Annotated in this window: 50 protein-coding genes (2 of these 50 only partly in view); 19 read left to right on the top strand and 31 right to left on the bottom strand. The window is 56.5% G+C overall.

The genetic code is table 11. From position 1 onward, the window contains the following. The 6 genes in view from hypD to HY751_03380 are tightly spaced (at most 17 nt apart) and all read right to left on the bottom strand, a layout consistent with a single transcriptional unit that may run on beyond the window. Positions 1 to 1,024: the 5' portion of a hydrogenase formation protein HypD gene (gene hypD / locus HY751_03405; protein ID MBI4665442.1), read on the bottom strand. The gene continues 83 nt to the left of window position 1, outside the view; the window shows 1,024 of its 1,107 coding nt (coding positions 1-1,024); its start codon is at positions 1,022 to 1,024; its stop codon lies off the left edge, out of view. After that, complete coding sequence (locus HY751_03400; GenBank protein ID MBI4665441.1) at positions 1,021 to 1,251, bottom strand: HypC/HybG/HupF family hydrogenase formation chaperone; 231 nt, start codon at positions 1,249 to 1,251, stop codon at positions 1,021 to 1,023. Before HY751_03400 ends, hypD begins: the two co-directional genes overlap by 4 nt. Positions 1,252 to 1,268: 17 nt before the next feature. Beyond that, on the bottom strand, positions 1,269 to 3,566 hold the full coding sequence (gene hypF / locus HY751_03395) for a carbamoyltransferase HypF (protein MBI4665440.1): 2,298 nt from the start codon (positions 3,564 to 3,566) through the stop codon (positions 1,269 to 1,271). Beyond that, positions 3,550 to 4,212, bottom strand: a complete 663-nt coding sequence (gene hypB, locus HY751_03390; protein ID MBI4665439.1) for a hydrogenase nickel incorporation protein HypB — start codon at positions 4,210 to 4,212, stop codon at positions 3,550 to 3,552. The genes hypF and hypB overlap by 17 nt, the downstream gene beginning before the upstream one ends. Further along, on the bottom strand, positions 4,212 to 4,544 hold the full coding sequence (gene hypA, locus HY751_03385) for a hydrogenase maturation nickel metallochaperone HypA (GenBank protein ID MBI4665438.1): 333 nt from the start codon (positions 4,542 to 4,544) through the stop codon (positions 4,212 to 4,214). The genes hypB and hypA overlap by 1 nt, the downstream gene beginning before the upstream one ends. 12 nt (positions 4,545 to 4,556) lie before the next feature. After that, on the bottom strand, positions 4,557 to 6,053 hold the full coding sequence (locus tag HY751_03380; GenBank protein MBI4665437.1) for a leucyl aminopeptidase: 1,497 nt from the start codon (positions 6,051 to 6,053) through the stop codon (positions 4,557 to 4,559). Positions 6,054 to 6,180: 127 nt separating this feature from the next. Here HY751_03380 and HY751_03375 point away from each other — a divergent pair, with 127 nt between their 5' ends. From HY751_03375 to HY751_03365, 3 genes are all read left to right on the top strand, one after another. Next, positions 6,181 to 6,987 carry a lipoate--protein ligase family protein gene (locus tag HY751_03375; GenBank protein ID MBI4665436.1) on the top strand — a complete coding sequence of 269 codons (807 nt, stop codon included), beginning with the start codon at positions 6,181 to 6,183 and terminating at the stop codon, positions 6,985 to 6,987. A gap of 54 nt (positions 6,988 to 7,041) precedes the next feature. Further along, positions 7,042 to 10,401 carry an isoleucine--tRNA ligase gene (locus HY751_03370; GenBank protein ID MBI4665435.1) on the top strand — a complete coding sequence of 1,120 codons (3,360 nt, stop codon included), beginning with the start codon at positions 7,042 to 7,044 and terminating at the stop codon, positions 10,399 to 10,401. Positions 10,402 to 10,541: 140 nt separating this feature from the next. After that, the gene (locus HY751_03365; GenBank protein MBI4665434.1) at positions 10,542 to 11,813 is read left to right on the top strand and encodes a sulfite exporter TauE/SafE family protein; all 1,272 of its coding nucleotides are present in this window, start codon (positions 10,542 to 10,544) and stop codon (positions 11,811 to 11,813) included. A gap of 7 nt (positions 11,814 to 11,820) precedes the next feature. Here the strand turns inward: HY751_03365 and ccoS are convergent, their stop codons facing one another. From ccoS to ccoN, 8 genes are all read right to left on the bottom strand, one after another. After that, the gene (gene ccoS, locus HY751_03360; GenBank protein MBI4665433.1) at positions 11,821 to 12,030 is read right to left on the bottom strand and encodes a cbb3-type cytochrome oxidase assembly protein CcoS; all 210 of its coding nucleotides are present in this window, start codon (positions 12,028 to 12,030) and stop codon (positions 11,821 to 11,823) included. Next, positions 12,021 to 14,498: a heavy metal translocating P-type ATPase gene (locus HY751_03355; GenBank protein MBI4665432.1), complete on the bottom strand. Its 2,478-nt coding sequence runs from the start codon at positions 14,496 to 14,498 to the stop codon at positions 12,021 to 12,023. The genes ccoS and HY751_03355 overlap by 10 nt, the downstream gene beginning before the upstream one ends. A 4-nt stretch (positions 14,499 to 14,502) precedes the next feature. Then, positions 14,503 to 15,036: a FixH family protein gene (locus HY751_03350; protein MBI4665431.1), complete on the bottom strand. Its 534-nt coding sequence runs from the start codon at positions 15,034 to 15,036 to the stop codon at positions 14,503 to 14,505. An 8-nt stretch (positions 15,037 to 15,044) separates the two neighbouring features. Further along, the gene (ccoG, locus tag HY751_03345; protein ID MBI4665430.1) at positions 15,045 to 16,370 is read right to left on the bottom strand and encodes a cytochrome c oxidase accessory protein CcoG; all 1,326 of its coding nucleotides are present in this window, start codon (positions 16,368 to 16,370) and stop codon (positions 15,045 to 15,047) included. 472 nt (positions 16,371 to 16,842) lie between these two features. Beyond that, positions 16,843 to 17,709, bottom strand: a complete 867-nt coding sequence (gene ccoP / locus HY751_03340; protein ID MBI4665429.1) for a cytochrome-c oxidase, cbb3-type subunit III — start codon at positions 17,707 to 17,709, stop codon at positions 16,843 to 16,845. A gap of 1 nt (position 17,710) precedes the next feature. After that, positions 17,711 to 17,869: a cbb3-type cytochrome c oxidase subunit 3 gene (locus tag HY751_03335; protein MBI4665428.1), complete on the bottom strand. Its 159-nt coding sequence runs from the start codon at positions 17,867 to 17,869 to the stop codon at positions 17,711 to 17,713. Positions 17,870 to 17,891: 22 nt separating this feature from the next. Next, entirely contained in the window at positions 17,892 to 18,581 is a 690-nt protein-coding gene (gene ccoO / locus HY751_03330; GenBank protein ID MBI4665427.1) for a cytochrome-c oxidase, cbb3-type subunit II, read from the bottom strand. Between the two features lie 24 nt (positions 18,582 to 18,605). Further along, on the bottom strand, positions 18,606 to 20,030 hold the full coding sequence (ccoN, locus tag HY751_03325) for a cytochrome-c oxidase, cbb3-type subunit I (protein ID MBI4665426.1): 1,425 nt from the start codon (positions 20,028 to 20,030) through the stop codon (positions 18,606 to 18,608). A gap of 555 nt (positions 20,031 to 20,585) precedes the next feature. Here ccoN and modA point away from each other — a divergent pair. The 6 genes from modA to HY751_03295 all read left to right on the top strand — a co-directional run bounded on the left by modA (position 20,586) and on the right by HY751_03295 (position 29,359). After that, complete coding sequence (modA, locus tag HY751_03320) at positions 20,586 to 21,350, top strand: molybdate ABC transporter substrate-binding protein (protein MBI4665425.1); 765 nt, start codon at positions 20,586 to 20,588, stop codon at positions 21,348 to 21,350. Positions 21,351 to 21,356: 6 nt separating this feature from the next. Continuing rightward, positions 21,357 to 22,034 carry a molybdate ABC transporter permease subunit gene (modB, locus tag HY751_03315; GenBank protein MBI4665424.1) on the top strand — a complete coding sequence of 226 codons (678 nt, stop codon included), beginning with the start codon at positions 21,357 to 21,359 and terminating at the stop codon, positions 22,032 to 22,034. 11 nt (positions 22,035 to 22,045) lie between these two features. After that, complete coding sequence (modC, locus tag HY751_03310) at positions 22,046 to 23,119, top strand: molybdenum ABC transporter ATP-binding protein (GenBank protein ID MBI4665423.1); 1,074 nt, start codon at positions 22,046 to 22,048, stop codon at positions 23,117 to 23,119. A gap of 263 nt (positions 23,120 to 23,382) precedes the next feature. Next, a complete protein-coding gene (gene bcsA, locus HY751_03305; protein MBI4665422.1) occupies positions 23,383 to 25,665 on the top strand; it encodes a UDP-forming cellulose synthase catalytic subunit in 2,283 nt (760 codons plus the stop codon). Positions 25,666 to 25,740: 75 nt separating this feature from the next. Continuing rightward, on the top strand, positions 25,741 to 28,326 hold the full coding sequence (locus HY751_03300; GenBank protein MBI4665421.1) for a cellulose biosynthesis cyclic di-GMP-binding regulatory protein BcsB: 2,586 nt from the start codon (positions 25,741 to 25,743) through the stop codon (positions 28,324 to 28,326). Next, a complete protein-coding gene (locus HY751_03295; protein ID MBI4665420.1) occupies positions 28,310 to 29,359 on the top strand; it encodes a hypothetical protein in 1,050 nt (349 codons plus the stop codon). Before HY751_03300 ends, HY751_03295 begins: the two co-directional genes overlap by 17 nt. Before the next feature lie 160 nt (positions 29,360 to 29,519). Here HY751_03295 and HY751_03290 read toward each other — a convergent pair. Then, positions 29,520 to 30,625, bottom strand: a protein-coding gene (locus HY751_03290; protein MBI4665419.1) for an IS3 family transposase whose coding sequence is annotated in 2 segments (ribosomal slippage) — positions 29,520 to 30,373 and positions 30,373 to 30,625 — 1,107 coding nt in all. Because the reading frame shifts where the segments join, the coding sequence is not laid out codon by codon here. A gap of 254 nt (positions 30,626 to 30,879) precedes the next feature. Here HY751_03290 and moaA point away from each other — a divergent pair. From moaA to HY751_03275, 3 genes are read left to right on the top strand one after another with little or no spacing between them, the layout of a single operon-like run. Continuing rightward, a complete protein-coding gene (moaA, locus tag HY751_03285; protein MBI4665418.1) occupies positions 30,880 to 31,869 on the top strand; it encodes a GTP 3',8-cyclase MoaA in 990 nt (329 codons plus the stop codon). 21 nt (positions 31,870 to 31,890) lie between these two features. Then, entirely contained in the window at positions 31,891 to 32,061 is a 171-nt protein-coding gene (locus HY751_03280) for a PCP reductase family protein (GenBank protein ID MBI4665417.1), read from the top strand. Between the two features lies 1 nt (position 32,062). After that, positions 32,063 to 32,542: a hypothetical protein gene (locus HY751_03275; protein MBI4665416.1), complete on the top strand. Its 480-nt coding sequence runs from the start codon at positions 32,063 to 32,065 to the stop codon at positions 32,540 to 32,542. 33 nt (positions 32,543 to 32,575) lie between these two features. Here the strand turns inward: HY751_03275 and HY751_03270 are convergent, their stop codons facing one another. From HY751_03270 to HY751_03255, 4 genes are all read right to left on the bottom strand, one after another. Then, positions 32,576 to 32,848 (bottom strand): type II toxin-antitoxin system RelE/ParE family toxin, encoded by a 273-nt coding sequence (locus HY751_03270; GenBank protein ID MBI4665415.1) that lies wholly within the window; start codon positions 32,846 to 32,848, stop codon positions 32,576 to 32,578. 5 nt (positions 32,849 to 32,853) lie between these two features. Next, positions 32,854 to 33,078: an antitoxin, RHH family protein gene (locus HY751_03265; protein ID MBI4665414.1), complete on the bottom strand. Its 225-nt coding sequence runs from the start codon at positions 33,076 to 33,078 to the stop codon at positions 32,854 to 32,856. A gap of 64 nt (positions 33,079 to 33,142) precedes the next feature. Continuing rightward, the gene (locus HY751_03260; GenBank protein ID MBI4665413.1) at positions 33,143 to 34,555 is read right to left on the bottom strand and encodes an MBL fold metallo-hydrolase; all 1,413 of its coding nucleotides are present in this window, start codon (positions 34,553 to 34,555) and stop codon (positions 33,143 to 33,145) included. Then, positions 34,552 to 35,739, bottom strand: coding sequence for a class I SAM-dependent rRNA methyltransferase (locus tag HY751_03255; GenBank protein MBI4665412.1), 1,188 nt, complete (start codon positions 35,737 to 35,739; stop codon positions 34,552 to 34,554). Before HY751_03255 ends, HY751_03260 begins: the two co-directional genes overlap by 4 nt. A 233-nt stretch (positions 35,740 to 35,972) precedes the next feature. Between HY751_03255 and HY751_03250 the strand changes: the two genes are divergently transcribed. After that, entirely contained in the window at positions 35,973 to 37,586 is a 1,614-nt protein-coding gene (locus HY751_03250; protein MBI4665411.1) for a PAS domain S-box protein, read from the top strand. On the opposite strand, the gene mtgA is transcribed toward HY751_03250, so the two are convergent. Then, entirely contained in the window at positions 37,583 to 38,296 is a 714-nt protein-coding gene (gene mtgA / locus HY751_03245) for a monofunctional biosynthetic peptidoglycan transglycosylase (protein MBI4665410.1), read from the bottom strand. The genes HY751_03250 and mtgA overlap by 4 nt on opposite strands. Positions 38,297 to 38,447: 151 nt before the next feature. Here mtgA and HY751_03240 point away from each other — a divergent pair, with 151 nt between their 5' ends. From HY751_03240 to HY751_03230, 3 genes are read left to right on the top strand one after another with little or no spacing between them, the layout of a single operon-like run. Then, positions 38,448 to 39,989 (top strand): trypsin-like peptidase domain-containing protein, encoded by a 1,542-nt coding sequence (locus HY751_03240; GenBank protein ID MBI4665409.1) that lies wholly within the window; start codon positions 38,448 to 38,450, stop codon positions 39,987 to 39,989. Positions 39,990 to 40,011: 22 nt separating this feature from the next. Continuing rightward, positions 40,012 to 40,623, top strand: coding sequence for a bifunctional nicotinamidase/pyrazinamidase (gene pncA, locus HY751_03235; protein MBI4665408.1), 612 nt, complete (start codon positions 40,012 to 40,014; stop codon positions 40,621 to 40,623). 4 nt (positions 40,624 to 40,627) lie between these two features. Beyond that, positions 40,628 to 42,067 (top strand): nicotinate phosphoribosyltransferase, encoded by a 1,440-nt coding sequence (locus HY751_03230; protein MBI4665407.1) that lies wholly within the window; start codon positions 40,628 to 40,630, stop codon positions 42,065 to 42,067. Positions 42,068 to 42,126: 59 nt separating this feature from the next. Here the strand turns inward: HY751_03230 and HY751_03225 are convergent, their stop codons facing one another. Further along, a complete protein-coding gene (locus HY751_03225) occupies positions 42,127 to 42,630 on the bottom strand; it encodes a methylated-DNA--[protein]-cysteine S-methyltransferase (GenBank protein ID MBI4665406.1) in 504 nt (167 codons plus the stop codon). 221 nt (positions 42,631 to 42,851) lie between these two features. Beyond that, on the bottom strand, positions 42,852 to 44,420 hold the full coding sequence (locus HY751_03220; GenBank protein ID MBI4665405.1) for a hypothetical protein: 1,569 nt from the start codon (positions 44,418 to 44,420) through the stop codon (positions 42,852 to 42,854). A 250-nt stretch (positions 44,421 to 44,670) separates the two neighbouring features. Between HY751_03220 and HY751_03215 the strand changes: the two genes are divergently transcribed. Further along, positions 44,671 to 45,813, top strand: a complete 1,143-nt coding sequence (locus HY751_03215; protein MBI4665404.1) for a helix-turn-helix transcriptional regulator — start codon at positions 44,671 to 44,673, stop codon at positions 45,811 to 45,813. Between the two features lie 104 nt (positions 45,814 to 45,917). Continuing rightward, on the top strand, positions 45,918 to 47,159 hold the full coding sequence (locus HY751_03210; GenBank protein ID MBI4665403.1) for a Glu/Leu/Phe/Val dehydrogenase: 1,242 nt from the start codon (positions 45,918 to 45,920) through the stop codon (positions 47,157 to 47,159). A 335-nt stretch (positions 47,160 to 47,494) separates the two neighbouring features. On the opposite strand, the gene HY751_03205 is transcribed toward HY751_03210, so the two are convergent. After that, positions 47,495 to 49,213, bottom strand: coding sequence for a thioredoxin family protein (locus HY751_03205; protein ID MBI4665402.1), 1,719 nt, complete (start codon positions 49,211 to 49,213; stop codon positions 47,495 to 47,497). A 183-nt stretch (positions 49,214 to 49,396) separates the two neighbouring features. On the opposite strand from HY751_03205, the gene HY751_03200 reads away from it, so the two are divergent. After that, positions 49,397 to 49,921: an adenine phosphoribosyltransferase gene (locus HY751_03200; protein MBI4665401.1), complete on the top strand. Its 525-nt coding sequence runs from the start codon at positions 49,397 to 49,399 to the stop codon at positions 49,919 to 49,921. A 58-nt stretch (positions 49,922 to 49,979) separates the two neighbouring features. Here HY751_03200 and HY751_03195 read toward each other — a convergent pair whose 3' ends face one another. The 8 genes from HY751_03195 to HY751_03160 all read right to left on the bottom strand — a co-directional run. Further along, positions 49,980 to 50,285, bottom strand: coding sequence for a HigA family addiction module antidote protein (locus tag HY751_03195; protein MBI4665400.1), 306 nt, complete (start codon positions 50,283 to 50,285; stop codon positions 49,980 to 49,982). Positions 50,286 to 50,300: 15 nt separating this feature from the next. Then, complete coding sequence (locus tag HY751_03190; GenBank protein ID MBI4665399.1) at positions 50,301 to 50,582, bottom strand: type II toxin-antitoxin system RelE/ParE family toxin; 282 nt, start codon at positions 50,580 to 50,582, stop codon at positions 50,301 to 50,303. A 64-nt stretch (positions 50,583 to 50,646) separates the two neighbouring features. Continuing rightward, positions 50,647 to 52,017, bottom strand: a complete 1,371-nt coding sequence (locus tag HY751_03185) for a YchF/TatD family DNA exonuclease (GenBank protein ID MBI4665398.1) — start codon at positions 52,015 to 52,017, stop codon at positions 50,647 to 50,649. Positions 52,018 to 52,034: 17 nt separating this feature from the next. Further along, positions 52,035 to 53,309, bottom strand: a complete 1,275-nt coding sequence (locus HY751_03180) for an adenylosuccinate synthase (GenBank protein MBI4665397.1) — start codon at positions 53,307 to 53,309, stop codon at positions 52,035 to 52,037. A gap of 10 nt (positions 53,310 to 53,319) precedes the next feature. Further along, positions 53,320 to 54,606, bottom strand: coding sequence for an ATP phosphoribosyltransferase regulatory subunit (hisZ, locus tag HY751_03175; protein MBI4665396.1), 1,287 nt, complete (start codon positions 54,604 to 54,606; stop codon positions 53,320 to 53,322). Next, entirely contained in the window at positions 54,603 to 56,189 is a 1,587-nt protein-coding gene (locus tag HY751_03170) for a phosphoglycerate dehydrogenase (protein MBI4665395.1), read from the bottom strand. Before HY751_03170 ends, hisZ begins: the two co-directional genes overlap by 4 nt. A gap of 30 nt (positions 56,190 to 56,219) precedes the next feature. Next, complete coding sequence (locus HY751_03165; GenBank protein ID MBI4665394.1) at positions 56,220 to 57,368, bottom strand: alanine--glyoxylate aminotransferase family protein; 1,149 nt, start codon at positions 57,366 to 57,368, stop codon at positions 56,220 to 56,222. A gap of 135 nt (positions 57,369 to 57,503) precedes the next feature. After that, positions 57,504 to 57,671: the 3' portion of an RDD family protein gene (locus tag HY751_03160; protein MBI4665393.1), read on the bottom strand. Its footprint extends 345 nt past the window's final position; 168 of the gene's 513 nt are visible here — the last part of the coding sequence; its start codon lies beyond the right edge, outside the window; it ends in the stop codon at positions 57,504 to 57,506.

Raw genomic sequence — 57,671 nt, 5'->3', positions numbered from 1 at the left:
GGTTTTCCGGGACACACGCTTTTCCGAACAGCGGGCAGTCCTGCGGCCCTTTTAACCCTTTAAGTATCTCTCCACACACGCATGCCGGATTTTCACGGGATGGAGGCTCTACAATCCCGAATTTTTTGGCCGCGTCATAAGCTTCATACTTTGGCGCGATGGCCAGGCCGCTATCGGGTATGGGGCCCAGACCGCGCCACACCGCGCTGGATTTTACGAACACGTCCGCCAATATGGCCTGCGCTTTCCTATTGCCCTCGGGCAGGACAACGCGGTTATATTCGTTTTCAACCTCGGCCCGTCCATCGGCCACCTGCCGGACAAGCATGATTACGCCACGAAGGATGTCCAGCGGCTCAAACCCGGTAATGACGCAGGGGACGCCGTATTTTCCTGCAATGGGCCTATAACCCTCCTCGCCGATAATGGCGGAGACATGTGCGGGGCACATGTAGCCGTCCAGCTTCAACTGGCCGCTGGTTAAAGCCTCCATGGGTTCCGGCATCACCTTGTGCGCGCAAAGAACGGAGAAGTTTGTGATACCCAGCTTTTTGGCCATGATGATTGTGGAGGCTATGGAAGGGGCGGTGGTCTCAAAGCCCACTCCCAGGAACACCACCTCGTTATTTTTATTGTTGGCGGCCACGGTCAGCGCGTCCAAGGCGGTATATACCACCCGCACGTCCTTTCCAGCGCCGCGCTCTTTCTGCAGGGCGGAGGATGTGCCGGGCACGCGCATCATGTCGCCGAAGGTGGTGATTATCACCCCCGGCGTTCGCGCCAGCTCAATGGCCATGTCCACATAACCCACGGGTGTCACGCAAACCGGGCACCCGGGGCCAGATACCATTTTCACGTTTTCCGGGAACATGGAGCGCAAACCGTGACGGTAGATGGACATGGTATGGGTACCGCAAACTTCCATCAGTGTAATGGCCCTGGCAAGCCTTGCGGCTTCCCGGACCAGGTCTTGCTCAAGCTTTGCGGCCAGCTTCCCGTCGCGGAACTCTTCGATGTATCTCATCTATCCCGTTCCTCCGACTCCACGATCTCGCGCATCAGCCGCAATGTTTCGTCGGCGGTGGCAGGGTCCACCTTGGCGATGGCGAAACCGGCGTGCGCCATCACATAATCTCCGGGTTTAACGTCGTCCAGCGTCATGACGCAGATGGTTTTGCGGACGCCGTCTATTTCCGCCACGCAGTTCACGTCATCCACTTCGATAACTTTCATCGGCACGGCAACGCACATGTAGCGATTCTCCCGTATTAATCGTTCACCAGAGTTTTAGCGGCTATTAAAGCCTGCCCAAGCGCAAGGCCCCCATCGTTGCAAGGCGCCCTGCCATGCCGGTACACATCAAAACCGGCCGATTGGAGCAATGCGCCCAGCCTGTCGGACAAAACTGAATTCTGGAAAACACCACCGGATAAAAGAACGCGGTTCAGCCCGCTTTCTTTGCGGATACGGCCTGCCATGGCTAAAGCGGCTTGCGCCACCGTCTCGTGGAACCTGGCCGCCATAATCCCCATTCCACGCCTTGCGATAACGTCCTCAACCAGCGATTTGAAGGTGTCCCTGAAATCCAGCGAGACAGCCTGCCCCCCATCTGCGGCGATAAAAAAAGGATACGCCTCGTAACCGCCGGTTTCAACCTCCATCTCCAGCGCCATGGCGGCTTGCCCCTCGAAAGAAGCGCGGGGGCAAAGCCCGATAAGGGCCGAAACAGTGTCGAACATCCTGCCCATTCCATGCGATAACGGGGTGTTCACGCGGTTCTTTAGCATCGTGCGAAAGATTTGGAGCCTCTGCGGCTCCAGCGAGTTTAACCATTCTACCGGCAACGTTGGAAAGCTGTCGCCATAGAGTTCAAACAACAACGCCAGCGCCAACCGGTATGGCTCTCTTATCGCCGCGTCGCCGCCTAACAGGGGGATGGGATTTATCGCGCCCGCTCGTTTAAACTGCCGTGCGGATCCGGTCAAGAACTCGCCACCCCAGATCGAGCCATCAAGACCATATCCCGTGCCATCGAAGATAATGCCGATAACCTCCCCGTCCAATCCACGCTCCGCCATGAGCGACGCCATGTGCGCGTGATGGTGTTGCGCGGCTACCTTTACCGCCTCCGGCCGCGATAGGGCGTAGGTGGAGCTGAGATACGCCGGGTGCATGTCGTGGGCCACGGCCGCCAGCTCGTTGATGCCCAATAGCTCCAACATCCGCTCGACTCCTTCGGTGAAGGTGGCGAGGGTGTCTTCATATTTTAAATCGCCCATGTGCTGGCTTAAAAAAGCCCGATCGCCTTTTATCAGGCAGAAGGTGTTCTTAAGCTCACCTCCAACGGCCAGGATATTAGGGTATTCCCTGTCCAGCATGATAGGCGCAGGCGTGTAGCCCCGGGAGCGCCGGATTACCACAGGGCCGTGGCCCATGACCTTCTCGATGGAATCGTCCGCCTTGTTGTGGATGGGCCGGTTGTGGGCCAGGTAATTATCGGCGATTCCCGCCAGTTGCGTTTTTGCGTCATCATCACGGTAAACGATGGGCTCGTCGCTTATGTTGGCGGATGTCATCACCAGGGAGTTGTACGGCGCCGTATGGAAAAGCAGGTGGTGAAGCGGGGAGTAGGGTAGCATGGCGCCTATATAGCGGTTGCCCGGAGTGGATGAATTGAAACTGGGCGCCGCTATTTTCTTCACCAGAGTGATTGGATGAGGCCTGCTGGCAAGAAGCGCCAGCTCTTTCTCGCTTAGGTGGGCATATCTGGCGACGGTCGCTAAATCAGTAAACATGATGGCGAAAGGTTTTTCGTCCCGCTTTTTCAAGGTTCGTAGCCGGTTTACGGCCTCGTCGTTCCCCGCGTCGCAAGCCAGGTGATAGCCGCCGATTCCTTTAATGGCCACGATTTTTCCCTGCGCCAACGTTTCCATCGCGGCGACAATAGGGTCATCAGCGGCTAGTGGCATAAAATCCGGCCCGAGGAACATCAACCTCGGACCACACACAGGGCAGGCCACGGGCTGGGCGTGGTATCGTCTGTTCTCCGGGTTTTCGTATTCACTCCGGCAATAATGGCACATGGGGAACGCCGACATGGTGGTGTTGGGCCTGTCGTAGGGAACGTCCGTGACGATGGTGAACCGCGGGCCGCAATTTACGCAGTTGATGAACGGGTAACGGTGGCGGCGGTCGGCAGGGTCGAGCATTTCCCGCAGGCAATCGGGGCAAACATCCGCGTCCGGGGCTATTAGCGCCCGTTTGTCCCCTACGTATTCGCTTTCCACTATCACAAAACCCCTGGCCCCAGTGGGCTCGGCGAATGTGGATTTTATGGATGTGATATGGGCAAGTGGCGGCGCCAGCTCTACGATGTCTTCCTCGAAAGCGTTCACGGCGTTATGAGCGCCCTCGGCGTTTATAACAACACCGCGAACATTATTAAGAACATTGCCCGCCACGCCGTGTTTTCCAGCCAGGTGGTGGATGAACGGCCTGAACCCGACACCCTGCACGATGCCGGTGACTTCAATTATTTTCCGCGCACGCTCACCCTTGCCCGGCATTCCGCATTGCCCGGATGAAACCGTACCAATCCTCCATCCCCTCGCCGGTTCTCGACGACACCGTGAAAATCTTCAGCGAGGGATTCACGTTCCTCGCGTATTCCACGGCGCGGGGCAGGTCGAAATCCAGATGGGGCAGAAGGTCAGCCTTGGTAATCAACAGCGCCGACGACACCCGGAACATCTTTGGGTATTTGGCCGGTTTGTCTTCCCCTTCGGTGACGGACATCACCGCCACTTTCATATTCTCCCCCAGGTCGTAAGAGGCGGGGCATACCAGGTTGCCCACGTTTTCGATAAGCAAAGTGTCCACGGTCTGCAAGGGTATTTCGGCAAACGCGCCGCGCACCATCTGCGCGTCCAGATGGCACGCCGATATGGTGTTTATCTGCGTGACGGGAACGCCGGTTTCCGCTATCCTCCGGGCGTCGTTGTCCGTCTCCTGGTCCCCCTCGATTACCGCGAACCTGATTTCGTCTTTCAGGTCGTTGAGGGTGCGCACCAGCAAAGAGGTTTTGCCCGCCCCCGGCGAGCTTACGAAATTTAACGCCGTAACGGAAAGCCGCGCGAGATGTTCGCGGTTGGCCGCGGCTATCTCGTCGTTCTTGCCGAGCACGTTTTTCCTGACTTCCACCACCTCGGCCATTATTCAATCTCCATCTGGCGCACGGCCAGCTCTTCCCCGGCCACCATTGCCGCGGACAACCCTTCGCACTTGGGGCAGATGAATATGCGGTTTTCCGGCGCGAAGCTCAAGCCGCAGTCGGGGCACTGCGCCTTAGCGGCTATTTTCTCGATAACAAGTTGGCTACCCTCTGCCAGGCTTCCCTTCACCGCCGCCTCGTAACAGAAAGCCAGCGCGTCGGGCATGACGCCGCTAAGCTCCCCCACCTCCACGGTGACGGACAGTATCCTGCTGGCGTTTTTTTCGCGGGCATGGGTCTCCGCAATCTGCGCCACGCTTATAGCCACGGACATTTCGTGCACAATTTAAAGCCCCGCGCGTTTCTCTATGAAATCGACAAAAAGCCGCACGCCAATGCCCACACCGCCCAGCGGGATGTAGCTACGCGCCTTATCGCTGATATAAGCGGTGCCCGCCACGTCCAGATGGGCCCATTTGCCTTTCACATGGCGCTTTAAGAAAGCGGCGGCGGTGATGGCCCCGCCCCAGCGGGGGCCTACGTTCTTTATGTCCGCCACTTCGCTTTTTATCTGGTCCTCATATTCGGGCCAGAGGGGCATGGGCCACAACCGTTCACCGGATATTTCGCCCGAATCTTTTAATTGTTCCATCAAATCGTCGTCGTTGCCGAAAAGGCCGGAGCAGTGGGTTCCAAGCGCCACCATGCAGGCTCCGGTGAGGGTGGCGATGTCCACCACGCAATCAGGCTCGTATTTACCGGCGTAGGCCAGCGCGTCGGAAAGGATAAGCCGCCCCTCCGCGTCGGTGTTGATTATTTCCATGGAGACGCCGGACAGGGATGTCACCACGTCCCCCGGTTTGGTGGCGGAGCCGCCGGGCATGTTCTCGGTGGATGGCACAAGCCCCACCACGTTGGTTTTCAATTTCAGCGCCGCCACGGAACGCATGGCCGCTATCACCGCCGCGCCCCCGGACATGTCCGCCTTCATCTCCTCCATCCGCTCTGATGGCTTTATGGATATGCCGCCGGTGTCGAAGGTAAGGCCCTTACCGACAAGAACTATGGGCTTCTGGTTTTTCGGCCCTTTCATCCATTCCATTATGATGAACCTGGCCGGCTGGTGGCTTCCCTTGGCCACGGCCATAAGCCCGCCCATCTTGTTTTTCTCTATCTCTTTGGGGCCGAAGACGGAGCATTTAACGCCATATTCCGCCGACATTTTCCGCGCCTGCCCGGCAAGGTATGACGGTGTGGCTATATTGGATGGGAGGTTTATCATGTCCCGCGCCAAACAGGCTGAATCCGCAAGGATGGCGCCTTTCTTCACGCCTCCGGCCATCTTGCGCTCCTCGATGGCCGATTCCGCCGCAAGGGTGGCGGAATCCACTTTCCTCCGCGATTTTTCAGCCTTGAGCGTGTCGAACACATAGAGGGCCAGCATTGAGCCCTCTGTCACCGCCTGGGCCAGCAAGGCCGTGTCCGCCCCTTTAACCTTCGCCTGCGCAAGCCCGGTAACGAAATTTTTCACGCCGTTGTCGCGCAATATGGCGGCCACCCTGCCGGAGACCTGCCGCACTTTTTCTACGGTAACGTTTTCCTTCTTGCCCAGCCCGGCTATAAGTATTTTCCCGGCTGGTATGATGCCCAGCCCGTCTATCAGTAACGTCTGCCCCTGTTTCCCTTCGAACAAGCCGGATTTTACGGCTTTGGATATGTGGCCATTCAAGGCCTTGTCGAGCCGTTTTAAAGCCCCATCCAGCGCCTCACCCTCGAAAAGATAGAGGGCAGTGGCTTCAGATCTGACTTTGTCCAGCTCGCATGCTTTCGCGCTAAATTTCATTACGCCTCCGGATTGTGAAAACTTGCGCCCCGGAAGAGGGGCTTGCCTTGTTAAGTATATTACGCCGTCGCGCCGCCCTTCAATCCAAGAGTGGTTTGCGTGAAGGCCGCCGGGCGTTTATTATTGCATGATGAAAGATAAATGGCGGCTATTGCTGGACGCGCCCGCCGATGGCGCGTGGAACATGGCTGTGGACGCGGCGCTTTGCGCCATGGCCGAATCGGACGATGCAACGCCGGTTCTTCGCCTGTACGGATGGAGCAGGCCCACGCTATCCGTGGGATACGCGCAAAACGTGGAGACGGACGTGGATCCGGAGTATCTCCACAGCCATAACATCGATCTTGTAAGACGGCCTACCGGCGGGAGAGCCGTGCTTCATTGGGACGAGATCACCTATTCTGTGGTGATTCCCGCAAGCGACAGGCATTATGGCTCATTGAGGGTAATGTATGAAACCGTGGCCCGCGCGTTGAAAACCGCGTTGCGGGATATGGGGCTGGCGGTGGACGAGGACAGCGTCAAAGAATACGCTAAAAACCCCTGTTGCTTCGCCACCAGGACAAGGCACGAGATTTCCGTGATGGGGCGTAAAGTTGTAGGCTCCGCCCAGCGCCGGTCAAAAAAGGCGGCGCTTCAGCATGGTAGCGTTATACTAACGATGGACACCTGCGCATACCTTTCATGTCTGCGGTTCACCGACCCGCGCCGCAGGGAAGAGGCGGCCTTGGGGCTGGGGGGCATCAACAGCCTGCCGTATATCAAGATCAAAGCGGATGAGGGCCGTAACGCCATTATCCGCGCCTTCGAGCGGGTTTTGGAGGCCGGTTTCATGGATAGCCTTCTTACCCCGGAAGAGGAAGAACTGGCGAAGGAAATGACGGAGAATTTCATGGTTTCCGCGATGAACGAAAACCAGCCCCATAATGTATAATAATCCCCTTGCGGCCAGAAATCATACATGGTTTGAACTCAATAGAAGGTTTTCATGAGCGAAGACACCGCGGCGGACGCGCCGTTTGACGATAAAGCCCCGGCCAAGGCCGGATACGAGAAGGTGGACAGCTGGTTTGACCTGCCAGCCATGGAACGGGATATCCTGAAGTTGTGGGAAGACACAGACGCGTTCAACCTGCTTCGCGAGAAAAACCGGGGTAAAGAAAAATATTCATTTCTTGACGGCCCCATCACCGCCAACAACCCCATGGGGGTGCATCACGCCTGGGGAAGGACCTATAAGGACGCTTACCAGCGCTATTGGGCCATGAACGGGCGGGAGCTTCGTTATCAAAACGGGTTCGACTGCCAGGGCCTGTGGGTTGAAGTGGAAGTTGAAAAAGAAAAGGGGTTCACCACCAAACGCCAGGTGGAGGAATATGGCATAGACCGGTTCGTGAACGACTGCAAGGCCCGGGTGATCAAATATTCCGGGGTGCAGACGGACCAGTCCAAACGGCTCGGCATGTGGATGGATTGGGACAACTCCTACTACACCATGAGCGAGGAGAACAACTACTCCATCTGGGCGTTCCTGAAAAAATGCCACAGCGAGGGCAAAGTATATCGCGGAACGGACGTGATGCCCTGGTCGGGCCGCTCCGGTTGCGCGTACTCCCACATGGAGGTTATCGAGGGCAGAAAGCTTGTGGCGCACACGTCGGTGTTCGTGCGTTTCCCTCTTATAGACAAACCCGGCGAGAACCTCCTGATATGGACTACCACGCCATGGACCCTTACCTCCAACGTGGCGGCGGCGGTGAACGTGGATCTGGAGTATGTCCGGCTCCGCTCCAAAAAGGACGGCCAGATCTATTATGTGGCCGCCGAGAACGTGGAGTTCAAACGGCTGGACAAGCAGTTCAAGGAAAAGAAAGAGTGGCTGGATGGGGTTCCCAAACTAAAGACCATCGCCCAGATCTTCAACGAACGCGGCGGGTATGAGATAGAGGGAAAGATAAAAGGCGCAGGGCTTGTGGGGTTGCGGTACGCGGGCCCCTTCGACGAGCTGGAGGCGCAATCCATCCCAGGCGGCTATCCCTTCGAGAATCCCGGCGTTACCACTCCGGCCAAGGAAGCCCATAGGGTTATAGACGGCGGGCGGGACAGCCAGGGAAATCCGGCGGTGGTGGCCGGAGAAGGCACGGGCATTGTGCATATCGCCCCCGGATGTGGCGATGTGGACCATGTGATAGGTAAAAAAGAGGGGCTACCGCTACTTTCCCCGTTGGATGCCGGAGCTTTGTTCATAGACAAGTTCGGTTCCTTCACCGGCAAGAACGCCACTTCCAATGATGTGCGCGACCTGGTGTTGGACAGTCTCACCCAAAAAGGATTGTTGATAGCCACCGAGCAATACCCCCATTTCTATCCCCATTGCTGGCGCACCGGCGACGAGCTGGTTTTCCGCCTGGTGGACGAGTGGTATATCAACATGGACTGGCGCGAGCGGATAAAGAAGATAGTGGACGACATCCGCTGGATACCCGCCTGGGGGCATGACCGGGAGATGGAATGGCTGGAGAACATGAGCGACTGGATGATCTCCAAAAAACGCTTCTGGGGTCTGGCCCTGCCGATATGGGCATGTGAGAAGTGCGGTCATTTCGACGTTATCGGCGGCCGGGAGGAGTTGAAATCCCGCGCCATCGAGGGTTGGGATAAATTCGAGGGGCATACCCCCCACCGCCCGTGGATAGACCAGGTGAAGATAGCCTGTGAAAAATGCGGCTCCAAAGCCCATCGCGTGCCAGATGTGGGCAACCCCTGGCTGGACGCGGGCATAGTGCCATACTCCACCACCGGCTATTCCACCGACAGGGAGTATTGGGCCAAATGGATCCCAGCGGACCTTATTGTGGAATGTTTCCCCGGCCAGTTCAGGAACTGGTTCTATAGCCTTCTGGCCATGAGCGCCATGATGGAGAACATGGCCCCCTTCAAGACCCTGAAGGGTTACGCGCTGGTGCGCGACGAGAAGGGGGAGGAGATGCACAAGTCCAAGGGGAACGCCATATGGTTCAACGACGCGGCGGACCAGGCCGGGGCCGATGTCATGCGCTGGCTATATATGAGGCATGACCCGGCGAAAAACCTCAATTTCGGGTTCGCCCTTCTGCGGGAGATCAGGGGCAAGTTCATCAACACCCTGTGGAACACCTACGGGTTCTATGTGAACTACGCCCGCATCGCCGGGTTTGTCCCCTCGGAGAACCACACCCCCTTCACCGAAAGGCGCGATTTCGACCGGTGGATAATCACCGAGTTGGAGGATGTGATAACCAGGTGCCGCGCCTCCATCGAAGACATAAACATCCGTGGCGCCACCCGCGCGCTGGAGGATTTTGTTGAAACCCTCTCCAACTGGTACATCCGACACAACCGGCGGCGGTTCTGGGGGGAATTGACAGACCCGGATTGCCGCGCCGCGTTTGAAACGCTTTTTGAATGCCTGTACGGCATAACCCGGCTGGCGGCGCCCATAATACCTTTCATGACCGAGAAGATGTACCAGAACCTTCTGCGCGCGGTGGTAAAGGATGCTCCCGTAAGCGTACACCTGGCGGACTATCCTGTAAGCGACCCGTCCCGGATGGACAGGGCGCTGGCCGACGAGATGGAGGCGGTGATCAGGATAAACAGCATCGCACTGTCGGCCCGGGAAGCGAAGAAGATAAAAGTGCGCCAGCCGTTGTCGCTACTCACCGTTGGCCCGGCCAACCCCGTGGAGGCACGGGCGGTGGCGCGGTTTGAGGAGACGTTAAAGGAGTCCCTGAACGTAAAGAAAATCGAGATTGCGGCCCTTGGCGCGAAAAGCCCCATGAGTTACGACCTGAAACCGGATTTCAAAAAGCTGGGGCCGCGCATGGGGAAGCTGATGAACGTTCTGGCCCAGGCCATCGGCGTATCCAAGGATGAGCTTATCGCAAGCCTTAAATCCGGCGCGGAGACGGTGACGGTGAACATCGAGGGCGGCCCCGTGGAGCTTACGAAGGAAGACCTGATTCTGGCCGGGGTGTCGCCGGAGAGCCTGGCTGTGGCCGAGGACGGCAATACCTGGGTGGCCTTCAACGCGGAGATTACCGAGGAGATACGCATAGAAGGTTACATGCGCGAGATTCTGCGCAAACTGCAGGTGGCCCGCAAGAACGAGGGGCTGGAGATAGAGAACCGCATAATGTTGAAGTGGGACACCGCATCCGAATCGCTGGAGAAGGTTTTCGAGGTTCATGGGGCATATCTGGCCGAAGAGCTTCTGGCCGTAAGCGTGGAGCGGGTGAAAGGGCTTCAGAGCGGCGCGGAGTTGGAAGCCGGGGAACATCTGTTGAGGGTGTCGATAGTCAAGGCCTGATTAGCCGCTGGGCATAAAGACCGGTTGTCGGCGGCTTACATAAGCCGCCGTTTTTTTGTTAGTGGAATCATTTGGGCGAAGCGCGGCATCTAAGATAAATAAAAAAATATGGGGCGGGGATAGCTCCGCATAGGAAGTTGGTGGCGCATTCCATGTACTGGCCGGACTTTTCCGCGGCGTTCCTTTTAGGCCTGGCTGGGGGGCTTCATTGCGTGGGCATGTGCGGGGGCATAGTGATGGCCCTCACGCTGGGCTCCCGGGGGCCGTGGTGGCCTGGAGTTGCCACATATCACGCTACGCGTATTACCTCCTACGCCATTTTGGGGGCGCTGGCCGGGGCCGTGGGCGGCGCTGGAACAGCTATGGGCGCGCAGAAAGGCCTGTCGGTGGCGGCGGGTTTTGCGATGGTCATTTTCGCCTTTCAACTGGGCGGGTTCATCCCCGAATCTTTTTTCAAGTTACCCGGATTGGCTCCTCCCGCAAAATATCTTCGTAAAGCCGCCAACGGCAAGTCCATAACTGCCTGGGGTGTGGTGGGGTTTTTTAACGGACTGCTTCCTTGCGGCCTTGTTTACGCGGCGCTGGCGCTGGCGCTAAATTCCGGTAATGGGCTGGCGGGGGCCATTTTACTGGTGGCCTTCGGGCTTGGCACGGCTCCGTCCCTTCTAGGTGTAGCCGCAATCACCAAACTTGTTTCCCCGAGGATCCGGGGCGTTCTGCTTAAAGCCGCCGCCGTGGCGTTGGCGCTTTTCGGGCTGTTCATGATAGTGAAGGTTTTTGTCATGACCGGCCATCATGGGGCTCACCCGGCCGCCCTTCAACATGGATCCCACCAAGAAATCCAACCGCCTTCCATGACGCCATGGAACGTTTCCATCACCGCAGACGGGCGCGTGGAAGTCCTCGGCGTGACCCTTGGAAAAACCACCGTGGAGGAAGCCGCGCGGCTGTTTCTGGCCGACCCGGAAATATCCGTTTTCGAGCGGCGCGATGGAAGCATGTCGCTGGAAGCCTATTTTGGCAAGGTCACCATGGATGGGCTGACCGGCGAGATAACGGCGCTGATACAGACGAATAACGATTTTGTCGTAAGGGTGAGGGAACGCCCGGTTAAAAAAGAACCGGCTCCCAGCGGGGATTTGCGCTACACCTTAGGCTCCGGCGAATTCGCCGAAGCGTTCGTGAAACCTGTGGTGGCGCTCACCTATGTGCCTTCGGTGAATCTGGATGACGATATGGTGGCCAAACGGTTCGGCCCGCCGGATAGGAAAATTAAAACCGGCGGCGCTGTCCATTGGCTTTACCCGGCCAAAGGAGTGGATGTAATAGTGAACGCCGGGGGGAAGGATGTAATCCAGTATGTAACGCCGGAAAAATTCGGGAGTCTGGAAAAACCGCTGGAACAGCGCTAGGTTCGCCCTATCTCTTGTTTTTCCGCTTATCCGATTTGTCGTCAGCGCGTGTTCCGCTTTTCTCCGGCAGTGATGGGTCGTCATCATCCATCAGAATCCTGTTTGCGGGGCCTTCCATGTCGTCATACTGGCCGCTTCGCACAGCCCAGAAAAGCGCCACCAGAACTCCCAGGCCCATAATGATGATGGCCGGTAGCAGGCCGTAGATCACTTCCATCCAACGACTCCCATTCCAATCCGCGCGGAATTGCCAATAACAAGCAGAGAGCTTATTGGCATGGCCACCGCCGCCAGCACCGGCGTTACAAACCCGCCCGCCGCCAGTGGGACCATCACAAGATTATATACAAGCGAAATGGTGAGGTTCTGTTTGATTACAGCCAGCGTCCTTCGCGCCAGGGCGAGCGATTCATAAACCTTGAACAGGCTTGCCCCGGTGACAATCACCCCGGCGCTGGCCATGGATACGTCGGAGCCGGTGGCCACAGCTATTCCCACGTCCGCCGTGGCCAGGGCGGGCGCGTCGTTCACCCCGTCACCCACCATCACCACCACTTTGCCGGCGCTCTTGCGTTCCTTCACGGCGGCGGCTTTTTGTTCCGGCTTCATTTCCGCTATCAATTCCATTCCACCCAACCGGACGGCCAGGTGTTTTGCCACCGCCAGCCTGTCGCCGGTGAGCATGGCAAGCTCCATCCCATCGGCCTTTAGCCGGTCAACGGTTTTTCCCGCGTTTTCCCTTGGGTTGTCTGTCAAGGTTATGTATCCCATCAGCGTCCCGTTTCTGGCGGCGAAGACGCATGTGGCTCCTCCGGCTTCCTCCTGTTGCGCCATTGCAAGCATGGCTGGCGACACAGGCGCCCCGTTGCCTTCCAGCCACCGGGCCGAGCCAGCAAGGATTATCGCCCCATCCACTTTCGCGGCAACGCCCATGCCTGGGGTGTATTTGAAATCCTCCACCCGTTCCGGCTCTTCCAGGCCAAGCTCCCTGGCTTTTAAAACGACGGCCCTGGCCAGGCCATGCTCCGAGTAACGCTCCACGGCGGAAGCCAGCGATAAAAGTTCGCCGGGGGAAACGCCTTCCGCCGGATTGAACCCGGTCACTTTTATCTTTCCCTCGGTCAGCGCCCCGGTTTTATCGAAAAGAAAACTGTTCGCCTTGGCGAGGGTTTCCAGCGATTCGCCGTTCTTTATGAAAATGCCGTTCTTCGCCCCCCACCCGGCGGCCACCACAATGGCCATGGGCGTGGCCATCCCCAAGGCGCAGGGGCATGTGATTATCAGCACCGCCGTGGAGGCCATCAGCGCCTTTTCAACGCCGTCGCCGATCCAAAACATCCATGTAAACACCGCCACGCCAAGGGTCGCGGCTACGAACCACGGCACTATCTTGTCTGAAATCCTCTGCACCGGGGCGCGGGAGGCCTGGGCTTCCTCGATAAGGTTAATCATTTTGGCCAAAGCCGTCTCCCGCATGGGGCGGGTAACCCGCACGCGCAAGGCGCCAGACTGGTTCATGGTTCCCGCCACCACTTCGTCCCCCTGCTTCTTGCTTATGGGGCGGGACTCACCGGTCATCACAGACTCGTCCGCCTCGCTCTCCCCATCCATCACAATCCCGTCCACAGCAATGCGTTCCCCGGGCCTGATAAGCGCCATATCTCCTTCCAGCGCGGCTTTCACCGGGATTATCTCTTCCCCGTTTTCTCTTATCACCGTCACAACCTTTGGTTGCAACTCCATCAGCCGCAGGGTGGCGTCGGCGGCTTTGTGGCGTGAGGCGGCTTCAAGATACCGCCCCACGAGGATCACGAAAATAAACGTCACCACCGTATCAAAATATGTCTCCCCCTGCGCGGGATTGAGCGCCGTGACATAAACCGAGTAAAGGTATGTGGCCGAAGCGCCAATGGCGATGGGCAGGTCCATGGTGAGGGTCAATCCCCTCAGTCCGCGAAAGGCCCCGGCGAAAAATGGCCAGCCGGAGTAAAGCAGGGTGGGCGTGGCCAGGAATAAACCGGCCCACCGGAAGAAGTCGCGGAATTCCCCCTCCGAAGCGCCCGCCCAAAGGGCTATGGCTATCCACATCATGTTCATGGCGGCGAATCCCGCCAGCCCTATGCGGTACAGCATAAGACGCAGATTCTTTTTAGTGGCCTCGTCGGCGGCGATGGTGGAATATGGCGTGGCCGCGTAACCGAGCTTCCCGAGCCTTTGGATGATGGTGGAAAGGTGAGTCGCGTTTTCGTCCCATTTCACCTTCAGCTTTTTTGAAGCAAGGTTCACCTCCGCCGAAACCACCCCCCGGGTCTTTCCAGTCAACGCCCGTTCGATAAGCCATACGCAAGCGGCGCAATGGATGCCGTCCACCAGGAAATAGGCTTCTTTCACGCCATCGCCAGCTACAACTCCCGCCTGCACATCCTCCATGTCGTATATTTCGGGATGTTCCGGCGGGAGAGGAGGCGGGCCGAAAGGGGGCTGGCCGGTGTTAGCGCGTTCGTAATAACCTTCCAGGCCGGATTCGAATATGGCCTGGCAAACCGCCGCGCATCCGTTGCAACAGAAGTTTTTTATTTCGCCCCCGGCTTCCGCTTGGACAGGGCCGGACCCTGGGAGGGGAAGGCCGCAATGGAAACAAACTTCCGTTGAGCGGCTCAAGGGCTTTATTGTGCCCTGTGGCATGGGATTAACGGGATTTAATGATCACTCGCCGGGCCGTATCCGCCTGGTTGTCTCCCTGGCTGGCGGTGATGATGATGTCCCATACCCCATCGAGGGGAAACTCCACGTCCGCCCTGAACGAGCCATCAGCCTGTTTAACCATGGGGGTGGAGAAATCCGCGGTGGCGTCCGATGGCCGGTATGCGGAAAAGGATGCCGAGTCCACCGTCGCATTGGTTCCGTCCACGCCCGTTACATTCAGCGTGAATTCAGTGCGCTTGCCAACGGAGGCTCCCGGAGCCGGAGTTATATCCAGCCTCCAACCCAGTTTCTGGCGCATCACGAAACTTAGCTTGGCCCGTTCGGTGAACGACTGGCCCCGTTCGTAATAATCCTTCGTCACAAGGCCCGGGCTGGACGACACGGCGAAATATACCGCCAGCAGGTTTACCGCCAGCGCCAGGGCGATAAACCCCGCGAAACCCCATATCCATGGGCTTTTGAGGGCGCCTCCCGATGACGCCACTGTTTTACCCGAAGTTGCCGGATTTTGGCTCATGAGGGATATTATCCTCCCGTTTTTGGCGAGATGAACACGCTTTCATACCGGTCGCCGATTGCGCTATCAGACAGGCTTTCCGCTTCGAAATATACCGGGGCTGATTCCACGGCCATCTTGCCTTTGGGGACACGGATCCTGGCCTGCACCGGCGCCACCTTGCCCGCCTCCACCCGCGCCACAGGCCCTCCCATCACATCCAGTCCAAGCCCATCAACGCCAGAAGCGGTGATCCTGTATTCCATGGGCTTGTCGGTCTTGTTGAGTATCTTCACCGTGTAGCTGTTTTGGATGGAGCCGTCCGACAAGGTCACGAATAGCGGCTGGCGCTCGTGGATGACCGTAAGCGTCATGGGGGCAAGATGGGTGGCCCCGTAAATGACACCCGATATGGCGGCGATAACTATGGCGGAGTAGATAAGCACCCGGGGCCGTTTAAAAGCGGCCCTATGGGCCTCGCCATGGCTTTCTTTCAACGACATGTAGCGCACCAGCCCCGTGGGCCTGCCGGTTTTTTCCATAACCGTGTCGCACGCGTCCACACAAAGGGCGCAGGTGATGCACCCTTCCTGCTGGCCGTTCCGGATGTCTATCCCCGTGGGGCAAACAGCCACGCAAAGGTTACAGTCTATGCAATCACCGTTTTTAACTCCTGTCATAGCGCATTTGACGAGCTTGCCCCGGGGCTCGCCGCGCAGGTTGTCATAGGTGGGCATCAGCGTTTCCGGGTCGGTCATGACCCCCTGGATGCGGGCGTATGGGCAAAGCCAGAAGCATATCTGCTCTCGCATGAAGCCCGCGCCTATGTAAGAGCCGATCATGAAGGGGAGGGGCGTTACCCATATATACACCGGCCCTTCCAGCGAGAAATAGCGTCCCCAAAGCTCGAAAACGTCCATGAAGTACGCGGTGAAGGTGATGCCGGTCAACCCGCTTAGAACCAGCCATGCGGCTTGTTTGGGGGCTTTAACGCGGAGTTTATGGAGAGACCATGGAGCCTTGTCCAAAGCGCGCCGCTGGGCGGGCGGCCCTTCTATCCATTCTTCTATCAGGGTGTAAACGTCTGTCCATACCGTCTGCCAGCATACGTATCCGCAGAACACCCGGCCGGCGATGGTGGTGGCCGCGAAGAGGGTGATAAAGAACGTCAACAGTAGCAAGGAGAGCATCCACACATCCTGCGGCCATATGGTAAGAGAGAAAATGTGGTATTTGCGGGCCGGTATGTCCAGCAAAAGGGCTTGCCTTCCGTCCCACCGCAGATAGGGCCCTATGAAATACAAAAGGTAAATGGAGGCAACTAACCATTTGAGCCGGCGGAACCTGCCGGGCATCCGTTTGGCGTGGATGGTTTCCTCGCCCAGGTTAACGTTCCAGTGACCCGCGTCGCCGTATAGTTTATCCAAGGCGTCATGATCCACCCCGCCGCCCGGCGCTGGAGGTGGATTTACGTCTGTTCCCTGGAAATTTATAAATGTTCCGCCCGTAACGGTTTCGTTAGACACTTTTACAATTCCTAAAAAAACATACTGCTAAAGAAAAAGGGGAGGGGACGCGCAAACTCCCGCGTCTGAGCCCTCCCCTTAAATTATTAGATGCCGAAAAAGCCTTTACTGGTTCTTTTCCCCTTGATGGGACAGAAACCAAAGCTTCACCCCAAGGTAAACCACTATGGCCAGAGCGCCAACGGCGCTGATAAGGGAGCCAATCACAACCCAGTCCGTCATAACCGCTTATCCTCCAATCGCCATTTAAATTGGGTAGCGCTCGGCCACAAGTTGAAGCTGGCGCCTGGACTATGCCTGATCAGCCTTTCTGGCCGCCTCCCAAAAGGTAAACCCTTACCGCCAGTTTCTTGATCTGGTTATCCGTGAGCCTGCCGCCGAAAACCGGCATCACCGCTTTCCGGGTTTGAGGGCCATCCTGGTTGACACCGTTCATGATGGTCTGCCGAATCCCATCCTCCGTGCCGGAGAAGCGCCAGATATTGTCCGTAAGGTTCGCCGAACCCACGTCTTTTATCCCCTTGGCGTCCTCTCCATGGCAGGCCACGCAGTCCGCCGCGCCGGGGGTCTGTCCCAGAAACACGGCTTTACCAGCTTCGTGGATAGCGCCGGACGGAAGCGTGGAGACGAACTTCACCAGGTCGTCTATCTCCTGCCTGCTCAAAAGCTGAGCGTAGGCTGGCATAATCCCTTGTCTGCCGCCGGTTATGGTCTCATGGATGGCTTCTACGGTCCCGCCGTACAGCCAGTCGTCATCGGCCAGAACCGGGAAGCCCGTGGCGCCCTGGCCGCCGGAGCCATGACAGGCGGCGCAATTATCACCGAACAACGCCTTGGAGGATACCTGGGCGAACCGGCTCATCTCAGGGTCGGCCAGTATTTCGGCCACGGTCATCTTCCCGATCTTTTTGTCGAAAGGTTCCCGCACCGCGTTTATGGCCTCCACCCCCTCCTTGTACTCGTCTATCTGGGTCCACCCCAGCAGACCATGGGTGTAGCCGCTCACCAGAGGGATAGAGGGATACAAAATGAAGTACCCGGCCAGGAAAGCGAAACTAAGGTATCCGCAAATGATCCACCACCGGGGTGGATTGTTCTTCAGCTCCTTTATTCCATCCCACTCGTGGCCCGTGTCTTTAGCCTTGTAAGGGTCGTGTTTCTCCGCCATGTCAGTCCTCTTCGCCAAAGCGGTCATCCTCCAGGGGGATGTACCGGTGTTTGTCCATTTTTGCCTTGCTTCCGGGGCGCAGTACGTAAATGTAAACCCCGGCCAGCAACACGGATAGCGTGACCAGAAGGATCAGCCCGAACCAGTCGGTGGGCGTCATCACCAGCAAACCAGCGGTTTGGTCAGTCACGGTAATCCTTACCCTCCTCGAACTTTATCATCGTGCCCAGCGCCTGAAGATATGCCACCAGCGCCCGCATCTCCGATTTGCCGGAGACCATCGCAGTGGCGTTGGCTATATCATCGTCGCTATAAGGCACTCCGATGGCCCGCATGGCCTTCAGGCGGCGCGTTACGCCCTCCGGGTCCAACATGGCCGACTCCAACCACGGGTAACGGGGCATGACAGACTCCGGCACCACCGACTTGGGATCTTTCATGTGGGCGATGTGCCACTCGTCGGAATATTTCCCGCCCACCCGGGCCAGGTCCGGCCCGGTGCGCTTTGAGCCCCACTGGAACGGATGGTCGTACTTGCTTTCCACCGCCAGAGAGTAATGGCCATAGCGCTCTTTCTCGTCGCGGAATGGGCGTACCATCTGCGAGTGGCACACGTAACAGCCCTCGCGCAGGTAAACGTCCCGCCCTGCCAGCTCCAGGGCCGTGTAGGGGCGCACCGCCGAAAGCTCCGGGTTTTTCATGGAGCCGTCCGGGTTCTTGGCCCGGTCCTCCCATGTGCTGTCCAGGTAGAAAAGGGGCACTATTGTAACAATGCCGCCGATGGACACCACGATGGCTATCATCAGGAGGAACGCCGGGAGGTTCAGCTCCATCCGTTCCTGAAAGGATTTCTTGCCGTTGTTATCCGCCATATTTTCAATACTCCTTCTATGACGTTAAGCCGTGGCGCGGGCCATGGCGGGGGCGGTTTTCCTGGCCCCCATGGCGGTCATGGCCACGTTGAATAGCATAACCAGCGCGCCCAGCAGGAATATCAGGCCGCCGAACCAGCGCAGTACGTAATACGGATGCATGGCCGCCACCGTCTCGGCGAAGGTGTAAACCAGCGAGCCGTACTCGTCGTACGCGCGCCACATCATTCCCTGCATGATGCCGGACACCCACATGGCCGACACGTAGAAGGCTATGCCGATGGTGGTCATCCAGAAATGGACGTTCACCAGTTTTTTGGAGTACAGCTCCGTTCCCCACAGCCGTGGAACCATGTGGTAGATGGCGCCCATGGACACCATAGCCACCCAGCCCAGGCCGCCGGAATGAACGTGGCCTATGGTCCAGTCGGTGTAATGCGAAAGGGCGTTAACGGTGCGGATGGACATCATGGGCCCCTCGAAAGTGCTCATGGCGTAGAAGGCCAGGGAGACTATCAGGAACCGCAGGACATAGTCCGTCCTCAATTTTTCCCACGCTCCGGAGAGGGTGAGCATGCCGTTCACCGCGCCACCCCATGAAGGAATTATCATCGCTATCGAGAAGGCCGCGCCCAGAGAGCCGGACCAGTCTGGCAGGGCGGTGTATTGCAGGTGGTGGGCGCCTATCCATACGTAGCCGAAAATGAGAGCCCAGAAGTGCAATACCGACAGCCTGTATGAGAATATGGGGCGCTCGGCCTGTTTGGGCACGAAGTAGTACATGATGCCCAGGAAACCCGCCGTCAGGAAGAAGCCCACGGCGTTATGCCCGTACCACCACTGGATCATGGCGTCCTGCACGCCCGGGAATATGGAGTAGGACTTCCAAAGCTCCACCGGGATCTCAAGGCTGTTGACCACATGCAGATAGGTGATCATTATCTGCATGGCGAAGAAGAACCAGTTGGCCACATATATGTGTGAAACCTTGCGGTTGGCCACGGTCATCACATAGTTGAACAGGTACGCAAGCCAAACAACCGCTATGAGGATGTCCAGCGGCCATTCAAGCTCGGCGTATTCCTTGCCGGTGGTGATGCCCAGTGGCAGGGTGACTACCGCGCTTACTATCACGGCGTTCCAACCCCAGAAGGTGAACCACGCCAGCTTGTCGCTCCACAGTTTCACGTTGCATGTGCGCTGGACGATGTAATAGGAGGTGGCGAACAGCGTGCTTCCGCCGAACGCGAAGATCACGGCGTTTGTGTGAAGGGGACGAAGACGCCCGAAAGTAATGTAAGGGATGTCGAAGTTCAGGAACGGCCAGGCCAGCTCCGCGGCGATGTAAACACCAACCAGGGCGCCGACAACCAGGTAAACCACCGCCGCGATGGAAAACCATTGGACAATAGAGAAATTATACTTGGATTCAGCTTGTGATACTTCCACAGCCCCCTCTCCTCAATGGTTACAACTATGGCTTCAATGAAGCCCTCTCAACTTGATCCTCTGATAAAAATAGGTCGCTCGTTTGATGTTGGCAAATGCGCGGTGGATTCATGAGCCACAAAGATTCAGCGTAAACATCTATCCGCCAGGAATGTACTTAAGCGCAACGCGTTGGAAGTTTTTAACTTATTCCGGATGGTTTTTTTTGGGGAGGATGGATAAAAAAAGTTTTGATTTTTCGATTCCTGCGGTTGATCCCGCGAAATCGAGGCGCATTTTGCGACAACAAGCTGTTGTTGAAATTGATTGCCGCGATACGGAAAACACGAGCCTTAAACCAGTCATTCAACGAAAATCGAGGGCAGGAAATGTACTTCTGCAACGCCAACTTATTAAGCGTCTCAAAACGGCTTTAGCGTCAAAACGGGGCAGACACATTCGGAAATGCGGTAAATTAACCGGTGTTGTCCCGGCGCCATTATTGCTCTGCTTTGAATATGGCAGGATGTCGCGATAAAAGTTGTTCCTTTATTGAAGAGGAGTGTTCCGCTGATGATGAAAAACGCTATCGGGTCATCGCTGGTTTTATCAGCGCTCCTCATATCGTTATCCATAAGCGGAACAGCGAAAGCGGAAACCTTTAACGTGGCCGTGGCCGCAAACTTTCTAAAACCGGCCACGCAGATAGCGTCGCTCTACGAAAAATCCACGGGGCATAAGACTGTCATCAGCGCCGGGGCTTCCGGAAAACTTTACGCGCAGATTGCCAACGGCGCGCCGTTTCACGTGTTCTTGTCGGCGGACCGGGCCATGGTGGAAAAACTTATGGGCGCGGGATTGGGTGAAAAGTCCACCGCATTCCCCTACGCGCTGGGGAGGCTTGCGCTATATTCATCCACGCCGGGTTTTGTGGATGGCGCCGGGGATGTTTTAAAAAAAGGTAATTTCGCCCATATCGCCATGGCCGACTCCAAGCTGGCCCCATACGGCGTGGCGGCCAGGCAGGTTATGGAGCGGTTGGGCGTTATGGAGCGGCTCAAACCGAAAATCGTGACAGGCGAGAGCATCGGCCAAACATACCAGTTCGTATCCAGCGGAGCGGCCCAGCTGGGGTTTGTGGCGATGTCCCAATTGAAAGAGTCCTGGCCGCCCGCCGGGTCATATTGGCTGATACCGCATGATATGCATGACCCCATAGAGCAATGGGCGGTTCTAACCTCCGGAGGTAAAGGCTCTCCGGCGGCCAAAGGGTTTTTGGAGTTTGTCCGGGGGCCGGAGGGGCGTAAGATAATCGGGAACTTTGGTTATGGATTGCCCTGAAACTCGATGGAACACATATATTTTCAGCCCATTTGGCTCACGCTGAAACTGGCGTTTGTTTCAACGGCCATCCTGCTGGTCATTGGCGCTCCGCTCGCGTGGCGGCTGGCCACTTCATCCAGCAGGTTAAAGCCTGTGATAGAGGCGGCGGTGGCGCTTCCGCTGGTTCTGCCCCCTACTGTGCTGGGGTTTTACCTCCTGCTGGCTTTGGGGCCTTACGGGGTGATCGGCGCGTCCATGGCGTCCATCGGCTTGCCCAGCCTGGCCTTCTCTTTTACCGGGCTTGTGATAGGGTCGGTGATATTCTCCCTGCCATTCGTCGTAAAACCCCTCCAGAGCTCTTTTGAGATGATAGGAAATAACATGATGGAGGCGGCGCAAACCCTTCGCGCCTCTCCAGTGGACAGGTTTTTTACCGTGGCCTTGCCCATGGCAAAGCCGGGCATCATATCCGCGGCTGTGATGGGATTTGCCCATACCGTGGGGGAGTTCGGCGTGGTGCTGATGATAGGCGGGAACATCCCCGGCAAGACCCAGGTGGTGTCCATCGCCATATACAACCATGCGGAGGCCATGGAATATACCCAGGCCCACATCCTCTCGGCCGGGTTAATGCTGTTTTCGTTCATGACCCTTGTAACCATATCCATCATGAACCGCCGTTACCGGGTGGATTCTTTTTAACAGGATACGGAGTGAAAGCCGCATTTAAGACCCAAGTATCCACCTTCCTGCTGGACGCCCGGTTCACCGCCCCGGACAAAGGCTTTACAGCCCTGTTCGGCCCATCAGGCTCCGGCAAGACCACCCTGTTGCGATGCGTGGCGGGGTTGGCCCGCGCCCCCGAAGGCTATTTTGAGGTGAACGGCCAGGTGTGGCAGGACGAGTCTAACAACATTTTTCTGCCCCCCCATAAACGGAGCGTGGGATACGTTTTTCAGGATTCCCGGCTGTTCTGGCACCTTACGGCGGAAGAAAACCTGAAATACGGCTACAATCGGGCGCCAGCCAGTGAGCGGAAGATAAATCCCGAAGAGGTCATAGGGTGGCTGGGGCTCGAAAACCTGCTTGGAAGGAAACCCCATCAGCTCTCCGGCGGGCAAAAACAGAAAGTGGCCATCGCCCGGGCGCTTCTCACAAGCCCGAAGCTCATGTTGTTCGATGAGCCGTTAGCCTCGCTGGACGATGAGGGGAAACAGGAGATATTGTCGGGCCTGGAGCTCTTGCACGGAAAACTTTCCATTCCGGCGCTTTACGTGAGCCATTCAGTGGAGGAAGTATCCCGGCTCGCCGATCACATTGCGCTAATGAGTGATGGAATGGTTATGGCTCACGGCGCCATTGCCGAAATCTCCACCCGGCTGGATTTGCCCATGGCCAGAGAGGAAGGCGCGGGCGCCGTGGTGGAGGCCCGCGTTGCCAGGCTAGACCCGCAATACGGTTTGGCGTATCTGGAGTTTCCCGGCGGCGCCCTTGTCCTGCCAAAACAGGGATTGGCTCGGGGTTCCGTAGCAAGGGTGCGGATACTGGCCAGGGACGTGGGGCTGGCGCTTAGAAAACCGGAAGACACCAGCTTGCTGAACGTATTGTCCTGCCGGGTGGCGGGGGTGGAGACTTTAGACCATTCCAGCGTCATTGCCCAGCTGGCGGTGGGAGAAACTGTTATACTATCCAAAATCACCCGCAAATCGGCGGACACTCTCGGCATAAAGCCGGGTCTGGAGCTTTTCGCCATGATCAAAAGCGTTGCCTTGGCCAAGCCTTCCTGAAAAATTCGTTTTAGGGACCATAATCGGCTCAAATCCCCTGCATCCTGTAAAGATTTTTCAGCGGTAAAAACTCCAACAAAAATTGAACTAATTATTAACAATAGTGACAATGCCGTATAAAACGTTACAAAATCATCATTGATTATTCCTTATGTAACTATTTGAAAAAACAGTTTTATAATTAGTGTAAATGTTATATTGTTATGCGGTTGAGATTGGGGATTGATTGAGGGAAAAGCCATGACTGTTTTGGCTAAGTGTAAATGAAAGCGGATACCGCTGAGTTTGCCCTGGCGGATAACGAAAAAATATCCTCCAGGCAATTTTTTGCCCAGGCATGGCTTTTTGTCCTGCTGGTGGGGGGGCTCGCCTACACGGCGTATTACGCCGAGCGTTATCTAAACGGTTATGAGAAAGTCATACTCGGCTGGCTGGCGCTTGGCTTGACCCTGGGGCTTTACCGGATGAAATCCTCCCGGGGGCTTCCGTGGCGGATTGTGTTCGTGTTTCTCACGGCGTTTCTTGGCCTTCGTTACCTGTTGTGGCGCACTTTCGAAACCTTGATATACACCGGCCCTCTGGACCTGATTGGGCTGGCGCTGTTGTACCTGGCCGAGGTGCACGCCATCATGTTGCACATCCTGAGCCTGTTCATCAACATTTCGCCGCTGGAGCGGAAGGAATGCCCGGTCGTTGTAAAAGACGACCCTATGAACCTTCCCACGGTGGACGTGATGGTGCCCACATACACCGAGCCGGACGAGATAATCCGGATAACGGCCATCGCCGCCACCCAGATCAATTACCCGAAAGATAAACTGCGCGTCCACATTATGGACGACGGTAGCACCATAGCCAGGCGTAACAACCCCAAAACATCGGCGGACGCCTGGGCCCGCTATTACAGGTTGAGGGCCATGGCCCAAGAGCTTGGGGTAAATTACATAACCAGGGAGGCCAACGGCCACGCCAAGGCCGGGAATATAAACCATGCGTTACGCCAGACCAGCGGCGACCTGGTGCTGGTGCTGGATTGCGACCATGTGCCCACCAGGGACATACTGGAGCACACCGTGGGGCTGTTCAGGAAAGACCCAAAACTGTACCTGGTGCAGACCCCGCACTTCTTCATAAACCCCACTCCGATAGAGAAGAACCTGGAGCATGTATCCAACGTCTCCGTTGAGAACGACATGTTCTTCCGGATAATCCACGCTGGGCTGGATTTCTGGAACTCCAGCTATTTTTGCGGCTCCGCGGCAATTTTGCGCCGCAAACACCTGGAGGAGATAGGGGGCATCGCCACAGACACTATAACCGAAGACGCCGAGACGTCGCTTATCCTGCACGGCAAGGGTTATAACAGCATTTACGTGAACCGGCCCATGGTGTGCGGCCTTTCGCCGGAGACATTTTCGGACTACGTCACCCAGCGGACCCGGTGGGCCCAGGGGATGGTACAGCTGTTCATCCTCAAGAACGCCCTTACCATGCGGGGGCTGAGCATCGCCCAGAGGATCTGCTATTTCAACTCCTCGTTCTTCTGGTTTTTCGGAATATCAAGGTTCATCTATTACATATCACCGGCCTTGTTCCTTATATTCGGCCTGATGATATATCACGCGTCGGTGGGGCAGATATTGGCTTACGCCCTGCCTTACGTGTTGTGCACGGTGATGGTGATGGATTTCCTGTACGGCAAGGCGCGCCAGCCGTTCTTCTCGGAAATCTACGAGAGCGTGCAGGCGTTGTTCCTGATTCCGGCCATCATCTCGGTTATGCTCAACCCCCACAAGCCGACATTCAAGATAACCCCCAAGGGAAGGACAATTGAGAGCGAGTCTTTAAACCCCCTGGCGGCGCCTTTCTTCCTTGTGGTGGCCATAAACTTCGTGTCGCTCCCCATCGCATTATACAAGTGGATGGAGTATCCGCTGTTCCGGGACGTGATTTTGGTCACATCCATATGGTGCGTGTTCAACATTCTGCTGGCGCTGGTCTCCCTTGGCGCGTTTTGGGAGAAGCGCCAGGTGCGCCGGTATCACCGGATTAGGACCAAGGGGCCAGCCAGGATTTACTTCCCGAGGCTGGACGTGGCCGTCGATGGAGTGATGGAAGACATATCCCTCACCGGCCTGAGCATCTACGTGAAGAGCGACGCGCCGGAAGCCATCAAGGACGAGGAAGCGCTGATTACGGTTTCAGACAGCTATGGCGAATCTTACGAGTTCAAATCAAGGATAAAACGCTGGTCTAAACGGAAGAGAAAAATCCTGTGCGGCGCGGAGTTGTTATATGATACCGAGGAATTTCCCCAGGCGGTGAAATTCGTTTATGGCGACAGCCAGCGCTGGATGGATTCGTGGGAAGGGAAAACCACATCCTCCGGCGGCGTAGGTAAGCTCTTATGGAGCTTCCTGGTGCTGGGGCTTAACGCGCAGAAGGAAATTGTGGCCTCGGTCACATGGAAGGCGTTCGCATGGACGCGCTCAAAACTGTCCACCACTTATCAAACCCAGGTGGCGGAAGCTGTAGTGAAAAACTGAAGTTAAGAGGGGTTCTTTGGCCGGTCTTTGATGCTGGTCATGGGGTATTGGTGTTTTTAAGGAGGCTGATCTTGGATGAAAATCGCTGTAAAAGCGGTTCTGTTTTTGTTATTAACGGCCACGATGGCCCGCACGGAGGTTTTTAAAACCCCGCTTAACAAGCTTAGCGGCGATTGGACCGTGAACCTGCGCTGTATCATTGGCGAGCACGGCGTATCAATACCAATACCGGAGCGGTGGCGTGTAACAAAAGCCAGCGTAACCTTCTCTTACGTTAACTCCTCGAACCTCATCGAAGAGATATCCAGCCTTACTGTGAAGCTTAACGACCTGCCGCTGGCCCAGACCAGGCTCAATCCGTTAAATCCCGAAGGCCGGATGACCGTGGCGCTCCCCCCAAGCCAGCTTAAGGCCGGTTATAACGAAGTCAAGTTCATGGCCATCCAGCATTTCACCAGGGATTGCGAAAACCCCTGCTCGCCCGACCTGTGGACAACCCTTAATTTCGAGGACTCGGAGCTTGTAATAGAGTACGAGCTTAATCCGGTTCCCCTGAAACTGTCCTCCATGGCGAATTTCCTGTTCGACCCCCGCATCATGCCGCAGGGGGAGGTTAACGTTGTTACAGGGAAACACACGTCGGACATCCTTACCCTGGCCGGCATTGTGGCTTCCGGGGTTACCAGGAGGTTTGATTACCGGAAAGCCTCGCTCACAACCTCCGGCGACATAAAACCCGGGGTGGACAACATTTTCGTAGGTGATGAGAAAGCCTTAAACGTGTTCCTCTCCAGGAAAGGCATCTCGCCGGTGAAAATGGAGGGGCCATTCATGGGCATTATCCCGCTTCCGCTAAGCGATGAGGCGCTGGCGGGCGTGGCCAGGAAAGGTTCAACCGCCCCATCGGGACATGGCAGGGTGATATCCCGGGTTACAGAAGGCCCCAACTTGGGCTGGCTTTCAATGACGGCAGGCAAGGAAGATCCGCTTTATATTGCGGCAATGGCCGTTCCAGGCGCTATACATACTGGAGTTAATGTTTTCTTTCCCCCATCCAGTGTTCTGGAAGTGGAGGATTTCGCCAACCAGTTCGGCCTGTCGCTTTCCAGCGGGTCTCTAAATACATTGGCGGATCGTCGCGCAAAGTTCCCCGGAGAACGGAGCCGTTATGGAGCCCCATCGCCGGATACGGCGCCTCTTGGAATAAGCGGGGCGGAATATTCAGACCCCACCCACGCCCTGGTGATAGTGTCCGGCAAGACTTTCGACCACATAAAAATATCCTCCGAAACCCTGGCCAGCATGACGTTCCCTTTTCCCGGCACGGCTTCGACCACCATAAAGCAGTTCGAACTGCCGGACATCATGCTGTACAGCGGAAAACACATGCTGGTGTCGGACAAGATAATAAGGTTTAAGACGCTAGACTTCCCCACCCACACGTTCCGGGGCCTTCAGGGCAACCCAAGGGACATAACCTTCCGTCTGCCGCCGGACTTTTTCATCAAGGAGAACCAGTACGCCAAGCTTGTCTTGAATTTCGCTTATGGCGCCGGGTTGCGGCCGGACTCCGTGCTGAACATCCTGCTGAACGGCGTTCACGTGCGGGCTATCAATATGGACAAGGCCACCGGCGACACCATCGAGGGGTACAAGGTGGAGATACCCACCTATCTGTTCAAACCTGGCTCAAACACCATCAGGCTTGCGCCCATCCTCACCCCCATGGCCAAGGAGTGCGACCTGATACAGCCTGAAAGCCTGTTTTTGACCATATTCGAGAACTCCACAATCTATTTCCCGCCAATGGCCCATTTCGTGTCCCTGCCGAACCTGGAGCTTTTCATGCTCAACGGGTTCCCGTTCACCCGCTGGCCGGACGGGTTCGAGTCGCTCATATACATCACAAAGGACGACCCGGCGCTCATCAACGCCGCCATGAACGTGATCGGCATGGTTACCCAGCGGAACGGCTACCCGTTGCTGGGCATGAAAATCAGCCTGGAAAAGCCCGACAAATGGGAAGGGGAGTTGATCACCATCGGCTCGGTTAACACCATACCAGACGAGTTCAAGAAAGGCACGCCCCTTACCCTTATGCAGGAGACCCAGGTACGCTACCCCGTGGTGGACAACCTTGGCGGGGAAACCTCTTACGCCTTCAGCAAACAGATAGCCGGGCTGGGCCCGGACAGCGCCTTGCTCATGGAGTCGCAATCCCCCTTCAAGAGCGGAAGGGCCATGCTTACCATGACCGCCATGACCCCGGAAGACGTGCTAAAACTTAGCCGCGCCCTGTTCGAGCCCGAGGCGCAGACGCAGATCAACGGCGACACGGCGGTGGTGGAGTTTGGCGAGACAAATCTCAAAATAGCCACCCAAAGCGCCACGGAACATTTCTTTGTGGGGAAATTCGGCAAGATAACGTTCCTGGACTATTTCTTCCATACATATCATTACGCCTATTATTTCCTGCTGGGTGGCATTTTACTGATCTCCACCCTCATACTTTACTTCTTCTTCAAGCGGCACGGGGCCAGAAGGATACTGGCCGGTGAAGGCGGCGAGGGTGAAGGAAAGCCGGGCATTAAAAACCTCTTCGCCAGGCTGTTCCTGAAAAAGTCCAAGCGAGGGGAAGATGAGCATGACAAAGGCGATTAAGCTTTTCGCATGGCTTGCGCTAGCGTTTCTTTGCTCCGTCCCCGGTGTGGCTTCGGGGGCGGAGCAGACCCTTTGGGGCCGGTACAAGGCCGACATCATCGATAAAGACGGCCGTGTGCTGGACTATTACCAGGACAAGAACAGCCATTCGGAGGGGCAGGGGTATGGAATGCTCCTGGCCGTCGCTTACGACGATCAGGCGACGTTCGACACCTTATGGAAATGGACATGGCAGAACCTGCAAAAAAGGTCTGACAAGCTTCTGGCGTGGCAATGGGGAAAGAGGGACAACGGCCGTTGGGACGTAATTGATTACAACAACGCTTCCGACGGTGACATCCTGACGGCATACGCGCTGTTGAGGGCGTCTGAAAAATGGGGGCGGGCTGAATTCAAGGCGGACGGGCTACAGCTTGTAAAAGCCATCCGGGAAAACCTTGCCATGAACTGGGATGGAAGAACCGTGATCCTGCCTAGCTATTACGGTTTTACCAAAGATGACGGCATTGTGGTGAACCCTTCATATATTATCCTGCCGGCCTATCGCCGTTTCGCGAAGGAAGATGACAGGAAGTTCTGGGAAAAGGCGTATGAGGACGGCCTGCATATCATCGCCTTGAGCAGTTTCGGATACAAGAGTCTTCCGGCGGACTGGGTCAAGTTGATGGACAACGGGAAGATAAGGATTCATGGGGAGCGGAGCGTTTACGCGGCCCATGAGTCGGTACGGGTTATCCTCCATCTCTTGCAGGAAGACCGGTCAATTCTGCCCAAAGGCGTGGCTGAAACACTTAAATTTTATGAGGGCGCAGGTTACATTCCCTTGAAAGCCGACCTGGAGGAGGACACCTATTCAATGCATTCCGCTTCGGCGGGGGTGTACGCCATATACGGAGCCGCGGCGGAGAAGCTGGGGAAAAAGGCTCTGGCCGAAAAACTGTTTAAGGAAGCCCGGGAAAAACTGGGTTATGAAAAAAACAACTATTACTCCTTTAGCCTTTATCTATTGGCCACCACCCAGGCGTTGCGTTAAACCATCCGGCCACCCTGTCATGCAGTCGCGGGAAAATCGTTTCCGGCGGGACTGCATCTAAATATATGGTAGTGTCTCAGTTTGAATCTCAAATAATAGACAGATCCTTCACTTCGCTTGCGCTTTGACCTTCCCCCCGTTTTCTGGAGCGGATTCAATGTTAGTTTGTCGCGCCATTTAACCTTATTTTCTCCCGTTTGGCAAACGCCGCCGGGGGCAGGTAGCCTAGCGAGCTGTGCGGCCTGACCTCGTTATATTCCTTTCTCCATTCCTCGATAACCTGCCGGGCTTCGGCCAGGCTGAAAAACCAGTTCTGGTTCAGGCATTCGTTGCGGAACTTGCCGTTAAAACTCTCGATGAAGGCGTTGTCAGTCGGCTTGCCAGCGCGTGAAAAGTCCAGGGCGATGCCCCGCTGTTGCGCCCAGGACATCAACGCCTTCGACGTGAACTCAGCGCCCTGGTCAACCCGGATGGACTTGGGCTGTTCGCCGGTGGCGAACAGCCCATCGAGCAATCGGACAACCGTCAACCCGGATATGGAGGTGTCCGCGTAAATCAGCGGGCTTTCCTTGGTGAAGCAGTCCACCACCGTCAGAGCCCGGAACCGTCTGCAGTCATAAAGCGCGTCTGACACAAAATCCATCGCCCACACATCGTTGGCCTTGGCTGGTTGCGGGCGGACGATCCTCAGCTCTGGCATCTTGCGATGGCGGCGTTTAGTCCGCAGGGAAAGCCGTTCCTCGTGATATATCCGTTCGCTCCGCTTGTGGTTTGTCACCAATCCCTCCGCCCGTAACATCGCATGCAACCTGGGCAGACCAAACCGCCGGTGTTTGGCCGCCAACTCATGCATCCGGCTCCGCAACGCGCTGTCCTTGCCGGAATCGCCCAACTCGTAATGAAACGTGGAACCGGCCAGCCCGGACAGCCGGCAGGCCCGCCTCTTGCTCAGCCCAAAGACGGAAACGGTATGCTCGACGCATTGCCGTTTCTCCTTGGGCCTTAGAACTTTTTTGTGAGGAGGTCCTTCAGAACAAGATTGTCCAGCGCCTGTTCGGCCACAAGGCGCTTAAGCCGCCGGTTCTCATCTTCCAGGGCTTTAAGCCGCTTGGCGTCGCTTAACTCCATCCCGCCGAACTTGGCCTTCCATCGGTAGAAGGTCTGCTCGGTGATGCCGTGATGGCGGCAAAGGTCTTTGGTTTTTTTGCCAGCCTCGGCCTCCTTCAATATCCCGATGATCTGCTCTTCCGAAAACCGTTTCTTCATGCGATTCCTCCTTTAAGCATTTTAAGGGCACTCGCATTGAAAACGCTCCAATCACCGGGGGAAGGTCAACTTCGCTTGCGCTTCGCTCAGGATGACAATGTTATCAACGGCTTTTATATTGTCATTCTGAGCGTAAGTGAAGAATCTCCCCTGTACTTTCAAACTGGGACATTACCAAATATACTCATATATTTGAAATAACCTGCGGCGTGACGTTAAAATAAATAATCAGCCATTTTGAAAATATCAAACCGGTGACGAACGAACCGCTAGTGGACGGGTTCAACAGACGCATGGAATACCTGCGGGTTTCCATTACCGACAGGTGCAACCTAAAATGCGCCTACTGCGCGCCTTCGGTTACGTCTTCATCCCGCGCCTCCAGTTGCGACATGCTACAAGACGATGATTTCCTGCGGCTTATCAACGTGTTCGCCTGCCTGGGAATTCGAAAGGTGAGGTTAACCGGTGGCGAGCCGCTAGCCCGGCGCGGCGCCGTGGGTCTGATAGAGCGTATAGGCCGCATCCCCGGCGTTATGGAAATGGCCCTAACCACCAACGGTACCGGCTTAAAACCCGTGGCGGAAGAATTGGCGCGGGCGGGCGTGGCCAGGGTGAACATAAGTTTAGACACCCTGTCGAGGCATAAGTACCGCAAGATAACAGGCCGGGACGGGTTCAACCGCGCCTTGGAAGGGTTTCACGCGGCGCTATCCGCCGGGTTCTCCACCGTAAAGGTGAACACCGTGGTGATGGCCGGGGTGAATGACGACGAGGTGGAAGAATTCGCCCGGCTGTCCATCGGGATGAAAGCCCAGTTCAGGTTCATTGAGTTTATGCCCACCTCCGCCGGGTTGTGGAGCAAAGAAAAGTTTGTGCCAATGAGCGAGGTTAAGCGCCTGGTGGAAAAACTTGGCCCGCTGATTCCCGCCAGCAGGCGGCAATGGGGCGGCCCCGCCGAGGTGTACAGGCTGGCGAACGCGCAGGGCGAAGTGGGGTTCATCTCCGCCGTCAGCCGTCATTTCTGCGCCGATTGCAACCGGTTAAGGATTACCTCGTCCGGAAAGCTTATGACCTGCCTTTTCGGTGGGGAGGATCTGGATTTGCGGGAGATGATGCGGAGCGGTTCCACGGATGCCCAGATAGCCGAGGCCATCCGCCACGCGGTGATAAATAAAAACGCCGTCCGTTCCCTGCCGGAGGAGAACGAGACCAGGCTGGCCATGGCTTGCGTGGGTGGATAGGAATAACCAAGGAGACAAGGAATGACCGATACGCCGTCCTGGAGCGACGACGCTAAAAAAGTTTTGGAGAAAATCCCGTTCTTCGCCCGTCCCATCGCCAAGAAGATGATAGAGGAGTACGCGGTGGACAAGGGGCAGGCCCAAATAACCCCGGAGCTGATGCGGGAAGCCCGCGCCAAGTTTGGCATGTAGAATGGATTTGCGCCGCATAGTCACTTTTCTTCCCGCCGCCATCATGGCGTTTGCCACCGGAGCTCTTGGCGGCGGAGTATATAACATGAACCCGGCCATACCCGAGTTTAAAATAACAACATCATCCGAAGGGGCCGTAAATCCCGGTTCGATGGTGAAAGGCTCTATAACCCTTCATGTGCCTAAAGGGTGGCATGTTTACGCCCCCGACGGACACAAGTACAAACCATTCAAGGTGACCTATCTGGATGGCCAGCTGGCCGATGTGAAATTCACATTTCCAAAACCCGCCGTCGTGGAGATACTGGGCGAAAAGGTTCCGGTGTACGACGCCGACGTGGTGGTGGGATATGAAGGCCGCGTGAAAGAGGGTTCACCAACCGGTAAACCCGTTCTTCGCGCCACAGTGTCCTGGCAGGCCTGTTCCGACACCATTTGCCTGCCGCCGGAGCGGAGGGAATTAGAGATTGAATTGAAATGACCGGCAAACCGGAACTGGAGAATTAAAGAGAAACTAAAATCTTTTTCCAATCTCTTCATAAACGGATTTTCGGTGGATAATTCCGAACACTATGATTTGATTTCCTGCTACTTTGAACACTATCCGGTAGTCACCAACCCTCATTTTCCAATAGCCTTTTAAAGTTTTCCTTAAAGGTTCCCCGTATTTCTGAGGGGCGGTCAACAATCGTGTTTCAATGGCGTTTTTGACTCGGGTTTTCAGCCTCGCGTTCAACTGGGAGATGTCGTCCTTTACTTCATGATGGTAAAGAACTTGAAAAGACATTTGTGTTACCAGATGTCGTTGTGTTTGATGGCCTTTGCGCGTTTGAAGGTTTTTTCTCGAGTTTGGGCGATGGACGTTAACACCCTGTCTTCCTCGATCTCCATGGCCTCCTTCACCAGATCGCGCACTTTAAGGGACATGGAAACCCCATCCCTTTTAGCCAAGGATTCAATATCCTTATATACAGGCTTTTCAAAGACCACATTAATTCTTGGGTTTACCGGCGGCATAATCTTCCCTCCTGTTGATGTTAAGTGTAACACTTATGTATCATAGACTCCAGCTTGGCGCCGTTCAAACCAGCGCTATCTCCTCGCCCAAGGTGGGGATGGTGCATTTGAAGCCCAGGCCGCCCGATAACCTTTCCTTTAAACCTTTCGCCTGCTCTTTTTCGCCGTGCACCACCATGGTAAGGCGCGGGGCGGGGTTGAAGTTGCTTGCCCAGCCGTAAAGGCCGTCGCTGTCGGCATGGGCGCTCAGGGCGTTGAGGGTGTGTATCTTGGCGTTCACCGCTATCTCTTCCCGCATGATCTTCACCGTCTTGGCGCCGTTCACTATTTTGCGCCCTTTGGTGCCTTCCGCCTGGTAACCCACGAACACTATGTGACTGTTGGGATTCCAGAGGTTGTGCCGCAGGTGATGGAGTATGCGCCCCGCGTCGCACATCCCCGATGCGGAAATGATTATCTGCCCCTCGGTGGTCATGTTCAGCATCATGGACTCGTCCACCGATGACACAAACTTCAACCCCTCGAAATGGAGCGGCGACTTGTGGTTGTTGAACATGGAAAGCGATTTATCGCCGTAACATTCGTCCAGCGCCCGTTGATATATTTCCGTTGCGCTGGTGGCCATGGGGCTGTCCACGTATATCTTGCGGTAATTGGCCGGAACGCGCCCTTCCTCCATGAGCTCACGGATGTAGTAGATGATCTCCTGCGTGCGGCCCACCGCGAAGGCCGGGATGATGACGTTGGCGTTCGTCTGGGCCGCCTCGGCCAGTATCTGCGCCAACTCGTCCTTGGTGGCCCCCAGCGGCTTGTGGTTGCGCGAGCCGTAGGTGGACTCTATCACCAGGTAATCGGCGTTAGTTAGGGTCTCCGGGTCTTTTATGACGGGCTGATTGGGCCTGCCCAGGTCGCCGCTGAAAACCAGCTTTAAAGGTTGCGCGCCATTTCCGGGATTAACCTGCAACTCCACTATGGACGAGCCGAGTATATGCCCAGCGTCGTAAAAGGTGAAACTTATATGACGCGACAGTTCTATACGCTCGTGGTACCGCGCGCCTTTCAGCCGCGATATGGCCCGCTGGGCGTCCGGCACGGTGTATAAAGGCTCCACCCGTTTCTGCCCCCTGCGAAGGTTCTTGCGCGTCCGCCACCCGGCTTCCACCTCGTGGATGTGGGCCGAGTCCAGCAGGATAAGCTCCGCCAGGTCCACCGTGGCGGCGTGGGCGTGAATCACCCCTTTGTAGCCCCGTTTCACAAGCAGGGGTATCCTGCCGGAATGGTCCGCATGGGCATGGGAGAGGATCATGTGGTCTATCTCCCCTGGGGTAAAGCCGAACCCTTCATAGTTTTTCATGAAGGTGTCGTGGCCGCCCTGGAACAGGCCGCAATCTATAAGGGTTTTTTCCTTTCCAACGGTTACCAGGTAGCAGGAGCCGGTAACCTGTTCGGCGGCGCCGAAAAAACGGATCTTTATCATCGTCTCACCTCGAACATGAAACTCTTCAGATAAAAACTTTCCGGGAAATGGACCGATATGGGATGGTCCGCGCTCTGGCTGAAAGAGCCTATCGTGCCAAGCTTCGCCCCGGCCTGGGCCGCCGCCCGCCGCAGGATAAACGCGAAATCATCCCCGGAAAGATGTTGCGAGCAACTGGAGGTGGCCAAAATCCCGTCATCTTTCACAAGGCGGATGGCCGCCCTGTTAAGGAAATGATAGGCCTTCTTGCCGCTCTCTGTGTCCTTGGCGCTTTTGATTATGGAAGGCGGATCCACGATTACCATGTCGAACTCCGGCTCCCGCCGGGTGTTGAGCCACTGGAAAACGTCGGACCGTTCATTCGTGAAACTCTCCTCCGCCAATCCGTTCAACCGGGCGTTGCGGAGGGCCATATCGAGAGCCGGTTGAGACCCGTCCACGTTGTGGACGCTAGACGCCCCGCCTAGCATGGCGTAAACCGAAGCGGCGCCGGTGTATGAAAACAGGTTTAATACCCGCCGCCCGCTGGATGTACGCCGGATAGCGGCGCGCAGGTCTTTTTGATCCAGAAAAAACCCGGTTTTCTGCCCCTCCAGCGCGTCGGAAAGGAATTTAACGCCGTGCTCCACAAACTCCACGGGGGCGTCCACCGAGCCTTTAATAACGCCCGCGGCTTCTTCCAGCCCTTCGTCTTTGCGGGATGTTGAGTCGCTCCTCTCAACAATGGCCGAGGGGGCCAGCGCCTCGTCCAGCGCCTCTACGATTTCGGCCCGTTTTTTATCCAGCCCGGCGGTGGACAGGGTGAACACCACTGTTTCCGCGTAACGGTCCACGATAAGCCCGGGGATGCCATCGGCCTCGCCGAAAACCACCCGGTAGCCGGTTACATTGGTTCCCGGGCCATACCCCATCAACCGGCGCAGGCTTTCGGCCCGGCGGATTTTAGCCGCGAACCACTCTTTGTTAATACCGGCGCCGGAGAAATCAAAAATCCGCGCCATTATGGATCCTTTGGAACTGTATGAGCCTACGCCCACAACCTTCCCCTGGTGGTCCTGGATAGTTATGAAATCGCCGTGGGACAGTCCTTGCGGCCTCTCGGCCACAGCCCCGGAGAATATCCATGGATGGCCGAAAACGGCGCTGTTTTCCCGGCCTGACTTAAGCTTAATGATGGGAAGCATTGGTTATTTCTCAATCAAAATGGAATGACAAGTGTTTCATTATAGACCGTCCCGGGGAAATATGCCGAAACACTGTGGATAAATAAAGAGATGCCCATAAACCTGCTAATAAATTATTGAATTAAAACAGGTCAAAAATGGAAGTATAATTGCGTTTGTGTGTATTTTGCGGGCAATTCCCTTAAGCTTCGGGAAAGCGTGGGAAAAGCGCGCCAGACGTGAAGTGTGGTGGCATGGAAGACAGCGGCAAAACTGTGGACGAACTGGCGCGGGAAATAGAGCGGTTGCGACACCGCGTAAAAGAGCTGGAGGTTTTGGCCGGCGACAGCCAGAGCGCCGTTAAAGCCCTGTCCAACAGCGAACACAAATACAAGACCCTTGTCCAATCCATATCCGAATACCTGTACAGCGTGGAGTTCCAGGATGGAAAGCAGGTATCGGTTTATCACAGCCCCCAGTGCCAGTCTATTACAGGCTATTCCTCCGATGAATACTACGACGACCCGGAGTTGTGGTTCAAAATGGTGCATCCCGACGACAGGAACCTTGTAACCCGTTTTTTCCGCGACATAAAAGCCCACAAGACCAGAAAACCCATCTCCCACAGGATCACCCGTAAAGACGGGGTTGTCCGCTGGGTCTCAAACCATTGCGCGGTGACGCTGGGAGATAAGGGGGAAATCCTCAGGCAAGACGGTTTCCTGCTGGACATTACAGACCTGATGGAAGCAGAGGACGAGCGGGACAGGCTTTACGCCGCCATCGAGCAGTCCGCCGAAGTGATCATGATTACGGACCTCAACGGCGTTATCCAGTATGTTAACCCGGTGTTTGAACGGATTACAGGCTATTCCCGGCAGGAGGCGCTGGGGCAAACCCCTCGCCTGCTGAAAAGCGGCCAGCAACCGCCGGAGCTATATGACGAGCTTTGGAACGTCATAACATCCGGCAATGTATGGGAAGGCAATTTCATAAACAAAAGGAAAGACGGCTCGTTGTACCAGGAGACAGCCACAATTTCACCGATAAAGAACCAAAAGGGGGAAGTGGTGAATTTCGTGGCGGTCAAACGGGACGTCACCCGCGAAACCATGCTCGTCAAAGCCCGGGAATATTTCACCGCCGTCACCTCCCATGAGTTGAGGACACCGCTTATAAAACTGGATCTGGTCAGGATGCTACTGGCCTCGTTGGCCGAAAAACTCGCGGAAAAAGAAGCCTTGGAGAGGATAGCGACGGTGCTGGACAACGTGTATTCAGGCATAGACAGCGTGGTGTCCGCCACGTCGCTTATCACGGAGCTGTCCACGGTAAAATCCCGGGAGTCTTTCGTGAGGATCGCGATTTATCACGATATTTCCACCTGTCTCGACTCGCTCAAACACATGCTCACCAAGGAAAAGCGCAATCTTTCCGTTTCCATAGACCTTTCCGGCATCCCCAAAAACACCCAAATAATGGGTGAACAGCTCATGCTGGCCAGGGCAGTCCATGAAACCCTGTCCAACGCCGCCAAGTACACCCCGGACGGAAAGACCATCCATGTCCGCGGGATAGTGGAGGATGGCAGGCCAGTGCTGGAGATAGCGGACGAGGGTATAGGGATACCAAAAGAAATGCAGGAGCAGGTTTTCGAGCCTTACTTCTCGCTTGAAAACCCCATCTACTACAGCTCCAGCAAGCACAAGTTCAAGGGGGGCGGCATCGGGCTGGGGCTCACGGTGGCGCGGATGATCATGCAGTTCCACGACGGGGCGCTGAAAGTGAAAAGCGAGGGGGAAAACCAGGGCTCCACAGTAAGGCTTATCTTTCCGCCGCTGGTGGCGAAAAGCGGCCCGCTGGTTTAATCCAGATACCCCTCCAGCATCCCCTGGCGCTCCATAATGGCTAAGATCGTCCGGGCGCGGCGCTCCACATATCGCCCTTTTACCGGGCTCCATTTCCTGGGATTGGGCAGGACCACCGCCAGCCTGGCCGCCTCATCGGGCGACAGGGCGGCGGCGGACTTGCCGAAATACCGCCGGGCCGCCGTTTCGGCGCCGAACACCCCATCGCCCCATTCCACTACGTTAAGGTAGATTTCCAGTATCCGCTTCTTGGACAGTGTCTTTTCAATCCGGTATGTGAGAACCGCCTCTTTGAGTTTTCTCACCGGGTTTTTGGAAGGGGACAGATAAAGGTTCTTGGCCAGCTGTTGGGATATGGTTGATGCGCCGAACTTGGGTTTGCCCGCTTTAATGTCTTTCTCCAGCGCGTCGCGGATGGCCTCGAAATCGAACCCCTCGTGGCTCCAGAACCGGCCATCCTCGGCGATCACCACGGCCTTGCGCAGAAACGGGGATATGGCCGACAGGGGAACCCATCTCTGCCTTATCTTTATCTTCTTTTTCCCCTTCTCCCATTCCGCCTCGCGATATTCCATAAATGCGGTCTTTTCCGGGTTCTTTTTGGCCAGCGCCCCTATGTCGGGATACAAAAAGTAAAACCCGACATACGCGCCAGTGCCGGCCACGGCAAGGGCCACAAGCCAAAAAGAGAGTTTTATTATTTTCCTCATCAAGCAGATCCCGGTTTTTATAGAACGGGAATTATACTATGTCCCCGCCCCGTTGAAAGCGCTGATAGTGATCAATGGTTTAGGGCCGCCCCGGCTGATTAAAGCATGTTAAACTTTATAATAAAATTCCAATAGGCCAGGTTTTGCGGATATGAGAAAAAGGCTTCGCGGGTTCGCCGTTACTTCGGCTATCGCGCTGGTCATATCCATTGCCGTCTTCTTTATTTTCGAGCGGGAGATTTCCGCCAGGTCCGACGTGGAGCGCATCAACCGCTCGGTGGTGAAGATTTTCGTAATATCCCGCAAACCCAGCTACTACCAGCCATGGCAATACGATGGGCAGGAAAGCTCCTCCGGGTCGGGCGTGATAATCGAGGGGGGAAGGATTCTCACCAACGCCCATGTGGTCAGCGACTCGGTTTATATCGAGGTCAAGCGCCCGGGAGACCCCAGGAAGTATCCAGCGCAAATAACCGCCATCGGCCATCAGTGCGACCTGGCGGTGTTAAAGACCAAAGACCCGGCTTTCTTTAAAGGCGCCGATCCGCTGGTTTTCGCGGACATGCCCCGCGCCATGGACAAGATAACAGTACACGGCTACCCGGAGGGTGGTGAGGATGTGTCGGTCACGGAAGGGGTGGTTTCCCGCGTGGAGCAGGTCAATTACGCCCACAGCGGGTTCAACCTGTTAGGCGCCCAGGTGGACGCCGCCATCAACCCCGGCAACAGCGGCGGCCCGGCGGTAAGGGGGAACAAGATAGTGGGAGTGGCCATGCAGATGCTTTCCACCGCCCAGAATATAGGCTACATAATACCCACCCCAGTTATCTCCCATTTCCTTGAGGATATCGCGGACGGGAAATTCGACGGTTTCCCCGAAGACGGCATATTCATCCAGGCCATGGAGAATGAGACGCTCCGCAAATACTATGGCTTAAACGATGGAGAAAGCGGCGTGCTGGTCACCAAGGTCGCTTACGACAGTTCCGCGTATGGCGTCATTCAGCCGGAAGACGTGCTTGTGGCCATAGATGGCGTGCCGGTGGAAAACGACGGCTCCGTGGCGGTGGGGGAGAACTTTACGGTTTTCGGCAACTATCTTACCCAGCGCCGGTTCCTGGGGGAGAAGGTGGTTTACGACATCGTGCGCCAGAAGAAGAGATTGAAGGTGGATGCCACGCTCAAACCACCCGCCCAGCTTGTGCCATATGAGCAACTGACGCCCCAGCCCAGATATTTTATTTACGGCGGGCTTGTGTTCATGCCGCTTACCGTGAACTATCTAATGACCTGGGGCGCCACGTGGTGGAAAGATGCTCCGGTGGAGCTTATGCACGCCTATTACAGCGGCGAGATGACCAGGGACCGCCAGGAGATGGTGATCCTCCGCAACGTGCTGGCCCACGAAGTTAACGCCGGATATCACGACTTCTCCGACCGGATCGTTATGAAAGTGAACAATTCGCCGGTGGCGGGACTGGCCGATCTTGTAAAGAAGTTGTCCACGCAACAGGGCGAATATTCCATAATAGAAATGGACGATGGCAGTCGCATTGTGCTGGACATCAACGCGGTGGCCAAAACAAAAAGCGGGCTTCTCAAACAATACGCCATTCAAAGCGAGGCCAGCCGGGATATTGTGGAGCTTTCCGTAGCTGGAGGGCCTCGGGAGGTGGACCGTGACAGGAAATAAAATCCGCCCCGAAGCGCAAGACATGCTGATAGCCGTGGACATCCAGTATGACTTCATCCCCGGCGGCGCGCTGGCCGTGCCGGAGGGAGACGCCATAGTTCCCGCGGTAAACCGCCTGGCGGAGCTTTTCGGCCGCATGGTGGCCACGCAGGATTGGCATCCTAACGGGCACAACTCTTTCGCCTCCAGCCACCCCGGGAAAAACCAGTTCGATGTTATCCAGACCCATTACGGAAGCCAAACCCTGTGGCCGGACCATTGCGTTCAAGGCTCCAGGGGGGCGGATATTCACGAGGGGCTGAACTTATCCAGATGCGATCTTGTTATCCGCAAGGGATTCAGGAAAGAGATGGACAGTTACTCCGGTTTCTTTGAAAACGACAGGGAAACCCCCACCGGCCTTGGCGGCTACCTTCATGAACGGAGCTTTAAACGCCTGTTCCTCACGGGCCTGGCCACGGATTTCTGCGTAAAGTACACGGCGCTGGACGGGGTGAAGCTCGGTTTCGAGGTTTATGTGATAGAAGACGCGTGCAGGGGGATAGACCTGGCAGGTTCCCTGGCCGCCGCATGGATAGAAATGGACGACGCGGGGGTCAAAAGGATCCAATCCTCCAGCGTCATGTCCTGGTGAGGCCATGAGCGCACCTCCATCAGCGCTGTTTACGGACCTGTATCAACTCACCATGATGCAGGGTTATCTTCAGGCCGGGCTTGGGGATGAAGAGGCCTGTTTCGACCTGTTTTTCCGCACGAACCCATTCGGCGGCGGCTACACGGTGTTCGCCGGGCTGGAAGACGCGTTGGAATATCTTGCGTCCCTCCATTTCACCGATGAGGACATCGCCTATTTACATTCACTCAAAATATTCAGCGCCGGTTTTTTGGACTATCTTCGCCGGTTCCGGTTTAACGGAGAGGTTTATTCCCATACCGAAGGCTCCATAGTGTTTCCGCTGGAGCCGGTGTTGCGGGTGAAAGCGCCGCTTTTTGAGGCCCAGCTGGTGGAAACAGCATTGTTGAACATCGTGAATTTCCAGAGCCTCATCGCCACCAAGTCCGCAAGGATATGCCATGAGGCGGGGGAAGACCGTGTGGTGGAATTTGGCCTTAGGCGCGCCCAAGGGGTGGATGGGGGCATCACCGCCGCCAAGGCGGCCTACATCGGCGGATGCTCCGCCACCTCCAACGTACACGCTGGAAAGATATTCGGGATTCCCGTTAAGGGTACGCACGCCCATTCATGGGTCACAGCTTTTCCCGATGAGCTTTCGGCCTTCCGCAAGTTCGTGGAGATTTATCCGGTGAACCCCATTCTGCTGGTGGACACTTACGACACGCTGAAAAGCGGCATACCCAATGCCATCACCGTGGGGCAGGAGATGAAAGAGCGCGGCGGGAATCTATTCGGCGTGAGGCTGGATTCCGGCGATCTGGCTTTCCTTTCCGTGGAGACCCGCCGCATGCTGGATTCCGCCGGGCTTGCCGATGTGAAAATAGTATGCTCCAACGAGCTGGACGAACACATCATCCACGACCTTGGCATCCAGGGGGCCAGGATTGACCTGTACGGGGTAGGCACAAGGCTTGTTACCGCCCACGGAGAGCCAGCCACATCCGGAGTGTATAAACTGGCGGCCATCAGAAGGGCCGGGGAGGATTGGCGGATGAAACTTAAATTCTCCGAAGGTATGAAGAAAGCCAGCCTGCCCGGCGTAAAACAGGTTTACAGGATGTCCGGAGCGGATGGAGCCATGATGGCCGACCTGATTGAGCTGGAAAACGGCGAGCCGGATTTTTCCGCCGGGGTGTGGGGGTTCCATCCGGCCATGGAGTACCACAGGAAATTCTATTCCGGCGTGGCCGCCGCCCAGCCGTTGCTTACCCCCGCGATGGTGGATGGCGTGATAACCGCGAGCATTCCGCCGCTGGCGGAAACGCGGGACAGGGTGAAGAGGGAGCTGGACAAACTTCACCCCACGGTGAAACGGCTGTTAAACCCTCATATATACAAGGTAAGCTTGGGGCCCCGGCTCAACACCGCCACGAAGAAATTAAGGGAAGAATTGGCCAGGTAATGAATGTTACCTTCTCCCTTCGTGGGAGAAGGTCGGGATTAGGGGGAAACTAATTACTGCTAACGTGAGCCTTCCAGCTCCAGCATCTTTAATTTTGTTTTCACCCCGCCGGGGGCTGAAAAACCTCCGGGGGCTCCATCGCTCCGCACAACCCGGTGGCATGGGATAATAAGCGGCGCGGGATTCAAGGCCATAACTCCTCCCACCGCCCGGTCAGCGCCTTTACTGCCGCTTGCCGACGCCAGCTCCGCGTAGGTGACGGTTTGCCCCCATCGCGTTTTTCTTAGGGTGGTCAAAACCTTTTTGGCGAATGGCGAAAATCCCGTTAGCTCCACAGGGTCGTCAAATTCCACCCGTTCGCCCAGGAAATAACGCGCCATCCGTTCCGCCAGGTTTTCGTTTTCCGCCTGTTCGAATGCTCCGGCCCAGTTCTCCATTTGCGATTCGATCTCCCGCCGTGTCAGGCCGGGCAACCACACCCGGCCTATTTTATCCCCGGCGAATCCCGCGCCCAAAGGGCCCATTATGGTGGGGGCTATCAGCAATGAATAGTTCTTCGTCATTATCGGTCCATTATAACGCGCTGTTGGTAACGGTATGAAATTTGTTGGCCAATCCGAATCCGCTACCTGTCCCGGCTCCGTTAACGGGAAGTTAAAATACAGCGCCACCATGCTTGTTTTCCGTCCTGGGTGATTGATTTAAGGCTTACTAATAGGCGTTTGGGGAAACCACCCCTTGCGGGAGCGGCGTGCAACGAGCCGCCCCCGCAAGGAGGATGGTGTTAAGGGGCCGTGCTGACACCGTAGAACGCCGACACCGCCGCCTGGACATTGCCCGCCGTGTCCACTGCTACGAAGTAACCGTCATAAGCGGTGTTTGCCGTCAGGTTTGGCATGTAGCACTGGTTGGCGACATTGGCTGAAAGAGCTACTGTTCCGCCGGTTCCAACGATTGCGCCGCCAGCCCCCGCCATCACTTCCGCAACCGAAGGTGGAAGGCTTCCGGCGGGTACCACCGCGCAGTATCCCGTCCCGTTCTCATCAATCGTAGGGGCGCCCCACATCGCTGTTTGAGATACCGCCAGCGCGCTCCACACCGAAGTCGTTGGAGGAGTTGTGTCCGCCGCCACAGGGGTTCCATTCGCCTCGAGTGTAGCCGGGCTTTCGCCGTTAATCGAAAAGGTAGTTACCACGTAATAATAGGTTGTCCCGTTTGTCAGTCCCGTGTGGGTATAGGATGTGGCTCCATTGGCGTCTATCTGTGTTCCGGAGCCGGTGGTGACACCGGTAGATGTGCTCCAGTAGATGTAATAGGTCTGCGCGTTCGGATCGGGATTCCAGGCGATGGTGTTCTGCGTGTCGCCTGGGGTCACCGCCAGGCCCGTCGGCGCGGCCGTGGTTGTAAAAACACCGTCCACTGCAGTTGTGGTCTGGGCGTTGCCAGCGGAGTCCACCGCGGCGAAATAAACGTCATAGCTCGTGAAAGAGTCCAGCAACGACACTGTGCAGGAGCCCGCGGTATTGGCGGTGAGGGCAACAGAGCCTCCGGCGCCGAAGATTGACCCGCCGCTTCCCGCGATCACCTCCGAGGATGTTGGAGCGGGGCTTCCCATGGGAACGGCGGCGCAATAACCTGTACCATTCTCATTGATAGTGGCGCTGAATACGCCTGTGGAGTCTGTGGCGCTGGAATAAGCCCAGGAACTGGTGGTAGGCGGTGTTGTGTCCACGGATGACGAGCCGCCGCCGGAAGACGATCCGCCGGAGCTGGACTCTCCGGTGGAAGTTGATCCCCCTGAATGCGATCCCCCGGAAGAAGAGCCGCCGGAGCTGGAAGACGAGCTTGAAGAGGGCTCGGGCGTAGCCTCCGCCACGCCGCCTCCAGCAGGCGATTCGCCTTCCTCACCGTTCTCGTCCACGGCGAGCGCCAGATAATAATAATTGGTTCCGTTGCTCAATCCCGTGTGAGCGTAGCTTGTGCCTGAAACGCCGGATATCAGCGTTCCCACCCTTGCGACGGACTGGGCGTATGTTTCTTTTTTCAGTAGCGGTAGCCTGCGTTCCGGGCTGGCCGGATATTTCCCTGACATCAAATTGGTTCTGGAAGCCGTGACGCCGGATTGGGTGTCCCAATAGATGTTATAAGAGACCGCCCCGGCCACGGCGGTCCATGTAAGCGTGTTCTGGCCGTTGCCTGGAGTGGCGGTAAGGCCGGAAACGGCGCTTAATTTAGCGGATGCTGAAGATCCGCCTGATGAAGACGATGATCCGTCACCACATCCGGTCGCTATAAGGGCGGCTAGCCCCAGGCTGAAAAATATCCCCAATTTATGTTTGAACAATGTACCCATTCCATCCTCTCCTTGTAACAGTTCAGAAACCTGCCGGTTCAGGCTATGGCGCTGAATTGGCCGCATAACCGAAGGATACGCGTGGCCGGAGCGGCTGAAAATTCTACGAAGGTATAATTTGTTGGCGTTTTATATCCGACTAAAGTATCAATTCCCCGGTTTTACGCCGGATTCTTAGACAATTGTCCTAGGACATTACGTTCAGGATGGTGAATAATTGTCACGAAACTGGAGGGGATATCGTTTTCAGATGGCAAGCTCTCACGGGAAATTGGGATCATCGGTGTATGAAAGGGTGTGGCGGATGGCCATGGAGATGAACTCCGCCACCTCGGTCGGCGAAACGCTGGATATAGTTAGAAAAGACTGCGGGCAGATCGTGCCATTCGACGTGTTCATGTTTCTGCGAATGCCGGGATCCGGCGCTGGAATACCGGAAAATCCTAGCGGTCACAACGCCAGCTTTCTGGATAATTTCTGGCTGGATTACAGGGAAGGGGGGTTTTACGAAGATGATCCGGCTGTGGCGGTGTTCACTAAACCGGGGGTGAAGAACGTTCCCTTCCGCGCCAACAGCGCCCCCAAATTTTACGAAACCCCGATCTGCCGGGAACTGCTCAAAAAATACCATATCAATGTTTACATGGCCATGCGGATGGAGTTCGCGGCGGAAAAGAGAGTGCTTGGTCTTGGGCAACTTGCCGGGTCGCGCGCATACACCCAAAAGGACGAGGACATTCTTGCCCTTATCGGGCCACACTTGTCCAGAAGCATAGAATATTGTGAACTGCTGGAAAAATCACGCCCCGAATCCGCAACAACGCCTCTGGAACAGGGGCAGGCCGCCGTATGGAGATTCTCGCTGGACATGGAGATAACCGAAACAAACGCCCCGGCTGAAAGACTGATGACCAGGTGGAAGGAGGGCGGGATCTCCCACGAGGCGGGTGGCAGGTCCGTCTCGTTACCACGGGATGTAATTGGCCTTTTAATGACCGCGCGGAACATGTGGATGGCGGAACAAAGGAGTGGATCATCGCTATTGCATGCGCCCGCAAGCAGGATCACCGTGAACGCGGTGAGGGAGGTTTACGATTTCCAGGCGGCGGTTACACGGCCAATCAATGGCGCTTCCGGTGTGTCTATCACCCTTGTGGCCGAACGAGGCCAATGTGATCGGAATTTGGTCATAAACCGTGTTTGCAATCTTACTCTCCGGGAGAAAGAGGTGGTGATGATGGCCCGGGAGGGGCGCTCCAACCGGGACATATCGGAAATGCTCACGGTGTGCGAGCAGACCGTCAAACAGCACATGTCCTCCGCTCTCAGAAAAACCGGCGCCAGGAACAGAACGGAGCTTATCCACAAGCTGTACGGCCCGGAGCCGCATTGATCGAAGCGCAACCGGCGCAACGATAATCGCGAACTCTTGGCGCGATACAAAACACCCCTCCATAGGTTAAAATCAGGTCACCTGCAACATTTTGGGCGGTGACAATGACCGATTCGGCCAACAAGACCGTGGAGTTGCTTCGCAAAGTGGGGAGCCTGCTGGAGCTGGACACCCGCTATCCCGGCGAGCGGATTATAGACCGCATCGCCGCGTCCGATAAAATCATAAGGTTCAAGTCCATCATACGGATGGATGACGGAACGGTGGGGATTTTCCAATGTTTCCGCGTCCAGCATTCAGACACCCTGGGGCCATATAAAGGCGGCACACGGCTTCATCCGGCAGTGAACATGGACGAGGTGAAGATATTGGCCACCCTCATGACCTTGAAAACCGCCCTGGTGGATGTGCCATTCGGCGGGGGCAAAGGCGGCATAGTGGCCGACCCATCCAAAATGTCCCGTTCCGAGGTGGAGCGGCTCATCCGCAAATACGCGCTGAAACTTTTAAACGATATCGGCCCCAACACAGACATCCCCGCGCCGGACGTGAACACCGGCGAACGGGAAATGGCGTGGATATACGACGAGTATAGAAAATATAGAGAGCTTGCGCGAGGTGTGGTGACCGGTAAACCGCTGGAGCTGGGCGGCTCGGCGGGGCGAAACGAAGCCACGGGGGAGGCGGTTGCTTACATCGCCACCAGAGCGGCTCAGGACGCCGGGCTAAACAAAAGTTTCACCGTAGCCATTGAAGGTTTCGGGAAAGTGGGCATCCATTGCGCCCGGTGGTTGTGGGAGCGTGGCGTGAAAGTTGTGGCCGTCAGCGACAGCTCCGCCATGGTGGAAGATCCGGCGGGGATAAACGTGCCGGAGCTTATCGCCCACAAAGCGAAGAACGGAACCGTGGCGGGATTTCTACCGGCCCGCCCGCGGGAAGAGATAATTGCAACCAGGGCCGGCGTGTTCATCCCCTGCGCCCTGGAAGACTCCATACGGGTAGATAACGCAGGATCGGTAACGGCCAAAATAATTGTGGAAGGGGCCAACGCCCCCGTGGCGCTGGACGCGGAGCCTTTACTGCGCGAGCGGGGCATAACCGTGGTTCCGGACATAATGGCCAACGCTGGCGGGGTGATTGTCTCCTATTTCGAGTGGGTGCAGAACCGCGAAGGGTTTTATTGGGACGAGGCGCTGGTGAAACAGAGGTTGATGGACAAGATGGGCGCCGTGTACGGCAAGGTCACCAAATACGCCGCCGAAAAGAAGCTGAACTTGCGCGAAGCCGCATATTGCCTGGCGGTGGAGAAAATCGCCCGCGCCGTCCACGTGCGGGGGATTCAGTAGGGGCTGGTCTGAAACCAGCCCTTTATATGCTTCCTTTTATTCACCCGGCCACTCACGCTTCCCCGTGGTCGCTGACCACGGTTTCTAGTACCGCCGCCATGCCACCGGGACGGTGCGCTACATTCAGGACCGGGGTCGGGCGGCCCCGGCGAAGCAATGTAAATGTGCCCCCTTACCGACCTGCCGCAAAACTTCGCGCCGCGCTGTCTGTGGCGGGCGCATGAGTTTCCCGAACGGCGCGCAGGAGAGCCGTTGTTGCGGGAGAGGATTGCGCGAAGCGCCGGATGAGGGGATGTTTATTTAAATGCCTCCCCGTGGTCGCTGACCACGATATATTACTGCTTGGCTCTGTCCAACCTCTTCAAAAAATCCTCGGCGTTCTCGAAACCGGCCAGCCTAAGGTCGCCCAGTTCCGTTCCGTTTTTATCCAGGAAGATTATGGTGGGCACGCCTATCACGCGGAACCGTTTCTTCAGCGACTCGTTCTCCGCGTCGTCACCTTTGGTAATGTCGGCTTTCATGAAAACCACATCGGTGGAATAAGCCGCCACCCTCGGGTCTGGGAAGGTGTAATGCTCCAGCTCTTTACAGGGCACGCACCACTCGGCTGAGAAATCTATCATCACCGGTTTGCCCTGGGCCTTTGCCCCGTCTATGGCCGCAATGCTGGCCTTTTCCCACTTCACCGCAACAGCCGGGGCGGTGGATGGATATAAAAGGTACGCCCCCGCCGCCACAAAGGCCAGCGACACCGCCCATCTGATGGAGCGGAACGCCTTGCCCGCCCCTTTTATTTTCGGAATGAAAACCAGCGCCGCGCCGGAGATTATCAACAGGCCGCTCAAGATATATCCGAAAAGTCTATCCGGCAGGAGCGGTTGCAGGAAATAAACCGCCATCACCAGCATTATGAAACCGAACACGTGTTTCACCCACACCATCCACATGCCAGAACGGGGCAGGGAAGAGACGGCCCCGGAGAACAGCGCCAGTATCACGAATGGAATCCCCAATCCAACCGCCAGGGTGAAGAACATGGTGAATCCCAGGAACAGGTCCCCCTTCTCGCCGACGAACGTCAACAGCCCCAGCACGAAGGGCCCTATGCAAGGCGCGGCGATTATCCCCACCGTGGCTCCCATCATGAAGGTGCCGAAAAAGCCCTGACGGTTCTTTCCGCCGATCTGGGTGAGGAACGCCGGTGGCCGGATTTCATAGAACCCGAACATGGCAAGGCTCAACACCGCCATGGCCCCGGCTATTACCGCAATCACCGCCCAGTGCTGGAGAAGGCCGCCGAACAGGCTACCCGTCATGGCCGCGAAAAGGCCCAGCATGGAATATGTCATCGCCATTCCTAAAAGATACAGGACGGAATGGACAAACAAACGCCTGCGTTTCTGTTCACTCTCGCCGCCGAAGTATGACACGGTGATGGGAATAAGCGGATACACGCACGGGGTAAGGTTCAGCGCCAGCCCGCCCAGGAAGATGAATAGATAAGTCAGCGGCAGGCCGTGTTCGGTAAGATATGTCTTTATATCTCCCCCGGCAATATATTCACCGTCTTTAGCCTTGAAAAGCTCCTCGTTCATGGAGAAGACGTCATGGTTTATCTCCACCGCCGGGGCGTCGGGGGCCACCACTATCACACGCAGGTCAAGGGTGATGTTGGCTGGCATGATGCATGCCTTCTCATCGCACGCCTGGAGCGTAAGCGTCACCGGCAAACGGTGTTCGCCCGGTTTTGTGGATGTGTCAATGGCGATGTTAACGCCAATGTAGGTGGTTCCCTCGTAAGTGGATAGCGGTTCCTGGGAGAAAGCGAATTTTGTAAGCTTGCCTTCGGGGTAAAACACCCGCCCGGGGCTGATCCCCTCGTTTCCCGCAACGGTAAGTTTGGTGGGGATAAGGTTTGGCATGGAAGGGGTGTGGGACTGGCTGTGCCACCCCTCCCGGAATTTCAGGCTGAACAGCATTTTGTAAGACGCGCCCGCGGGGTACCGTTCCATCCTGTGGACAGGGGCGAAGATAACCACGTCCGAACTTTTCATAAGCTGGGCGCTGGCCGGGGCGGCAGTCAAAAACAATAAGGCGATAAAAAAGAGGCGTTTCATCCGGTTCCTGTTGAGTTGGCGTTGAGTTTTAAATTATACCAGCCTCCAATGTTGATTGACAAAGCCCGGCCCTGAATGTATTTATGTTTAAACCTCAATCAACCGGAGTGTACCCTTAAAATGCCCAGTGATTTAAAGCAATCCATCCGGGAAGTGCCGGATTTTCCTAAAAAAGGGATTCTTTTTTACGATATCACCACGCTTTTTTCCGACGCCCGCGCGTTCCGCCGCTCGGTGGACATGCTGGTGCATCGCTACGTTAATTGGCGGCCGGACATTTTCGTAGGCATAGAGTCCCGCGGGTTCATCATCGCCTCGGCCCTGGCTTACGCTTTGGGAACCGGCGTGGTGCTCATAAGGAAACCGGGTAAACTTCCCTGGAAAACATACAAGATGGCCTACGAGCTGGAATATGGGAAGAACGAGATAGAGATCCATCAGGACGCGATCACCCCCGGCCAGAAAGTGGTTATAGTGGACGACCTCCTGGCCACCGGCGGCACCATTAACGCCGCGGCGGAGCTGGTGAAAAAGGTCGGGGGGGATATCCAGGAATTGGCGTTTTTCGTGGAACTGACGTTTCTTAAAGGCCGGGACAAGATACCCGGTTACAACGTGCACTCGCTGATAAAGTACGACGGCTAGGGTAGGGTGGGAATTTTAAAAGGTTCCGTGAGGGCGGCTGTAAAAGGCCGTCCTTTTTTTATTTTCTGGCCAATTCTTTGTACCGGCCAACCTCAATCTTCAATTTAGGGTCGAAACGGTCTTCTGCTACCTCCAGATCATACCGGGATTGCAGGTTCATCCAGAATTCCGGCTCCACGCCGAAAAACCTGCCAAGCCTGATTGCGGTGTCACCAGTGATGGCGCGTTTGCCCAAGACGATTTCGTTAATCCGCCGGGGCGACGTTTTAGTTTCACGCGCCAGAAGGTTCTGGCTAATACCCATAGGCTCCAAAAATTCCTCAAGGAGGATTTCGCCCGGGTAAATAGGTTCCATCTTTTTCATCTTAGGTTTCCGGATTTAATGATAATCCGCGATTTCCATATCATAAGCGTCCCCATCATGCCAAATGAAGCAGATCCGCCACTGGTCGTTAATCCTTATACTAAATTGGTCGGCCCTGTTTCCCTTTAAAGCCTCTAGCCTGTTGCCTGGGGGTATGTTTAAGGCTCCTAGCGATACAGTCGCGTCTAGCATGTTTAGTTTCTTTTTTGCCGTCCTTTGAATATCTGGCGCCAATTTTTTACTAGGTTGCCTGTGAAATATTTTTTCAGCTTCCTTATCCTTGAAGCTCTTTATCATAAGGCAATATTATATCCTATGACGTTATAAGTCAATATGAATCGGCATTAAGCGCATCACCACCTCACCCTACCAGGTTATATTCCCGCACACGGAATTTTACCCCCAGCCCGTCCTCCACGAACCTGCGGGCCGTTTCAATATCCACCTTGTCCGGGATGGCCACTACCGTGGCGGTCACTTTGGGTATGCGCCCCTTGCATAGTTTTATAAATTCCACCGTGGCCTCCCACGCATGGGGTATTTGCGGGTCGCAGATTTCATCGTATATCTGCGGGTCGGTGGCGTTGAGGCTTACCGATACTGTGTCTATAAGCCCGGCAATTTCCGGGATGATGTCCCGTTTGGCGATGTGGTTGCCGTGGCCGTTGGTGTTAAGCCGGGTTACGCCGCCGTTTTCCTTCACCCACTTCGCCACGGCGAGAATCACATTCAACCGCAATGTCGGCTCGCCATATCCGCAGAACACTATTTCGCTGTAATTCTCCGGATCGCCGATGGCTTCTATAAGCTCCTCCGCCGAAGGGTCGCGGGTAAGGCGCAGGTTGTGACCCTGGATGGTGTCCGAATAGAACCGGGGGCAGAAATAACACCGGTTCGTGCATGCTCGGGTGACGTTCAGGTATAGGGAGTCGCGGATTTTATAAACGATCTCCCCCTCTTTGGCCCCGCCGATGTTGAACAGCTCCTCGAAATTGGTGACGCTTATCCGTTGGATGTCCTCATACGTAACGCCTCTGGTCTCCGCCGCCGTTTTGGCCACTTCCGGCAGATATGAAGGCTCGTTGCGGGCGCCCCGGTTTTTCTGGGGCGCAAGATATGGCGCGTCGGTCTCTATCAACAGCCTGTGGCCCGGCACGGCTTTCACCGCCTCGCGAAGGCCGCCAGCTTTAGGGTAGGTGATGTTCCCGGCGAACGATATGTGCAGGTTTAGCTCCAGGAATTTGCGGGCCTCCTCCGGCGAGCCGCCGAAACAGTGCATCACCCCGCCTGTCTTTTCTATCTCTTCTTCCTTGAGTATCCGCAAAGCGTCTTCATAAGCGTCCCGGCAATGGATTATCACCGGTTTGCCCAGTTCGCGGGCGATGGCTATGTGGGCGCGGAAAGAATTTTCCTGAACATCCTTTGGCGCCCGGTCGCGGTAATAGTCCAGCCCCGTCTCGCCGATGGCCACAACCGCCGGATGTTTTGCCAGGTCGCGGATTGTGGACAATGTTTTCCCGTCCGCCATGGTGGCGCTGTTGGGATGTATCCCGGCGGAGGCGTACATCCACCCGTGCCGTTCGGCAAGTTTAATGCCCAGGTGGGAGGTGGGCGCGTCGTACCCCACGTTAAGGATAAGGCTTACGCCGGCCTCCTGGGCTCGGGCGATGGCCTCTTCCCGGTCGGCTTCAAAAGCCGGGTCGTTCAAATGGCAATGGGAATCGGCGGGCATAACTGCCTGTTCAAAAATTAGCGCAGGATGGTGGCGGCCCGGTCCTGCCCTGTGGATATGATGCTGACGGGGGCGCCTGTAAGCTCCTCCACCCGCGCGATGTAGTTTTTAGCCGCCAAGGGCAAGTCTTCATAACGGGAAACGCCGGATGTGGAGGTCTTCCAGCCTTTCATGGTCTCGTAAACCGGTTTGCACCGGGCGAACACGTCCGTGTCTTCGGGCATGTGGGTTATGGTCTCCCCGTCCACCTCGTAGGCCACGCATATTTTAAGCTCGTCGAAGTCGTCCAGCACGTCCAGCTTGGTAAGGGTTATGCCGGTGATGCCGTTCACCTCCACGGCGTATCTGCCCACAACAGCGTCCAGCCAGCCGCACCGGCGCGGCCTGCCGGTGGTGGCGCCAAACTCGTGTCCTATCTTGCGCAGGTCTTCACCCATCCCGTCGCAAAGCTCGGAAGGGAAGGGGCCTTCACCCACGCGGGTGGTGTAAGCTTTCATGATGCCTATTACGTATTGCACGGCCCGGGGCGGTATCCCCAGCCCCGTGCATGCCCCGCCCGCCGCCGCCGGTGAACTGGTGACGAACGGATAGGTTCCCTGGTCTATATCCAGCATGGTGCCTTGGGCGCCTTCGGCCAGCACGTTCTTGCCGTCGGCGATGGCCTTGCGGATTACCCTGCCGCAATCGGACACGTAATCTTTCAGCCGCGCCGCGTATTTCATATACTGTTCGAATATCGGCTCCGGATCAACGGGTGGCTGGCCGTACAGTTTTTCCAGCAGGGCGTTTTTCTGCGTCACCGCCGCCGTCAGCCTGGTCTTGAAATAATCCGGTTTGAAAAGGTCCAGCATCCTAAGGCCGGTCCTGGAGGCTTTGTCCGCGTATGCCGGGCCGATGCCCCGGCCGGTGGTGCCTATCTTGCCGGCGCCGGAGTTCTTTTCGGACGCCTGGTCCATTAGCTTGTGATAGGGCATTATTAAATGCGACCTGCCGGAAACCACCAGCGAGCCTTTCACGGTGAATCCTCGTTTCTCAAGCTCGTCTATTTCCAGCAGTAGGGCTTCCGGGTCTATAACCACCCCGGCTCCTATCACGCAGGTTTTTCCCTTGTGCAGGATGCCGGAGGGAATAAGGTGCAGAATATATTCCTCGGCCCCCACCACCACCGTGTGTCCGGCGTTGGCGCCCCCCTGGTAACGGGCGATAACGTCCATGCTTTCGGCCAGCATGTCCACAACCTTGCCTTTGCCTTCATCGCCCCATTGGGCGCCAACAACTACAGTAACGGGCATATCACTTCCTTCACTTAACTTTCCTGCGATGCAGGTAATTGGCCGGACGGCCCATCATGTCTTCGGCGTGGGCTTTTGTTTCCTTCCCGTCCGCCGTGTCTATAATCTTGACCATGTCAGGCGGCGTGTCCTTGTCGCCGCACACTATCACAGTCATTATCTTCATCCCGGCCGCTTCTTTTATTATTTCATGAATCGGCCTGGATATAAGCTCCTGGACTATCCTGAACCCATGCTCCCTCAACCGGGCCGCCAGAGCGTCCACTCCCACCGCGTCATTCAATTCCACCAGCGTGGCGTCCGCCGGGGCCCATCCGGCCGGTTCCCCGGCCCGGGTGAAATGATCCAGTATCCGGTCCACATCAATGGCGAACCCGGCTCCGGGAATGTCCGCGCCGTAGAGGGAAAGGAGTTTGTCGTACCGTCCGCCGGAAAGCACCCGTTTGCCGATGCCTTTAACGAAACCCTCGAACGTGACGCCGGTATAGTAGCCCATCCCCCTGGTTTCGCCAAGGTCTAGCGTAACCTTGGCCCCAAGCCCGCGTTTGACGAGGAGTTCTATTATCTTCGAAAGGTTAATCAGCGCCTCTTCCGAGCCTTTGTTTACGGCCTTGGCCTTCCCGGCAAGCTCCACCCCGCCAAACAGCGTTGGCGCCGCCAACAGGGCTTCTCTGGCGGGGCCGCTGGTTTTGTGGTTTTCCAGCGCCCGTTCCAGCCCGCGCATGTCTTTTTTCTTGAGGGCAAGTTTCACCTCGGCCCGGGCTGGTTCAGCCAGGCCAAGCTCGTCCACGATGGATTTTATATAACCGGCATGGCTTAGCGAAATGTGCCCGTCTGCCAACCCCAGCCTGGCAAGAGATTCCAGCGCCAGCGCCAGAATCTCCGCGTCGGCCTCCGGGGAAGATAACCCCACAAGCTCCGCCCCGGCCTGGTAAACCTCCATCCTGCCTCCGGCGCCGGGTATCTGCGACCGGTAAACAGTGGCCGCGTAACACAAACGCACCGGTTTGGGCCGGTTATAAAGCGATGTGGCCGCAAGCCTGGCTATCTGCGGGGTAACGTCGGAACGGAGCGCCAGCGGTTTTCCACCACCGGCGGGATCGGTGAAGGTGATGACCCGCTTCAGCGTTTCGGCGTCCAGCCCACGCGAAAGCACATGGAAAAACTCCATGGCTGGTGTTTCCACCCGCATGTATCCCCAGCTTTCCAGCAGGGAAAGTATTCTGCTTTCGATATGGCCTTTAAGCGTGGCTTCTTCGAAAAGAAGGGCTTTTACGCCCCTGGGAGCGTCTATCACAGCCTGACAAGCCTCACTTCCCGCACGTTTTCTATTTTCGAAAGCTGGGAAATAACCGCGGGTTCGGGGGCCGAATCCACAGTTACCACGGCCATGGCCAGCCCGCCCTGTTCCACCCGGGTAAGCTCGAACGAGGCGATGTTGACCCCGTTTTTCCCCAACGCCGTTGCCACGGCGCCTATAACGCCAGGTTTGTCGTTGTTGGTGAAAAGTATCATGTCGCCGCTCAAGTGCGCTTCCAGGTAAAAATCGTCCAGCTTTAACAGCATGGCCCTTCCGCCGGGGAACACCGCCCCCTCGATCCTTGTTTCACGGTTGCCGGTGGTAAGTTTCACCCCTACCACCGAGGTATAGCTACCCTCCGCCGCGCTGGATGTGGAAGACACAGTAACGCCCCGGCTCCGGGCCAGGTGGGAGGCGTTCACGAAATTAACGGTTTTCCCCACATGGGCCTCCAAAAGCCCTTTCACCACAGCCTGCGTGATGGCCTGGGTGGGCAGGGCCGCCGCGTCGCCCATGTACGTTATCTCCAGCTTGGTGGGCGCCCCTCCGGCCGCTTGGGCTATGAACAAACCCAGTTTCTCCCCCAGCTCAAGATATGGCCTCACCACGGGGATCTGCTCCGGGCTCAGCGATGGCACGTTCACAGCGTTGATTATCACCCCACGGCTGAAAAAATCCACAACCTGGTGGGCTATGCCCAACGCCACGCTTTCCTGGGCCTCCTTGGTGGATGCGCCAAGATGGGGCGTGGCCACAAGCTCGTCCATTTTTATGAAGTCCATGTCGTCCGGCGGTTCTTTCTCGAACACGTCCAGCGCCGCCCCGGCCACGATACCCTGCCGGATGGCCTCGGCCAAATCCTTCTCGTCCACTATGGAACCCCGGGCGCAGTTTATTATCCGCACCCCCTTTTTCATCTTGGCGAAGGCTTTGCTGTTCAACAATCCACGGGTTTCATCGTTGAGGATGGTGTGGATGGTTATAAAGTCCGCCCTGGAATACAACTCCTCCAGCCCCACGGTTTCCACCCCAAGCTTCTCGGCCGCCTCGGGGGAAATGTACGGGTCGAACCCTATCACTTTCATCTCCAGCCCGCGGGCACGTTTGGCCACCAGCGCCCCTATGCGGCCCAGCCCGATAATCCCAAGGGTCTTGCCGCAAAGCTCCACCCCCATGAAGGTTTTTTCCCACTTGCCGGATTTCATGGAGGCGCTGGCCTGCGGTATCTTGCGGGACAGCGCCATCATCATTGCTATGGCGTGCTCGGCGGTGGTCACGGCGTTGCCGCCAGGGGTGTTCATCACCACCACGCCCCGTTCGGAGGCGGCGGGAACATCCACGTTGTCCACCCCGATGCCTGCCCGGCCCACCACTTTTAGGTTGTCAGCGGCTTCTATAACCTCCCGCGTAACTTTGGAGCCGGAACGGATGACAAGGCCGTCGTAAGGGGCGATTACAGCGGCCAGTTCGGCGGGCTTGAGCCCGATCTTCACATCCACTTCAAACCCGGCGCTTTTGAGAATCGCAAGGCCGGCGTCGGAAAGCTTGTCGCTCACCAGTATCTTGATAGGGTCACTCATTGGGCTTTAACCGTCATTTTAGGAGTTTAATCAGCCGCCGTACCTGGCGTTCAGCACAGCCTGGGCCGCGGCCACTCCCGCTCCCATGGTTACGGGCTTGCCGGTTTTGGCCAGCGCCATCTCCAGAGCGCCCATGGCGATTACCATGTCGAACGAGTCGAAATAACCCAGATGGGCTATCCGCACGATCTTGCCCTTCAGCGAGTCCTGTCCCCCGGCGAAGGTTACGCCGTAATTGTCCCGCAGGTCTTTTATCAGCTTGCCGCCGTCCACCCCTTCCGGCAGATACACGCCGGTGGCCGAATTTGCCGGGGAGGCGGGCGCCAGCGGCCTTAAACCCAGCGCCGCCGTTCCCGCCCGGCATGCCCGGGCCAGCAGGTCGTGCCGCTTGTAGGTGTTCTCAAGACCCTCGTCGAACAGCATCTTCAACACCACACGCAGGCCGCATATCAAGGAGACAGCGGGAGTGTACGCGGTGGTGTGTTCCTTGTAGTTTTTCAACTCCCGGTTCAGGTCGAAATAATATTTGGGGAGTTTCGATGTTTTCGTCCTTTTCCAGGCCCGCTCCGAAAGGGCGATGAAAGCCAGCCCCGGCGGAAGCATCAACGCTTTTTGCGAGCCGGTTATCAGCACGTCTATGCCCCATCCATCCATGGGCATGTCCACCACGCCGACGGAGGTGATGCCGTCCACGATCAGAAGCGTGTCTTTCCCCTCGGTGAGTTTGGCCAGTTCCTTTATGGGATGGGCCGCCGTGGTTGATGTCTCCGACCCCTGGGTGAGCACCGCCGCAATCTTCGGGTTGCGCTCCAGCGCTTCGGCCACGGCATCCGGAGATACCCCCTCGCCCCATGGCACGTTGAGCCATTCCACGTTCAGCCCATACGCCTCGGATATCTTGCCCCAGCGCTCGCCGAATTTCCCGGCGTTCACCACCAGAACCGTGTCTCCCGGGGAGAACAGGTTCACAATGGCCGATTCCATCGCCCCCGTGCCGGAAGATGCCAGCATAAGCACATCCTGCCCGGTGCCGAATATCTCCTTTAAACCTGCGGCGCACTCGGCGAATATGGCCGAAAATTGCGGTGTGCGATGGTGCATAATGGGTTTTGCCATCTCCAGCAAGGCTTCTTCTGGCACTGGGGTGGGGCCGGGGGATATTAGGTACCGTTTCTTCATCTGGGAACTCTCCATTCGCAAAAGTGGAAGCTGTAAACCTGGATCATCCTTATTTTAAGCGGAAAGGGAAACCTTGGGGCTCCCCGCAAAAACGCGGCGCCCTAAAGCGCCGAACCGTAATTATATACGGCGACCCTAATCCTTTTCCACCACAACCGTGTCGGCCATTTTGTCATGGAACGACTGGCTTTTTTTGTCGAACAGGGCGTAGATAAACCCGATGTACAGGAAAGAGCTGATAAAATAGCCGATAGCCCGGATGAAGGCGCGAATATAATCTATATCCATTCCGTTGGTTCCAAC

It is taken from the genome of Nitrospinota bacterium, from assembly GCA_016208975.1.
GTDB lineage: Bacteria > Nitrospinota_A > UBA7883 > UBA7883 > JACRLM01 > JACQXA01.
Note: the sequence above shows the minus strand (reverse complement) of the source record. Positions and strands in the feature narration are given on the sequence as shown.

Excerpts from the sequence above, each read along its gene's own strand:
- HY751_03400 (MBI4665441.1), bottom strand. The coding sequence starts at position 1,251 with ATGTGCGTTGCCGTGCCGATGAAAGTTATCGAAGTGGATGACGTGAAC.
- hypF (MBI4665440.1), bottom strand. The coding sequence starts at position 3,566 with ATGCCGGGCAAGGGTGAGCGTGCGCGGAAAATAATTGAAGTCACCGGC.
- hypB (MBI4665439.1), bottom strand. The coding sequence starts at position 4,212 with ATGGCCGAGGTGGTGGAAGTCAGGAAAAACGTGCTCGGCAAGAACGAC.
- hypA (MBI4665438.1), bottom strand. The coding sequence starts at position 4,544 with ATGTCCGTGGCTATAAGCGTGGCGCAGATTGCGGAGACCCATGCCCGC.
- HY751_03380 (MBI4665437.1), bottom strand. The coding sequence starts at position 6,053 with ATGAAATTTAGCGCGAAAGCATGCGAGCTGGACAAAGTCAGATCTGAA.
- HY751_03375 (MBI4665436.1), top strand. The coding sequence starts at position 6,181 with ATGATGAAAGATAAATGGCGGCTATTGCTGGACGCGCCCGCCGATGGC.
- HY751_03370 (MBI4665435.1), top strand. The coding sequence starts at position 7,042 with ATGAGCGAAGACACCGCGGCGGACGCGCCGTTTGACGATAAAGCCCCG.
- ccoS (MBI4665433.1), bottom strand. The coding sequence starts at position 12,030 with ATGGAAGTGATCTACGGCCTGCTACCGGCCATCATCATTATGGGCCTG.
- HY751_03355 (MBI4665432.1), bottom strand. The coding sequence starts at position 14,498 with ATGCCACAGGGCACAATAAAGCCCTTGAGCCGCTCAACGGAAGTTTGT.
- HY751_03350 (MBI4665431.1), bottom strand. The coding sequence starts at position 15,036 with ATGAGCCAAAATCCGGCAACTTCGGGTAAAACAGTGGCGTCATCGGGA.
- ccoG (MBI4665430.1), bottom strand. The coding sequence starts at position 16,370 with ATGCCCGGCAGGTTCCGCCGGCTCAAATGGTTAGTTGCCTCCATTTAC.
- ccoP (MBI4665429.1), bottom strand. The coding sequence starts at position 17,709 with ATGGCGGAGAAACACGACCCTTACAAGGCTAAAGACACGGGCCACGAG.
- HY751_03335 (MBI4665428.1), bottom strand. The coding sequence starts at position 17,869 with ATGACGCCCACCGACTGGTTCGGGCTGATCCTTCTGGTCACGCTATCC.
- ccoO (MBI4665427.1), bottom strand. The coding sequence starts at position 18,581 with ATGGCGGATAACAACGGCAAGAAATCCTTTCAGGAACGGATGGAGCTG.
- modA (MBI4665425.1), top strand. The coding sequence starts at position 20,586 with ATGAAAAACGCTATCGGGTCATCGCTGGTTTTATCAGCGCTCCTCATA.
- modB (MBI4665424.1), top strand. The coding sequence starts at position 21,357 with ATGGAACACATATATTTTCAGCCCATTTGGCTCACGCTGAAACTGGCG.
- bcsA (MBI4665422.1), top strand. The coding sequence starts at position 23,383 with ATGAAAGCGGATACCGCTGAGTTTGCCCTGGCGGATAACGAAAAAATA.
- HY751_03300 (MBI4665421.1), top strand. The coding sequence starts at position 25,741 with ATGAAAATCGCTGTAAAAGCGGTTCTGTTTTTGTTATTAACGGCCACG.
- HY751_03295 (MBI4665420.1), top strand. The coding sequence starts at position 28,310 with ATGACAAAGGCGATTAAGCTTTTCGCATGGCTTGCGCTAGCGTTTCTT.
- HY751_03280 (MBI4665417.1), top strand. The coding sequence starts at position 31,891 with ATGACCGATACGCCGTCCTGGAGCGACGACGCTAAAAAAGTTTTGGAG.
- HY751_03275 (MBI4665416.1), top strand. The coding sequence starts at position 32,063 with ATGGATTTGCGCCGCATAGTCACTTTTCTTCCCGCCGCCATCATGGCG.
- HY751_03270 (MBI4665415.1), bottom strand. The coding sequence starts at position 32,848 with ATGTCTTTTCAAGTTCTTTACCATCATGAAGTAAAGGACGACATCTCC.
- HY751_03265 (MBI4665414.1), bottom strand. The coding sequence starts at position 33,078 with ATGCCGCCGGTAAACCCAAGAATTAATGTGGTCTTTGAAAAGCCTGTA.
- HY751_03260 (MBI4665413.1), bottom strand. The coding sequence starts at position 34,555 with ATGATAAAGATCCGTTTTTTCGGCGCCGCCGAACAGGTTACCGGCTCC.
- HY751_03255 (MBI4665412.1), bottom strand. The coding sequence starts at position 35,739 with ATGCTTCCCATCATTAAGCTTAAGTCAGGCCGGGAAAACAGCGCCGTT.
- HY751_03250 (MBI4665411.1), top strand. The coding sequence starts at position 35,973 with ATGGAAGACAGCGGCAAAACTGTGGACGAACTGGCGCGGGAAATAGAG.
- mtgA (MBI4665410.1), bottom strand. The coding sequence starts at position 38,296 with ATGAGGAAAATAATAAAACTCTCTTTTTGGCTTGTGGCCCTTGCCGTG.
- HY751_03240 (MBI4665409.1), top strand. The coding sequence starts at position 38,448 with ATGAGAAAAAGGCTTCGCGGGTTCGCCGTTACTTCGGCTATCGCGCTG.
- pncA (MBI4665408.1), top strand. The coding sequence starts at position 40,012 with ATGCTGATAGCCGTGGACATCCAGTATGACTTCATCCCCGGCGGCGCG.
- HY751_03230 (MBI4665407.1), top strand. The coding sequence starts at position 40,628 with ATGAGCGCACCTCCATCAGCGCTGTTTACGGACCTGTATCAACTCACC.
- HY751_03225 (MBI4665406.1), bottom strand. The coding sequence starts at position 42,630 with ATGACGAAGAACTATTCATTGCTGATAGCCCCCACCATAATGGGCCCT.
- HY751_03220 (MBI4665405.1), bottom strand. The coding sequence starts at position 44,420 with ATGGGTACATTGTTCAAACATAAATTGGGGATATTTTTCAGCCTGGGG.
- HY751_03215 (MBI4665404.1), top strand. The coding sequence starts at position 44,671 with ATGGCAAGCTCTCACGGGAAATTGGGATCATCGGTGTATGAAAGGGTG.
- HY751_03210 (MBI4665403.1), top strand. The coding sequence starts at position 45,918 with ATGACCGATTCGGCCAACAAGACCGTGGAGTTGCTTCGCAAAGTGGGG.
- HY751_03205 (MBI4665402.1), bottom strand. The coding sequence starts at position 49,213 with ATGAAAAGTTCGGACGTGGTTATCTTCGCCCCTGTCCACAGGATGGAA.
- HY751_03200 (MBI4665401.1), top strand. The coding sequence starts at position 49,397 with ATGCCCAGTGATTTAAAGCAATCCATCCGGGAAGTGCCGGATTTTCCT.
- HY751_03195 (MBI4665400.1), bottom strand. The coding sequence starts at position 50,285 with ATGAAAAAGATGGAACCTATTTACCCGGGCGAAATCCTCCTTGAGGAA.
- HY751_03190 (MBI4665399.1), bottom strand. The coding sequence starts at position 50,582 with ATGATAAAGAGCTTCAAGGATAAGGAAGCTGAAAAAATATTTCACAGG.
- HY751_03185 (MBI4665398.1), bottom strand. The coding sequence starts at position 52,017 with ATGCCCGCCGATTCCCATTGCCATTTGAACGACCCGGCTTTTGAAGCC.
- HY751_03180 (MBI4665397.1), bottom strand. The coding sequence starts at position 53,309 with ATGCCCGTTACTGTAGTTGTTGGCGCCCAATGGGGCGATGAAGGCAAA.
- HY751_03170 (MBI4665395.1), bottom strand. The coding sequence starts at position 56,189 with ATGAGTGACCCTATCAAGATACTGGTGAGCGACAAGCTTTCCGACGCC.
- HY751_03165 (MBI4665394.1), bottom strand. The coding sequence starts at position 57,368 with ATGAAGAAACGGTACCTAATATCCCCCGGCCCCACCCCAGTGCCAGAA.